The sequence below is a fragment of the Sphaerimonospora mesophila genome (assembly GCF_001417795.1).
Lineage (GTDB): Bacteria > Actinomycetota > Actinomycetes > Streptosporangiales > Streptosporangiaceae > Sphaerimonospora > Sphaerimonospora mesophila.
Genome location: NZ_BCBX01000057.1, coordinates 1 through 56,791, shown reverse-complemented (window position 1 = coordinate 56,791; position 56,791 = coordinate 1). Strand labels below are relative to the sequence as shown.

At 70.4% G+C, this 56,791-nt stretch carries 51 protein-coding genes (1 of these 51 cut by a window edge); 12 read left to right on the top strand and 39 right to left on the bottom strand.

All coding sequences use genetic code 11. The features are described from left to right. The 8 genes from AP234_RS32010 to AP234_RS31975 form a co-directional block, all read right to left on the bottom strand. On the bottom strand, positions 1–553 hold the 5' portion of the coding sequence (locus AP234_RS32010) for an STM4011 family radical SAM protein (RefSeq protein WP_055483493.1). The gene continues 299 nt to the left of window position 1, outside the view; only the first 553 of its 852 coding nucleotides appear in the window; its start codon is at positions 551–553; the stop codon falls past the left edge of the window. Then, the gene (locus AP234_RS32005; protein WP_055483492.1) at positions 547–1,839 is read right to left on the bottom strand and encodes an STM4012 family radical SAM protein; all 1,293 of its coding nucleotides are present in this window, start codon (positions 1,837–1,839) and stop codon (positions 547–549) included. The genes AP234_RS32010 and AP234_RS32005 overlap by 7 nt, the downstream gene beginning before the upstream one ends. Next, a complete protein-coding gene (locus AP234_RS32000) occupies positions 1,826–2,617 on the bottom strand; it encodes an STM4013/SEN3800 family hydrolase (RefSeq protein WP_083502614.1) in 792 nt (263 codons plus the stop codon). Before AP234_RS32000 ends, AP234_RS32005 begins: the two co-directional genes overlap by 14 nt. Next, positions 2,592–3,659, bottom strand: a complete 1,068-nt coding sequence (locus AP234_RS31995; protein WP_152990736.1) for an STM4014 family protein — start codon at positions 3,657–3,659, stop codon at positions 2,592–2,594. The genes AP234_RS32000 and AP234_RS31995 overlap by 26 nt, the downstream gene beginning before the upstream one ends. Continuing rightward, on the bottom strand, positions 3,656–4,654 hold the full coding sequence (locus AP234_RS31990) for an STM4015 family protein (protein ID WP_235558499.1): 999 nt from the start codon (positions 4,652–4,654) through the stop codon (positions 3,656–3,658). The genes AP234_RS31995 and AP234_RS31990 overlap by 4 nt, the downstream gene beginning before the upstream one ends. Further along, a complete protein-coding gene (locus AP234_RS31985) occupies positions 4,654–5,625 on the bottom strand; it encodes an STM4015 family protein (protein WP_200926810.1) in 972 nt (323 codons plus the stop codon). Before AP234_RS31985 ends, AP234_RS31990 begins: the two co-directional genes overlap by 1 nt. A gap of 77 nt (positions 5,626–5,702) precedes the next feature. After that, on the bottom strand, positions 5,703–6,185 hold the full coding sequence (locus AP234_RS31980; RefSeq protein WP_152990735.1) for an Lrp/AsnC family transcriptional regulator: 483 nt from the start codon (positions 6,183–6,185) through the stop codon (positions 5,703–5,705). 62 nt (positions 6,186–6,247) lie between these two features. Further along, the gene (locus AP234_RS31975) at positions 6,248–8,821 is read right to left on the bottom strand and encodes an ATP-dependent Clp protease ATP-binding subunit (protein WP_063843171.1); all 2,574 of its coding nucleotides are present in this window, start codon (positions 8,819–8,821) and stop codon (positions 6,248–6,250) included. 157 nt (positions 8,822–8,978) lie between these two features. On the opposite strand from AP234_RS31975, the gene bioB reads away from it, so the two are divergent. Beyond that, positions 8,979–10,052 carry a biotin synthase BioB gene (gene bioB, locus AP234_RS31970; protein ID WP_055483491.1) on the top strand — a complete coding sequence of 358 codons (1,074 nt, stop codon included), beginning with the start codon at positions 8,979–8,981 and terminating at the stop codon, positions 10,050–10,052. A gap of 68 nt (positions 10,053–10,120) precedes the next feature. Here the strand turns inward: bioB and AP234_RS31965 are convergent, their stop codons facing one another. Further along, a complete protein-coding gene (locus AP234_RS31965; RefSeq protein WP_055483490.1) occupies positions 10,121–11,236 on the bottom strand; it encodes a M24 family metallopeptidase in 1,116 nt (371 codons plus the stop codon). A gap of 212 nt (positions 11,237–11,448) precedes the next feature. On the opposite strand from AP234_RS31965, the gene AP234_RS31960 reads away from it, so the two are divergent. The 3 genes from AP234_RS31960 to AP234_RS31950 all read left to right on the top strand — a co-directional run bounded on the left by AP234_RS31960 (position 11,449) and on the right by AP234_RS31950 (position 14,065). Beyond that, on the top strand, positions 11,449–12,348 hold the full coding sequence (locus AP234_RS31960; RefSeq protein ID WP_055483489.1) for a PP2C family protein-serine/threonine phosphatase: 900 nt from the start codon (positions 11,449–11,451) through the stop codon (positions 12,346–12,348). Between the two features lie 122 nt (positions 12,349–12,470). Continuing rightward, a complete protein-coding gene (locus AP234_RS31955) occupies positions 12,471–12,884 on the top strand; it encodes a GNAT family N-acetyltransferase (RefSeq protein ID WP_055483488.1) in 414 nt (137 codons plus the stop codon). Between the two features lie 266 nt (positions 12,885–13,150). Continuing rightward, entirely contained in the window at positions 13,151–14,065 is a 915-nt protein-coding gene (locus AP234_RS31950; RefSeq protein ID WP_055483487.1) for a 5'-3' exonuclease H3TH domain-containing protein, read from the top strand. Between the two features lie 207 nt (positions 14,066–14,272). Here AP234_RS31950 and AP234_RS31945 read toward each other — a convergent pair whose 3' ends face one another. Genes AP234_RS31945 through AP234_RS31920 form a run of 6 tightly spaced genes read right to left on the bottom strand, consistent with a single transcriptional unit; the run spans position 14,273 to position 20,433 of the window. After that, a complete protein-coding gene (locus AP234_RS31945) occupies positions 14,273–16,996 on the bottom strand; it encodes a DEAD/DEAH box helicase (protein ID WP_055483486.1) in 2,724 nt (907 codons plus the stop codon). A gap of 55 nt (positions 16,997–17,051) precedes the next feature. Next, positions 17,052–17,903, bottom strand: a complete 852-nt coding sequence (gene tatC, locus AP234_RS31940; protein WP_055483485.1) for a twin-arginine translocase subunit TatC — start codon at positions 17,901–17,903, stop codon at positions 17,052–17,054. Between the two features lie 57 nt (positions 17,904–17,960). After that, positions 17,961–18,284 (bottom strand): twin-arginine translocase TatA/TatE family subunit, encoded by a 324-nt coding sequence (tatA, locus tag AP234_RS31935; RefSeq protein ID WP_063843170.1) that lies wholly within the window; start codon positions 18,282–18,284, stop codon positions 17,961–17,963. 27 nt (positions 18,285–18,311) lie between these two features. Beyond that, on the bottom strand, positions 18,312–18,509 hold the full coding sequence (locus AP234_RS31930; RefSeq protein WP_055483483.1) for a hypothetical protein: 198 nt from the start codon (positions 18,507–18,509) through the stop codon (positions 18,312–18,314). A gap of 17 nt (positions 18,510–18,526) precedes the next feature. Continuing rightward, on the bottom strand, positions 18,527–19,480 hold the full coding sequence (locus tag AP234_RS31925; protein WP_055483482.1) for a helix-turn-helix transcriptional regulator: 954 nt from the start codon (positions 19,478–19,480) through the stop codon (positions 18,527–18,529). After that, complete coding sequence (locus AP234_RS31920; RefSeq protein WP_055483481.1) at positions 19,477–20,433, bottom strand: WYL domain-containing protein; 957 nt, start codon at positions 20,431–20,433, stop codon at positions 19,477–19,479. Before AP234_RS31920 ends, AP234_RS31925 begins: the two co-directional genes overlap by 4 nt. Before the next feature lie 36 nt (positions 20,434–20,469). Here AP234_RS31920 and AP234_RS31915 point away from each other — a divergent pair, with 36 nt between their 5' ends. Further along, on the top strand, positions 20,470–21,564 hold the full coding sequence (locus tag AP234_RS31915; RefSeq protein WP_055483480.1) for a DUF3866 family protein: 1,095 nt from the start codon (positions 20,470–20,472) through the stop codon (positions 21,562–21,564). Between the two features lie 69 nt (positions 21,565–21,633). On the opposite strand, the gene AP234_RS31910 is transcribed toward AP234_RS31915, so the two are convergent. From AP234_RS31910 to prcB, 8 genes are all read right to left on the bottom strand, one after another. After that, positions 21,634–22,248 carry a class I SAM-dependent methyltransferase gene (locus AP234_RS31910; protein WP_055483479.1) on the bottom strand — a complete coding sequence of 205 codons (615 nt, stop codon included), beginning with the start codon at positions 22,246–22,248 and terminating at the stop codon, positions 21,634–21,636. 9 nt (positions 22,249–22,257) lie between these two features. Continuing rightward, complete coding sequence (locus AP234_RS31905) at positions 22,258–22,701, bottom strand: DUF3291 domain-containing protein (RefSeq protein ID WP_055483478.1); 444 nt, start codon at positions 22,699–22,701, stop codon at positions 22,258–22,260. Positions 22,702–22,715: 14 nt separating this feature from the next. Then, on the bottom strand, positions 22,716–23,441 hold the full coding sequence (locus AP234_RS31900; RefSeq protein WP_235558497.1) for a helix-turn-helix transcriptional regulator: 726 nt from the start codon (positions 23,439–23,441) through the stop codon (positions 22,716–22,718). Positions 23,442–23,463: 22 nt separating this feature from the next. Further along, on the bottom strand, positions 23,464–24,453 hold the full coding sequence (locus tag AP234_RS31895) for an FKBP-type peptidyl-prolyl cis-trans isomerase (RefSeq protein WP_055483477.1): 990 nt from the start codon (positions 24,451–24,453) through the stop codon (positions 23,464–23,466). 73 nt (positions 24,454–24,526) lie between these two features. Beyond that, entirely contained in the window at positions 24,527–25,885 is a 1,359-nt protein-coding gene (pafA, locus tag AP234_RS31890; RefSeq protein ID WP_055483476.1) for a Pup--protein ligase, read from the bottom strand. A 40-nt stretch (positions 25,886–25,925) separates the two neighbouring features. Beyond that, on the bottom strand, positions 25,926–26,606 hold the full coding sequence (locus tag AP234_RS37500; RefSeq protein WP_055483475.1) for a hypothetical protein: 681 nt from the start codon (positions 26,604–26,606) through the stop codon (positions 25,926–25,928). A gap of 90 nt (positions 26,607–26,696) precedes the next feature. Then, positions 26,697–27,512 carry a proteasome subunit alpha gene (prcA, locus tag AP234_RS31880; protein WP_083502617.1) on the bottom strand — a complete coding sequence of 272 codons (816 nt, stop codon included), beginning with the start codon at positions 27,510–27,512 and terminating at the stop codon, positions 26,697–26,699. 26 nt (positions 27,513–27,538) lie between these two features. Next, positions 27,539–28,354, bottom strand: a complete 816-nt coding sequence (gene prcB, locus AP234_RS31875; RefSeq protein ID WP_055483473.1) for a proteasome subunit beta — start codon at positions 28,352–28,354, stop codon at positions 27,539–27,541. Between the two features lie 191 nt (positions 28,355–28,545). Between prcB and AP234_RS31870 the strand changes: the two genes are divergently transcribed. Continuing rightward, complete coding sequence (locus AP234_RS31870) at positions 28,546–29,808, top strand: Gfo/Idh/MocA family oxidoreductase (protein ID WP_083502611.1); 1,263 nt, start codon at positions 28,546–28,548, stop codon at positions 29,806–29,808. A gap of 316 nt (positions 29,809–30,124) precedes the next feature. Here the strand turns inward: AP234_RS31870 and AP234_RS31865 are convergent, their stop codons facing one another. Next, positions 30,125–30,334 (bottom strand): ubiquitin-like protein Pup, encoded by a 210-nt coding sequence (locus tag AP234_RS31865; RefSeq protein WP_055483471.1) that lies wholly within the window; start codon positions 30,332–30,334, stop codon positions 30,125–30,127. Between the two features lie 212 nt (positions 30,335–30,546). On the opposite strand from AP234_RS31865, the gene AP234_RS31860 reads away from it, so the two are divergent. After that, a complete protein-coding gene (locus tag AP234_RS31860; RefSeq protein WP_055483470.1) occupies positions 30,547–31,395 on the top strand; it encodes a serine/threonine-protein kinase in 849 nt (282 codons plus the stop codon). Between the two features lie 28 nt (positions 31,396–31,423). Here AP234_RS31860 and dop read toward each other — a convergent pair whose 3' ends face one another. The 4 genes from dop to AP234_RS31840 all read right to left on the bottom strand — a co-directional run bounded on the left by dop (position 31,424) and on the right by AP234_RS31840 (position 37,309). Continuing rightward, positions 31,424–32,941 carry a depupylase/deamidase Dop gene (dop, locus tag AP234_RS31855; protein ID WP_083502610.1) on the bottom strand — a complete coding sequence of 506 codons (1,518 nt, stop codon included), beginning with the start codon at positions 32,939–32,941 and terminating at the stop codon, positions 31,424–31,426. A gap of 131 nt (positions 32,942–33,072) precedes the next feature. Then, a complete protein-coding gene (locus AP234_RS31850; RefSeq protein WP_200926809.1) occupies positions 33,073–34,284 on the bottom strand; it encodes an acyltransferase family protein in 1,212 nt (403 codons plus the stop codon). A 192-nt stretch (positions 34,285–34,476) separates the two neighbouring features. Further along, positions 34,477–36,240, bottom strand: a complete 1,764-nt coding sequence (arc, locus tag AP234_RS31845; protein ID WP_055483469.1) for a proteasome ATPase — start codon at positions 36,238–36,240, stop codon at positions 34,477–34,479. A gap of 205 nt (positions 36,241–36,445) precedes the next feature. Further along, positions 36,446–37,309: a tRNA (adenine-N1)-methyltransferase gene (locus tag AP234_RS31840; protein ID WP_055483468.1), complete on the bottom strand. Its 864-nt coding sequence runs from the start codon at positions 37,307–37,309 to the stop codon at positions 36,446–36,448. A gap of 138 nt (positions 37,310–37,447) precedes the next feature. Here AP234_RS31840 and AP234_RS31835 point away from each other — a divergent pair, with 138 nt between their 5' ends. Continuing rightward, positions 37,448–38,560: a GNAT family N-acetyltransferase gene (locus AP234_RS31835; RefSeq protein ID WP_055483467.1), complete on the top strand. Its 1,113-nt coding sequence runs from the start codon at positions 37,448–37,450 to the stop codon at positions 38,558–38,560. Between the two features lie 3 nt (positions 38,561–38,563). Here AP234_RS31835 and AP234_RS31830 read toward each other — a convergent pair whose 3' ends face one another. Together AP234_RS31830 and AP234_RS31825 are read right to left on the bottom strand one after the other, a co-directional pair. Continuing rightward, the gene (locus tag AP234_RS31830; protein ID WP_055483466.1) at positions 38,564–40,054 is read right to left on the bottom strand and encodes an FHA domain-containing protein; all 1,491 of its coding nucleotides are present in this window, start codon (positions 40,052–40,054) and stop codon (positions 38,564–38,566) included. 144 nt (positions 40,055–40,198) lie between these two features. Beyond that, a complete protein-coding gene (locus AP234_RS31825) occupies positions 40,199–41,332 on the bottom strand; it encodes a site-2 protease family protein (protein WP_055483465.1) in 1,134 nt (377 codons plus the stop codon). 106 nt (positions 41,333–41,438) lie between these two features. Here AP234_RS31825 and AP234_RS31820 point away from each other — a divergent pair, with 106 nt between their 5' ends. The 3 genes from AP234_RS31820 (at position 41,439) to AP234_RS31810 (ending at position 44,342) form a co-directional block, all read left to right on the top strand. Further along, positions 41,439–42,299, top strand: coding sequence for a RecB family exonuclease (locus AP234_RS31820; RefSeq protein ID WP_055483495.1), 861 nt, complete (start codon positions 41,439–41,441; stop codon positions 42,297–42,299). A gap of 97 nt (positions 42,300–42,396) precedes the next feature. After that, a complete protein-coding gene (locus AP234_RS31815) occupies positions 42,397–43,662 on the top strand; it encodes a sensor histidine kinase (protein ID WP_063843169.1) in 1,266 nt (421 codons plus the stop codon). Further along, complete coding sequence (locus AP234_RS31810) at positions 43,659–44,342, top strand: response regulator (RefSeq protein ID WP_055483464.1); 684 nt, start codon at positions 43,659–43,661, stop codon at positions 44,340–44,342. The genes AP234_RS31815 and AP234_RS31810 overlap by 4 nt, the downstream gene beginning before the upstream one ends. On the opposite strand, the gene AP234_RS31805 is transcribed toward AP234_RS31810, so the two are convergent. The 8 genes from AP234_RS31805 to metH form a co-directional block, all read right to left on the bottom strand. Then, the gene (locus AP234_RS31805; protein WP_055483463.1) at positions 44,303–45,361 is read right to left on the bottom strand and encodes an ABC transporter ATP-binding protein; all 1,059 of its coding nucleotides are present in this window, start codon (positions 45,359–45,361) and stop codon (positions 44,303–44,305) included. The two genes, AP234_RS31810 and AP234_RS31805, sit on opposite strands and share 40 nt — an antisense overlap. Next, positions 45,358–46,386, bottom strand: a complete 1,029-nt coding sequence (locus AP234_RS31800; RefSeq protein ID WP_055483462.1) for an ABC transporter ATP-binding protein — start codon at positions 46,384–46,386, stop codon at positions 45,358–45,360. Before AP234_RS31800 ends, AP234_RS31805 begins: the two co-directional genes overlap by 4 nt. Beyond that, positions 46,383–47,399, bottom strand: a complete 1,017-nt coding sequence (locus tag AP234_RS31795) for an ABC transporter permease (RefSeq protein ID WP_055483461.1) — start codon at positions 47,397–47,399, stop codon at positions 46,383–46,385. Before AP234_RS31795 ends, AP234_RS31800 begins: the two co-directional genes overlap by 4 nt. Positions 47,400–47,472: 73 nt before the next feature. Next, positions 47,473–49,239, bottom strand: a complete 1,767-nt coding sequence (locus tag AP234_RS31790) for an ABC transporter substrate-binding protein (RefSeq protein ID WP_055483460.1) — start codon at positions 49,237–49,239, stop codon at positions 47,473–47,475. Positions 49,240–49,341: 102 nt separating this feature from the next. Beyond that, positions 49,342–50,343: an ABC transporter permease gene (locus AP234_RS31785; RefSeq protein ID WP_055483459.1), complete on the bottom strand. Its 1,002-nt coding sequence runs from the start codon at positions 50,341–50,343 to the stop codon at positions 49,342–49,344. A 245-nt stretch (positions 50,344–50,588) separates the two neighbouring features. Further along, positions 50,589–51,092: a hypothetical protein gene (locus AP234_RS31780; RefSeq protein WP_055483458.1), complete on the bottom strand. Its 504-nt coding sequence runs from the start codon at positions 51,090–51,092 to the stop codon at positions 50,589–50,591. A 108-nt stretch (positions 51,093–51,200) separates the two neighbouring features. Beyond that, positions 51,201–51,842, bottom strand: a complete 642-nt coding sequence (locus AP234_RS31775) for an HAD family hydrolase (protein ID WP_055483457.1) — start codon at positions 51,840–51,842, stop codon at positions 51,201–51,203. Between the two features lie 30 nt (positions 51,843–51,872). Then, the gene (metH, locus tag AP234_RS31770) at positions 51,873–55,340 is read right to left on the bottom strand and encodes a methionine synthase (protein ID WP_083502609.1); all 3,468 of its coding nucleotides are present in this window, start codon (positions 55,338–55,340) and stop codon (positions 51,873–51,875) included. Between the two features lie 173 nt (positions 55,341–55,513). On the opposite strand from metH, the gene AP234_RS31765 reads away from it, so the two are divergent. Continuing rightward, positions 55,514–56,368, top strand: a complete 855-nt coding sequence (locus AP234_RS31765; protein ID WP_055483455.1) for a PAC2 family protein — start codon at positions 55,514–55,516, stop codon at positions 56,366–56,368. A gap of 15 nt (positions 56,369–56,383) precedes the next feature. Here AP234_RS31765 and nirD read toward each other — a convergent pair. Then, positions 56,384–56,791: nitrite reductase small subunit NirD (nirD, locus tag AP234_RS31760; protein WP_431999126.1), on the bottom strand; the 408-nt coding region annotated here is incomplete at its 5' end.

Genomic DNA, 56,791 nt, shown 5'->3' with positions numbered 1-56,791 from the left:
CGAACAGCGGGTCGATGGCGGTCCATTCGGCCGCCTCGGCGTCGCTGTAGATCCGGCCCTCCTGCGCGTTGACCCACAGATAGGTCTCGGCCGGCAGGTCGTCGCGCAGCCTGCGCGCGTGCGCCAGGTGGGCCGGATCGCCGACGATGCCGACGCTGTGCCGTACGGGCAGGGAACGGACCCTGGCGAGAAACCGCTCGTAGGGAACCTGGGTGGGATGGTAGGTCACCCACAGCGCGGCCCGGTCTGAGGCGTCGGCGAGCCAGCCGGTGCGGCAGCTCAGGTTCGTCTGGATGGCGACCCTCCGGACGTTGCCGGACCAGGACAGCCGCACCAGCGCCTCCCGGTACCAGGACCGCACCAGCCCTTCTCCCCAGGGGGTGAACAGCACCGAGATCTCGGTGTCCTGGGCCATGACCCAGGAGGTGAACCGTTCGAGGGCGGCCCGGTCGGCGCGCAGCTGCTCCGGGGTGTCCCTGCGCTTGGCGAACGGGCAGTAGCCGCAGTCGTAGTCGCAGCTCGCCAGCGGCCCGCGGTAGAGGATCGTCAGCATGCCGCGTATCCGTCCATCAGCCGCCTGACCTCGGCGGAGAACAGCGCCGGCCCGATCGCGTCGGAGTTGGCCAGCCCGTCCGCGGTCAGCCGCAGCCTCTGGTCGTCCACCGTGAGCCGGTCGCCGAAACGGTCCAGGGCGAAGTCCTCGAGCACGTCGACGCCGAAGCGGGCGCGGTAGAGGTCGCGGGCCAGCCCGTCGGCCTGCAGCAGCGACTGGATGAGATGCCGCCGCTTGCGCTCCTCGAGGTTCAGGGCGAAGCCCACGTGGGCGACGTCGAAGTCGTCCCGCCGCACATAGTCGTCGATGATCCCCCTGACGTGGCGGACGCCGACCGCGTATTCGAAGGAGTAGTGCAGCGTGCTCGTGTAGGACCTGGCCCCGCAGCCGAGACCGACCATGCCGTCGGTCTGGCAGCAGTAGTCGGTGGTCGCGCCGGAGCCGGGCAGCCGGAACATCCGCATGGAGACCTGTTCGTATCCCGAGCCGAGCAGGTGGTCGCGACCCTGGCGGTAGAGCTCCATGCGCTGGTCGTCCCAGGCGCGGCCCCGCTTGCCCAGACCGGTGAGCGGCCGGACGTACAGCGGGTAGAGGTACACCTCCTCCGGCTTCCACGTCAGGGCGGTGTCCAGGGAGAAACGCCACGAGTCGGGCGTCTGCCCGTCGATCCCGTAGATCAGGTCGATGTTGAGCGTCGGGATGCCCGCGGCGCGGATCGCGTCGAGGGCCGCGTCGACCTCGGCGCGCTTCTGCGGTCGCACGGCCGCGCGTGCCTCGGCGTCGACGAAGCTCTGCACGCCGATCGAGACCCGGCTCACGCCCCGTTCCGCCAGCACCGCGAGGCGGTCGCGGGTGGCGGTGGCCGGGGAGGTCTCCACGGAGAGCGGGACGGCGCCCAGGTCCACGCCCATCGCGCGCTCGGTCAGGTCGAACAGGCGGGTCAGCTCGCGGGCGTCCAGGTAGGTGGGGGTGCCGCCGCCGAAGGCCGCCGTGGTGAAACGCGGCCCGGTCGTACTCCGCTCATCGAGGGCGTCCCGTACGGCTCGCGCCTGCCGTTCCACCGCGTCGAGGTAGGCGCCGACCAGATCCTGCGGCGCCCCCGTGCGGGTGAACAGGTTGCAGAACCCGCAGCGCATCTCGCAGAACGGGATGTGGACGTACAACGCGGCGGCGTGCTCCCCGGCCCAGACGTCACGCAGGGCGGGACGCGGATCGAGCGGGCGGTAGGCCGTCTTGTGCGGGTAGGCGTAGACGTAGCCCCCGTAGGGGCTCTCATAGGCCTGCATGCTGCTCCAGGATGAACTCGGCGTAGGGCACCGTCCAGACGACCTCGTGGCCGATCCGATGGCCGACATGCCCGTCCTCTCCGTACGCGGTGCCGTGGTCGGAGCAGACGATGACGAGACAGGGCCGGCGCATCAGCGCGTACAACCTGCCGATGTGCCGATCGACGTACTCGAGCGCGGCGGCATGGGTGTGCGGGCCGTCCTCTGCGGCTCCCGGCAGGTAGAAGTGGTTGGGCTGGTGCAGCGCCGACACGTTGACGAACAGGAAGACCGGCCGGTCCCGCTCCCGTCCGGCCAGCACGGCCTCGGCGCGGTCGATCTGCCGCTCAAGGGAGCCGGGGTTCGTCACACCGAACTCCGGTGCCCAGTGGCTCTCGGCGAACAGAGCGGGCAGGGCCGAGCCCAGCGGGGTCAGCTTGTTGAAGAACCCCACCCCGCCGATGCAGACCGTGTGGTAGCCCGCCCGGGCGAGCCCGGTCGGCAGGTCGGCCGCGTCGAACACCCACGTGCCGGGTGCGGTCGTCTCGCTGCCGGGGAACGTCGCGGCGAACAGCCGCGGATGCGGCCCCGGCGTGACCGGTGTGGGGAGGAATCCGGCGAACATCGCCGCATGGGCGGCGTAGGTGAAGCTTCCGGGGCTGTGCCGTCTCTCCCACCTCCTGCCGTCGGGCAGCAGGCCCGGCAGCCGCCCGGCGTCGGCCAGTTCGGCCGCGATGTCGTACCGGAGGGTGTCGAGCGTGACCAGGAGGATGTCATGGGTGCCCACGACGTCGTTCATGTCGATCGAGGATCGCTTCGACCTGCTCGGCATAGGTGTCCCTGCCTCCTCCCGCGAGATCGCCCAGGTTCGGCAGGAGATCGCCGAACGCGTTCACCTCGGCCACGGCCACCGACCGCCGGTCGGCGCCCACCATGACGTCGACGCCGACACTCAGGCTTCCCGGAAAGCACGCGGCGGCCGCCTCGGCCGTGTCGAGCACCCGCCGCCACAGGCCGGCCTGGGAACGGACGGCGTCGAGATCGCCTCGGGCGCCCCCGAGGTGCAGGTTGGTGATCGGCGTCCGGCTGGTGCGGACGACCGCGTGGGTGGGGATCCCGGCGACGGCGACGACCCGCAGGTCGAACGTCCGGCCGCCCAGCGAGGCCTTGGGGAACCACCGCTCGACGTGCAGCCCGTCCGGGGCGAGCGTCTCGACCAGCGCCTTCACGTCGCCCTCGTCCTCGTAGGAGCGGACCCGCAGCGAGTTGCACAGCACCCCGTCGAACCAGGCCGCCGACGTCACCGCCTTGACCCGCTCCCCGTTCGACTGGAAGGCGATCACCCCGGCCGCCGACGAGCCGTGGGCGGGCTTGACGAACACCCTGGCCCAGCCCCGCTCGGCCATCCGCTCGCGCAGTTCGCCGTACGACCCGGCCCGGAAGGCGGGCGGCACCGGCAGCCCGGCCGCGGCGAGCCGGGCGTGGCAGCGCCGCTTGTCGAACATCACCGCGATCTCCTCGACGTCCCCCAGCGACCGGACGCCGGGAACGGCGGCCACCCGGCGCAGGCCCGCCACGAACGCGGCGTACCAGGCGGCTCCCCCGGCGACCCGGGTGGGGTCTCCGGGTCCGCGCAGCAGCGCGTCGATCTCCGCGTCCTCACCCGGCGACTCGATCCGCAGGAGCGTTCCCGCCGGCGTGCTCACCTCGCCGCCGGTCAGCACGTCGCGCCAGGAGATCACCTGCGGTTCGGCCAGCCCGCAGGCGACCACGGCGTCGCGGAACAGCCCGACGCGCCGATCGCCGGGCACTCCGACGACGGCCAGGCGCGGCGGCGTCACTCGCTCACCGCCACATACCTCTCATAGAGGGGCTGCCGGTCGGACAGGTCCACGTCCACGTCCGGAAGGGCGGCCGTGATCCGGTCCATCACCGGCTCGCCGAGGTAATGGTGGTGCAGGTCGAGCCGGCACAGGTGGGTGAGCGGCTGCCCGGTGAGCAGGGACTCGGCCCCGGCGTCGGTCAGCTCGCCCATGGCCAGGCTGAGCTCCTCCAGCCGCGCCACCACGGGCGCGGCGGCGACGGCCGCGGCGATCTCGTCCTGTGCCGGGCTGTCGCGCAGACCGAGCCGCCTGAGCGCCGGCAGCCGGTCGCCCGACAGGATCGGCTCCAGATCGGCCACGGTGGCGTCACCGCCGTAGTCCTCGACGCCGAGCCACAGCTCCAGATGCTCCAGAGCCGGAAGATCGCAGGCCCCGACGCCCCGCACCACCGCACCGGGCAGCCCGCCGCACTCGAACCGCAGCACCCGCAGGTGCTCGTGCCGTACGGGCCGCAGGGCCAGCCCATCGGAGCCGCGGAGGTCCAGCCGCTCCAGCCGGGGGAACGCCTCGAGCAGCGGGGTGACGTCCGTCTGCCGGATCCAGGAGATCTCGTACCCCTCCAGGCTGATGGATCCCAGGAAGACCGACCGGAGGCGGGGCAGCCGGTGGGCGTTGGCCACGAGGCCCTCCGCGTCGACCCCGTCTCCGGCGCAGACGATCGACTCGACCCGCTCCTCGCCGACGGTGTCGAGCAGCGCGGTGAGCTCCTCCTCGAACGTCGTCGCGTCCGATCCGGCGTCGGACCCCGCCCGGCCGTACAGGAGCCACGCGACCCCGGTGGGATCGCTCACGTTCACGCTCTCGCTGAGCTCCACCACCGGCCTGCCGTCGAAATACTGCTGATCGTTCCAGACGTCGTTGTAGAGGTAGGTGTCCTCGTTGACGAAGGTCATGCCGGGATCGGGCGCGTCCATCTGGTCTTTCCCCGGCCCGTCGTGTCCGGCTCCGGTCATCACTCGCTCACCGCCACGTACCGCCAGTCCCCGTCGGCCTTCTCCTGATCGGACAGGTCGACCTCGACACCACGGAGGGCCGCCGCCACCCGCGCCGCCATCGCGTCGCTCAGGAAGTGGTGGTGCAGGTCGAGCCGGCGCAGGTGCGTCAGGGGCTGACCCCCGAGCAGCGCCTCGGCCCCGACGTCGGTGAGCACCCCCATGGACAGGCTGAGGGACTCCAGCCGGGCGACGACCGGCGCGGCGGCGACGGCCGCGGCGACCTCGTCCTGGATCTCACTGTCCTGCAGGCCCAGATGGCGCAGCGCGGGCAGGCGCTCACCGGTCAGGATCGGCTCGAGGTCGGCGACGGTGGCGTCACCGCCGTAGTTCCCGACCCCCAGCCACAGCTCCAGGTGCTCCAGCACCGGGAAGTCGCAGCCGCCCACCGCGCGTACCACGGCGCCCGGAAGGCCACCGGTCTCGATGCGCAGCACCCGCAGCGACTCGTGCCGTATGGGGCGCAGCGCGAGACCCGTGCCGCCCCGCACCTCGAGACGCTCCAACCGGGGGAACGCCTCGAGCAGCGGGGTGATGTCCGACTGCTGGATCCAGGAGATCTCCGCCTGCTCCGCGGTGATCGCGCCGAAGAAGAGCGAGCGCAGCTCGGGGAACCTCTCCGCGTGGTCGGCGAGCGTTTCGACGATGTGCGCCGAGGAGGTTTCGTAGCATTCCTCCCACTCGCCGATCACCAGCGCCCTGACACGGCCGACGTCGACGCGTTCCAGCAGCTCACCGAAGGCCTCGGCGAAGCTCTCGTGATCGTCGCCGAACTCGCTTGCGCTGAGATACCACGCCGCCGCACCCGGCTCGGGAAGCTCCTCGTCCTCCTCGAACGGCCCACGGCCCACGGGCAGCCCGGCGTAGCGGTCGCTGTAGGAGTGCTTGTACCCGTGGAACCTGTCGTACGGGACCGGGGTGTAGGGGAACATGGCGGACATCCTCGGCTGGGGAACCTGACGCGCACTGTCCTACCAGACCCCGCCGACATTCCGATCGGCCCCGCTCGTCAGGGTTCGCGGTCGTGGGCGGCCTCGGATGCGGGATCGGGTCCGCCCATCGGGGTGCGGTGCTCGTACGGGGTGCTCAGCACGACCGTGGTCCGCGTGCTGACGTTGGCGGAAGCGCGGATCTGCTGGAGCAGCTCCTCCAACGCGAACGGCGAGGCGACGCGGACCTTCAGGATGTAGCTCTCGTCCCCGGCCACGCTGTGACACGCCTCGATGGCGGTGAGATGGCTCAGCCGCTCGGGGGCGTCGTCGGGCGCGGCCGGGTCGATCGGTTTGATCGAGACGAACGCGGTCAGCGGCAGGCCGATCTCGTCGTGGTCCACCAGCGCCGCGTATCCGCGGATGACCCCGCGTTTCTCCAGCCTGCGCACCCGCTGGTGGACGGCCGACACCGACAGTCCGGTCTCCTTGGCCAGGTCGGTGAAACTCATCCGGCCGTCCCTTGCCAGCAATGTCACGATTCGGCGATCGATCTCCTCCACGTCTGAAACGGTAGCGCCGTCCCGGTGTGCCCGTGTGCGTGATGTCCTCAGAATGAGACGGTTCAGAGGTAGTGACCGGGAGACTGCACCCGCTCCTCCGGCCGGCCCTCCTCCCGTTCCGGGGCGACCAGCGCGTGCGGCTCGACGCCGGGCGCCGGGGCGCCTTCCTCCTCCTCCGACACCGTGAACGCCAGGTCGCCGTCCCGCACTCCGACGTGGACCCGCTGCCCGGGCTTGAGCGTGCCGTCGAGAAGCAGCCGGGAGAGCGTGTTGTCGATCTTTCGCTGGAGCGTACGGCGCAGCGGCCGCGCCCCGAACTCCGGCTGGTATCCCTGCCGCGCCAGCCAGTCGACCGCGGCGCCGTCCACGTCGAGGACGACGTCCTGGGCGTGCAGCCGCCGCCTGCTCTCCTCCAGCAGCAGCCCCGTGATCTGCCTGAGCTGCTCGGCGTCGATGCCGTGGAAGACGATCGTCTCGTCGATCCGGTTGAGGAACTCGGGCCGGAACGCCCGCTGCAGCAGCCGCATGAGCTGGCCGCGCAGCCCGGCCGCCGCCTCCCCGGGATGCGCCATGATCAGCTCGGCGCCGAGGTTCGACGTCATGATCAGCACGGTGTTCTTGAAGTCGACCGTACGGCCCTGCGCGTCGGTGAGCCGGCCGTCGTCCATCACCTGCAGCAGCAGGTTGAACACGTCGGGGTGCGCCTTCTCGATCTCGTCGAGGAGGACCACCGAGTACGGCCGCCGCCGTACCGCCTCGGTGAGCTGGCCCGCCTCCTCGTAGCCCACGTAGCCGGGCGGCGCGCCGACGAGCCGGGAGACGGTGTGCCGCTCCTGGAACTCGCTCATGTCGAACCGGATCATCCGGTCCTGGTCGCCGAACAGCGCCTCGGCCAGCGCTCGGGCCAGCTCCGTCTTGCCGACGCCGGTCGGGCCGAGGAAGAGGAACGAGCCGATCGGCCGGTTGGGGTCGCCGAGGCCGGCGCGCGACCGCCGCACCGCCTCCGCCACCGCCTCGACCGCCTCGTCCTGGCCGATGACCCGCTGGTGCAGGTGCTCCTCCAGGGCGAGCAGGCGGTCCTTCTCCTCCTGGGTGAGCTGCGCGACGGGAATGCCGGTCGCCCGTGAGACGATCTCGGCGATGTCGGCCGCCGTCACCTCCGGCACGCCGCGACGGCCGCCCCTGGTCTCCTCGATCCGCCGTCCGAGCTCGGCGATCTCGTCCCGCAGCTCGGTGGCGCGCTCGTAGTCCTCTGAGGCGACGGCCTGCTCCTTGTCGCGCCGCCGCTGTTCCAGCCGCTCCTCCAGCTCGCGGGTGTCGGACGGGGTGGTCCTGGTCCGCAGCGCGACACGCGCCCCCGCCTGGTCCATCAGGTCGATCGCCTTGTCGGGCAGGAACCGCCCCGTCAGGTAGCGGTCCGACAGCTCGGCCGCCGCGATGAGCGCCTCGTCGCCGAACCGCACCTGGTGATGCGCCTCGTACCGGTCGCGCAGCCCGCGCAGGATCTCGATCGTGTCCGCGACGCTCGGCTCCGGCACGAGGACCGGCTGGAAGCGCCGCTCCAGCGCCGCGTCCTTCTCGACGTAGCGCCGGTACTCGTCCAGCGTGGTGGCGCCCACCACGTGCAGCTCGCCCCGGGCCAGCGCCGGTTTGAGCATGTTCGAGGCGTCGATCGCGCCCTCGGCGCCGCCCGCGCCGACGACCGTGTGCATCTCGTCGAGGAACACGATCAGCTCGTCGCCGTGGTCGCGGATCTCGTCGATGACCTTCTTCAGCCGCTCCTCGAACTCGCCGCGGAACTTGGTGCCGGCGACCATCCCGGCGAGGTCGATCTGCACCACCCGCTTGCCGCGCAGCGTCTCCGGCACCTCCCCGCCGACCACCCGCTGAGCCAGCCCCTCGACGACCGCGGTCTTGCCGACGCCGGGCTCGCCCAGCAGCACCGGGTTGTTCTTGGTACGCCGCGACAGCACCTCGATCGTCTGGGCGATCTCGTCGTCCCGGCCGATCACCGGGTCCATCCTGCCCTCCCTGGCCAGCTCGGTCAGGTCCCTGCCGTACTGGTCGAGCGTCGGGGTGGTGCTGGGCGACCGCCGGATCGGCGCCGCCTCCGCCGGGCCGGCCGCCGCGTCGGTGCCCAGCGCCTGCGGCGAGATCCGCCGCAGCAGCCGCCCGGCTATGGAGTCGGGGTTGGCCGACAGCGCCAAGACGATGTGGTCGGGGCCGATGTAGGAGTGCCCGGTGGCCCTGGCGATCCGCCGCGCGTCCAGCAGCGCCCGCTTCGCCGCCGGGGCCAGCGGCATCGGCCCCTGCCGCGACTCGTGCCGCTCGGCCAGCTCGGCCACGTTGCCGGCCAGTTCCTCCGGATCGGCCCCGGCCTGTTCCAGCAGCCGCCGTGTCGAGTCGACCCGGGTGGCGGCCCACAGCAGGTGCTCCGTGTCGAGATAGGCCGCACCCCACTCAGCGGCCTTGGCCGCCGCGACCCGGAGCAGCTCGATCGCGTCCTCACTGAGCAATCGCCCGATGTCGACCGGCCGACCGGGTCCGGGGGTCCCACCGGGCTGCCCCCCGAAGAACCGGGTGATCAACTCGTCCAACGGGCTGAAACCGTACGGCCAGAACTCGCTGCTCGTCATGTCGTCCCCCAGCGGCGTAGTCAGGTGTCGGTCAAACCTCCGCCTACCCGTGGCCGCCTGACGTAACCGGCGCGCTCCCCTCTTCGGGGCCGGGATGCGATGCTGTGTGCTGTTGCTTGATCGCCGATCGGCCGACCACGCGAATGGAGAGAAGCGCATGATTTCACTCGAGGCCCTGGCGGAGAAGGCGATCCGCCTGGAGCCGCCCACCCGCGACGAGGCGCGTGCCGTGCTGGCCACGCCGGACGACGACATCCTGGACGTGGTCGCCGCCGCCTTCCGGGTGCGCCGCCACTTCTTCGGCCGGCGGGTCAAGCTCAACTACCTGGTCAACCTGAAGAGCGGGCTCTGCCCGGAGGACTGCTCCTACTGCTCCCAGCGGCTCGGTTCCAAGGCCGACGTGCTCAAGTACACCTGGCTGAGCACCGACGAGGCGGTCGCGAGCGCCGCCACCGGCATCGCGGGCGGCGCCAGGCGGGTCTGCCTGGTCGCCAGCGGCCGCGGCCCGACCGACCGGGACGTCGACAGGGTCGCCCGGAGCATCTCCGCGATCAAGGCCGATCACCCCGATGTCGAGGTGTGCGCCTGCCTGGGGCTGCTCTCCGACGGCCAGGCGGACCGGCTGTGCGACGCCGGCGCCGACGCCTACAACCACAACCTCAACACCTCCGACGCCACCTACGCCGACATCTGCAGCACGCATACGTACGCCGATCGGGTGCAGACCGTGGACCTGGCCAAGAAGGCGGGGCTGTCCCCCTGCTCCGGCCTCATCGCGGGCATGGGGGAGAGCGACCAGGACCTGGTCGACGTCGCGTTCGCGCTGCGTGAGCTGGCGCCCGACTCGATCCCCGTGAACTTCCTCATCCCGTTCGAGGGCACGCCGCTGGGCGGGGAGTGGCATCTGACTCCGCAGCGCTGCCTGCGGATCCTCGCCATGGTCCGCTTCGTCTGCCCGGACGCCGAGATCAGGATCGGCGGCGGACGGGAGATCCATCTGCGGAGCATGCAGTCGCTGGCGCTCCACGTGGCGAACTCGATCTTCCTGGGCGACTACCTCACCAGCGAGGGGCAGCCGGGCCAGGACGACCTCCAGCTGATCCGCGACGCGGGCTTCGTCGTCGAGGGCGCGGCACCCGACGATCCGCACGAGGGACACGGGGACGCCCACCACGATCTCGTACGGCCCCGCAGGCGCGGCGCGGGCACCGGCGAGGCCGCCAACGCCTGAACGTCCGGCGGCCCGGCCGGCACCCCATCGGGCGCGGCCGGGCCGCCGAATCGTCTTCCGGGACCGATCTAGACGACGACGAGGTCGCGGGTGGTGTTGTTCAGCCGCTCGCCGGCGGTCTCGCCGCAGATGAGGATGTCCTCGATCCGGGCGCCGTGCTCGCCCGGCAGGTAGATGCCCGGCTCGACGGAGAACGCGAAGCCCGGCTCCATCGGCTCGGTGTTGCCGCTGACGATGTACGGCTCCTCGTGGGTCTCCAGACCGATGCCGTGGCCGGTGCGGTGCACGAAGCGGTCGCCGTACCCCGCCTCGGCGATCACCTCGCGGGCGGCGGCGTCCACCGACTCGCAGGTCACCCCGGGCCGTACGTGCGCACAGGCCGCCTCCTGGGCGTTCTTGAGCACCTCGTAGTAGGCCGCGAACTCCGCGGGGGGCTCGCCGATGCAGTAGACCCGGGTGGAGTCGGAGCAGTAGCCGCTCGGCATGGTCCCGCCGATGTCGACCACGACGGGCTCGCCGGGCTGGATCACCCGGTCGGACAGTTCGTGGTGCGGGCTCGCGCCGTTCGGTCCGGAGCCGACGATCACGAAGTCGACCCGGGCGTGCCCCGCGTCGATGATCGCCTCGGCGATGTCCCGGCCCACCTCGCGCTCGGTCCTGCCGGCCTTCAGCAGGCCCGGGACCAGGCCGTGGACCGCGTCGATGGCCGCCCCGGCCTCCGCCAGCGCGGCCTTCTCCGCCGGGGTCTTGCGCATGCGCAGCTCGCGCAGCACGCTCCCGGCGAGCACCTGCTCCGCCCCCGGCATGACGGCGCGGAACCGCAGCGACTGCATCGCCCACATGCGGTCGGCGAGGCCGACCCGCTCGACGGCGCCCAGCCGGCGGGCGACCGCTTCGTACGGATCGTCTGTCTCGTCCCAGGCCACGAACTCGATGCCGAGCCGCGCGGCCGGCGAGTGCTCGGCGGCCGGCAGCTCCAGACGCGGGACCATCAGGAACGGCTCCCCGGCGGCGGGCACGGCGAGGCAGGTCAGCCGCTCCAGGGGCATCGCGTCGTAGCCGGTCACATAGCGCAGATCGGGTCCCGGAGTCAGCAGCAGGGCGCCGAGGCCGGCCCGGTCGGTGGCCGCACGGACCTCGGCGAGGCGGGTCACCGGATAAAGCTCAGAGGACGTCGTTGTCACAAGGCCCAATGTAGTGCCCCTCCCGCCGATCTCCGCCCCTGCGCTCGCCGCCGTCGGGCGACACGCGGCGGCGTCGGCGGGCTGGGGTTTATTCCACCCCATAGAAGAAATCCCATCCCGGCGGCACCCTCTGCTGCTACGCTCCGCGCTAGAACGATCACGTTTCGTTCTGCCCGGTCCCCGTATCCGCGAGCATGCTGAGAGCGAGTTTCATGGTCGGCCTAGTGGACGGCGCACAGCCGTCCCTCCCCCCCACCGACGACCCCGAGCAGGAGTCGTCACGGCAACTGCAGAGTGTCCGAGCACGGGCAGCGGAGTGGGCCCACACGGCGGCGGGCCTGCGCGACTCGATCCTGCCGGGACCGGTGGGCTCGAACGACCTCCCCTACACGAGCATCGCGGCCCGCTCGGTCCCGGCCCGCTCGGTCCCGGCCGGCGAGGCGACCGGCCTCGGGGGCGACTGGTACGAGGCGGTCCGGCTGCCGGACGGCCGGCTGTTCCTGGCCGTCGGCGACGTGTCCGGCCACGGCGAGCCCGCGATCGACAAGATGACCCGGCTGCGGCGCGCACTGCTCGGGCTGAGCATGTCCGGGGCCTCCCCCGGCCTGCTGCTCGCCCGGCTCAACACCCTCGTCCTCGACGGCTTCGCCGACACGACGGCCACCGTGGTCTGCGGCCACTTCGACCCGGCCACCCGGCTGCTCTCCTGGGCGCAGGCCGGCCACCCCGCCCCCATCCTGGTGCGGCGGGGTTCCGCCCGGCAGCTCGCGGCCCCGGCCGGGGTCGTGCTCGGTGCGACGGCGAACCCGCCGTACGGCATGGCGGAGGTCCGGCTCGCGCCCGGCGACCTGCTGCTGATGTTCACCGACGGCCTGGTGGAGCGGCGGGACCGTGACATCGGCGAAGGGGTGTCGCTCGCCCTGCGCGGCGCGGAGGAGATCACCGGCGAGGAGATCACCGGCGCCGAACGCTCCGGCGCCGACCGGGAAACGGTCACGGCCGCGGAATCCGGCGCGGACTTCGACGCGCGGCTCGACCGGTTCGTCACCTCGATCGGCGGGCCCGATCCCGAGGACGACGTGTGCCTGCTGGCGGTACGGGTGACGGGGTGAGGGCTCCGGCCCACATGTGACCCGGCGCGGATCGCCGGGCGAGCAGGTCAGAATGGGCTGGTGCGAGGACTAGATGTACACGAGCTCTCCTCTGACCCGGGGCGGCCCGAGGTGGAACGGCCATGACGCGTTCACGGATTGAGATGCTCGATGGCTTGCCTCCCGTTGAGGATTACCTTCGGCTCCGCGAGGCGGTCGGCTGGAGCACATGCGGCTTTCAGGTCGCCGAGCAAGCTCTCGCAGCGAGTTTGCTCGGTGTATACGCCACCAAGGATGGGGAGATCGTCGGAGCCGGGAGGATCATAGGCGACGGTGTGATGTATGCCTATGTGCAGGACCTCATGATCCATCCACATCACCAAGGCGCAGGTATAGGAAGTCGGCTGCTGGATCGCCTTCGCCGATCATTGACGACGTCAGGGTATGGGCGCACCCTTCTGTTGGTTGCCTCTGACGAGGTCAGAGGTTTCTACGAGAAGCACTGTTTCAACGTCATGAACGACCGAGTTCTTTCCGCGAAGAGCCTGATCCAATAGCCATGTGACGAATCGGACGCCACACGTCCCGTGCAGTAGAAGTCGGAAATCTCGCAAGAAAATGCGTACAGTCGGGCGGGCTGCGGCGGCGTGCCCGGAAGGGTGCTGCAGCGGTACGGTCGCGGTCTCTTCCTTCCCCCATGGCCAGAGCCGCCACAGGGGCCTGCTGCTCGCACGAGGTCTGAAAGACCGACGGAAGCGGCTCGCGGCGCCGAGAGACCAAGGACAAGTCCCCTGTTGTCGTACGGGTCAGCCATGATGGACCCATGACCCGCCCCGAGAAGTGTCTCCTACTCGACACCCCGTCGCTCTACTTCCGCGCGTTCTACGGCGTGCCCGAGTCGGTGACCGCTCCGGACGGCATGCCGGTGAACGCGGTGCGGGGGCTCATCGACATGATCGCAACGCTGCTCCGGGACCACTCCCCCACGCGGCTCGCGGCGTGCATGGACGCCGACTGGCGACCCGCGTTCCGGGTGGCCGCGATCCCGTCGTACAAGGCCCACCGGGTGGCGACCGACGACGGCGCGGAGACCGTGCCCGACGCCCTCGCCCCGCAGGTGCCCGTGATCGAGCAGGTCCTGGACGCCCTCGGCATCGCCCGTGTCGGCGTTCCCGGCTACGAGGCCGACGACGTGATCGGCACGCTGGCGGCCCGGGCGACCGGCGCCGTGGACATCGTCACCGGCGATCGGGACCTGTTCCAACTCGTCGACGACGCGAAACCCTGCCGGGCCCTTTACACAGTAAGGGGCATTCGTAACCTTCAGGTGGTTGATGAGGCATTTATCAGCCAGAAGTACGGAATTCCGGGCCGGGCGTATGCGGACTTCGCCACCCTGCGCGGCGACGCGAGCGACGGCCTGCCCGGGGTGGCCGGAATCGGCGAGAAGACGGCCGCGGCCCTGATCACCCGGTTCGGCTCGCTGGCCGCCATGCTGGCCGCGCTCGACGCCGGCACCACCGACGGCTTCACCGGCGGCGCACGCAACAAGCTCGCGGCGGCCCGCGACTATCTGGAGGTCGCCCCGACCGTGGTCTGGGTGGCGCGGGACGCCCCGCTCCCCGAGCTGGACCTGACCCGCCCGGCCAAGCCGCGCGATCCGGAACGCCTGATCGCCCTGTCCGAGCGGTACGGCCTCGACAGCCCGCTGAACCGCCTGCTCGCCGCCCTGGGTTGAACCGTGCCGTTGGAACCCCGTGCCGTTGAAACCCTCTGCCGTTGAAACCCCGTGCCGTCGGAACCCCTGCCGTCGGAGCCCTCTGCCGTTGAACCGGACCGCTGAACCCGGCGGTTGAGCTCTGCCGTTGGCGGGCCGCTGAGCCGTGCCGCCGGTCCGGCCGCTGAACCGGTCGCCCGGACCGGCGGCCCTGCTCGAACGGCGGGCTCAGGCCACCGAGGAGTAGGCGACGACGCCCCGGCGCATGGCCTCGATCGCCTTGGCCGCGTTGTCCCCCACCTTGGCCCCGCGGGGCGCGGCGTCCTTGAGCTGGCCGAGCAGGTCGAGCAGCTGCTTGACCCAGCGCACGAAGTCGCCCGCCGCGAGATCGCAGTCGGTGAGCACGGCGTCCAGGCTGTGGCCCCTGGCCCAGCGGAAGGCCGCCCAGGCGAATCCGAGATCGGGCTCGCGGACGAACGACAGACCGTGATCTCGCTCGATCTCCTCCAGCTCGCCCCAGAGCCGGACCATCTCGGCGAGCGCCTCACGTGCCGCCCCGCCGGGGATCTTCGGGCTGCGCGTGTCGTCCGACTGCCGTGACTCGTACACCAGCGACGACACGCACGCGGCCAGCTCGGCCGGGTCGAGCCCCTCCCACACACCCGCGCGCAGGCATTCCGAGGTGAGCAGGTCGAGCTCGGTGTAGATCTTGGCCAGGCGCCGGCCATGCGCGGTGACCGTCTCGCCGTCCAGATAGCCGAGCTGGTCGAGCACGCCGCAGACCCGGTCGAAGGTCCGGGCGATCACATGGGAGCGGCTGTCGACCCGGCGGCGCAGCCCCTCGGTCTCCCGGAGCAGCTTGTGGTAACGCTCGGCCCAGCGTGCGTGGTCCTCGCGCTCGTCGCAGCCGTGGCAGGGATGCCGGCGCAGCTCCCGCCGCAGCCGGGTCACCTCCTCGTCCTCCACGGCGTGGTCGCGTGCCCGTTCCGGCTTGCCGAGATCACGGTCGCCGATCTTGGCGTGCATGGTGGAGACGAGATCGGCCCGCTCCTTCGGTGAGCGCGCGTTGAAGCCCTTCGGGATCCTGATCTTCTCCAGGGGCTCGACCGGCACCGGGAAGTCCGCCGCCGACAGCCGCTTGACCTGCTTGCCGATGGTCAGGACGAGCGGCGAGGGGCCGTCGCCGCGCCCGTTCGCCGGGTTCACCCCGGGGTCGAGCACGACCGCCAGGCCCGCGCGGCGGCCGCCGGGCACGCGGATGACGTCGCCCGGCCGCAGCACCTCCAGGGACCGTACGGCCTGGGCCCGGCGGGCCGCCCCGCGCTGGCGCGACAGCTCGGCCTCCCGGTCCGACAGCCGCCGGCGCATCGCCGCGTACTCCTGGAAGTCCCCCAGGTGGCAGGTCATGGCCTCGGCGTAGCCCTCGAGCGCCTCCTCGGCCTTGCGCAGCTGCCGGGCCAGCCCGACGACGGCCCGGTCGGCCTGGAACTGGGCGAAGGAGTCCTCCAGCAGCGTCCTGGCGCGGTCGCGGCCGACCTGGCCGACCAGGTTGACGGCCATGTTGTACGACGGCTGGAAGCTCGAGCGCAGCGGATAGGTCCGGGTGCCGGCGAGGCCGGCGACGCTGAGCGGATCCATGCCCGGCTGCCAGATCACCACGGCATGGCCCTCGACGTCGATGCCACGCCGCCCGGCTCGGCCGGTGAGCTGGGTGTACTCCCCCGGGGTGAGGTCGGCGTGGGTCTCGCCGTTCCACTTGTCGAGCTTCTCGATCACGACCGACCTGGCCGGCATGTTGATGCCGAGCGCCAGCGTCTCGGTGGCGAACACCGCCTTGACCAGGCCCCTGGTGAACAGCTCCTCCACGACCTCCTTGAAGGCCGGGAGCATGCCCGCGTGATGGGCCGCCAGGCCGCGCTCCAGGCAGTCGCGCCACTCCAGGTAGCCGAGGACGGCGAGGTCCTCGTCGGGCAGGTGCGCGGTGCGCTCGTCGACGACGTGGCGGATCTCCATCCGCTCCCGGTCGGTGGTCAGGCGCAGCCCGGCGTAGTTGCACTGCATCACCGCCGCGTCGCAGCCCGCGCGGGAGAAGATGAAGGTGATCGCGGGCAGCAGCCCCTCGGCGTCGAGCTTCTCGATCACGTCCACCCGGTTGGGCGTGATCGCCCGCCCCGGCCTCGAGTAGCCCCGCCTGCCGCGTGTCTGCGCCAGCCGGGCCTCGTCCCTGGTGATCCGCATCAGCGCCGGGTTGACCCGCTGGGTGTCGTCGCCCTCGTAGACGAACAGGTCGTACAGCCGCTTGCCGACCAGCATGTGCTGCCACAGCGGGACCGGCCGGTGCTCGTCGACGATCACGGTGGTGTCGCCGCGTACCTCGCCGAGCCACTCGCCGAACTCCTCGGCGTTGCTGACCGTCGCGGACAGGGCGACCACGCGGACCGACTCGGGCAGGTGGATGATCACCTCTTCCCAGACGGCCCCGCGGAACCGGTCGGCCAGGTAGTGCACCTCGTCCATCACGACGTACGCGAGCCCGGCCAGCGTGGGCGACCCCGCGTACAGCATGTTGCGCAGCACCTCGGTGGTCATGACCACGATCGGCGCCTCGCCGTTGACGCTGTTGTCGCCGGTCAGCAGGCCCACCCTGGCGGCGCCGTACCGGCGGACCAGGTCGTTGTACTTCTGGTTGGAAAGCGCCTTGATCGGCGTGGTGTAGAAGCACTTGCTGCCGCGCTGGACGGCGAGGTGGACGGCGAACTCCCCGACGACGGTCTTGCCCGATCCCGTCGGCGCCGCCACCAGCACACCGTCGCCCGCCTCAAGTGCCCGGCAGGCGTCGAGCTGGAACTCGTCGAGCTCGAAGTCGTACAGACCACGGAACGAGGTGAGAGCGGGCCCGGATTCGACCTGCTGCTGACGGAATGCGGCGTAGCGTTCCGCAGGCGTACTCATATCGCCAACCCTACCGATAACCGGATTCCGGGCCGTCCGCCCGACCGGATCTCACCTACTGCGACTCGGAGTCGGAGGTGGTGGCGGGGCCGTCGAGCTCCTCCTCGATGGCGCGGGCGTGTGCCGCTTCGGCGGCGTCGTGTCGCTTGTCCCGGAAGAACATGATCACCTGGGCGATGTAGAAAAGCCCGATCATCGGCAGGGCCAGCATCAGCATGCTGATCGGGTCCTGGCTGGGCGTGGCCACCGCCGAGAAGACGAACAGCAGGAAGACGACCATCCGCTGGTGCTTGGCCACGGTGGCGAAGCGCAGCACGCCGACGACGTTCAGGAACACCATCAGCAGCGGCATCAGGAACGAGACACCGAAGATCGCCAGCATCGCCAGCGTGAAGTTCAGGTATTCGTTGATGGTGAGGATGTTCAGCGTGTCCTCGGGAGCGAAGCCGAGAAGCAGCCCCAGCCCCTTGTCCATGATGAAGTAGGCCAGCGCCGCCCCGGCGGTGAACAGCGGCACGGCGAGCCCGAGGAACGCGATGGTGTAGCGCCGCTCGTTCTGGTAGAGCCCGGGGGTGACAAACGCCCACAACTGATACAGCCAGAACACGGCCGACACCACAAGGCCGAACATCAGCGCGACCTTGAGATTCACGAAGAACGAGTCGAACACCCCGTTGACGAACAGCAGGCACTTGTCCTTGTCCAGCTGGTGCGCCTGCGGGAGCCGGCAGTACGGCTGTTTCAGGAACTTCCAGATGGGTTCGAAGAAGATGAACCCGACGACGGTGCCCGCCACGACGGCCAAGATCGCCTTGACCAATCGGTTGCGGAGCTCGCGGATGTGCTCCATGAGAGTCATCCGCCCGTCATCCGGCACGGAGGGAGTCGACCGCTTCAGCAGAGCCATCACGCTAGTCCTATGTCAGGAGACGGGTGGGAGGCCGGCGAAACGCGGTGGCGGGTCTCAGCCGGGGTTGCGCTCGTTCTGCGCCTGCGCGTTGACGGGAGCCTGGGTGTTGGCCACGGTCTGGGCGTCCTTGAGCCGCCGGTTCTCCTCCTCGAGCGCGCGCAGCCGCTCCTCGACCGACTGTCCGCCCGACGGGAGCTGCGCCGGCGGCGCCGCGGGCTCCGCCTTGGCCTGCACGACCTCGCCGGACTCGTCTTCGCTGAGCTTGCTGGTCTCCTTCTTGAACATGCGCAGCGACTGTCCCAGAGCCTTCGCGGTGTCGGGGAGCTTCTTCGCGCCGAACAGGAGGATCAGAACCAGAAGGATCAGAATCCATTCCATCGGACCAAGAGTGGGCATGTCATGTCCTTAAAGCGAGGGCCATGCTGTCTCCCCCGATCGTACGCGCAACCCGGGCGGTTCGTCCCCCTCCCCCGGCAGCATGCGCCTCGCCCTGGCCAACTCCGCGCCCAGGTCACGCGCCGCGGAGATCATCCGTACGGTCAGGACCGCCAGGACGGCGAGCCCGGCGACCGCCAGGGCGGCGCCCACGAAGATCCACGTCATGCCCGTCATGCTACGGGTCAGCCCGCGGCCGCGTAGTTGGCCAGGGCCTCCTCGGCCGTCGCGGCGACCTGATCGGCCAGGGAAGCGGGGGACACCACCTGCCCGCTGTCGCCCAGCCGCAGCGCGAGCCGTACCACCCAGGACTGGTCGCGGGCGCGCAGCGTCACCCGCAGGCGGCCCTCGCCCAGCTCCGTGACCTCCTCGCACGGGTAGTACTCGGCGACCCAGCGCCCGGCCGGGGTGAGCTCCAGCTCGACGAGCTCGTCGCGGTCGGACGGCCGGAAGACGCCCTCGGCGACGTCCATCGGCTCTGCCTCGGCGGGCGGATCGACCGGCACGTCCAGGACCTCGACCTCGACGATCCGGTCGATGCGGAACATCCGCATCGCCTCGGCGCGATAGCACCACCCCTCCAGATAGTGCCGCCCGTCCACGAGCACCACCCGCAGCGGGTCGACCTCGCGCGGGGTGATCTCGTCGCGTCCCGGCACGTAGTAGCGCAGGGACAGCCGCCGGCGCCGCCGGGTCGCGTCGGTGATCACGGCGTGGGCGTCGGGTGCGGCGCCGAGCTCCACGTGCACCTGGCTGCTGATCGTGGCCGTGCCCTCGGCCGCCGCCTGCTCCAGCTTGGCGATCACCCGGCCGAGCACGTCGCGGCCCTGGAACTCCGGCAGCTCGTCGAGCATGCGCAGCGCCACCAGCAGCGCGCTCGCCTCGTCCACGCCCAGCTTCAGCGGCCGGGCGATCGTGTCGGCGTTGTCGATGAGGATCTCGCCGCCGTCCCAGGACACGTCGATCAGGTCACCCGGGGTGTGCCCGGGCAGGCCGCACATCCAGACGAGTTGCAGGTCGTCGATGAGCTGCTTCTCCGACAGGCCGAACAACCGCGCCACCTCGGCGACCTCGGCCCCGGGATGCGACATCAGGTACGGCACGAGCGCCAGCAGCCTCGGCAGCCGGTCGGAGCTCATCGCAGCGCCTCCTTCTTCTGCGCCCCCTTCAGCCGGCGGATCACTGCCTCCCGCGCGTCCGGCGGATCGACGACCTTCGCGTGCGGGCCGAGGCTGGCGATCCACCCCGCCAGCCGTTCCGGGTCGGTGAACACCACCTCGGCCTCGTCCCACCCGTCGGACCCGGTGCGTACGGCCCGGGCGAGGTGCCGCAGGCCCTGGCAGGTGTCCTGCCGTACCAGAACCAGCGCGACCCGCTCGACCGGCTGCTCCGGGTAGCCGACCATCGCCCGCAGATCGACGCCCTCCGGCACGGTGAACGCCCCCGGGCGGCCGACCGGCGACACGCGGCCGGTGATGCGGCCCAGCCGGAAGACGCGGGAGGCGTCCCGATCGCGGTCGTGTCCCACGACGTACCACCTCCCGTAGCGGCTCACCACGCCCCACGGCTCGACGACCCGGGTGAGCACGGCCTCGCTGCCCGCCGAGCGGTAGTCGAAGGTCACCACCCGGCGGTCGCGCACCGCCTCCCACAGGGTGGGGAAGGCCGGATCGCGGGTGTGCAGCCGCAGCTCCAGCGGGCCTTCCGCGAGATCGGTCCGCACTCCCCCGGCCCTGAGCTTGAGCAGCGCGCCGCCGGCCGCGTCGGCGAGGCTGGCCCGCTGCCAGACCTGGGCGGCCAGGCCGAGCACGGCGGCCTCGTCCGGTTCCAGGGTGATCTCGGGCAGCTCGTAGGCCTCGCGCGGGATCCGATAGCCCGGATCGTCCTCCCACGGGTCCTTGTGCACCTCGATCGGGATGCCGATCTCGCGCAGCTCGTTCTTGTCGCGCTCGAACATGCGCTGGAAGGCCTCGTCGTTGTCCGGGTCGTAACCCGGGACCGCGTGCCTGATCTGCTCGGCGCTCAACGGCCGGTGCGTGGCGAGCAGGCAGATCACCAGATTGAGCAACCGCTCGGTCTTCCGCCGCGACATGGGGCCTCCCTTCGAGGAGAACGCTACCCTTTCCTGGTGATCCGATGGCGCAAAGGCGAGGTGACGCGGGTCCGGCGCGAGTGGCCGGGGGCGGTGGAGCTGGAGGCCGCCACCGAGGACGGACCGTGCCGGGCGCTGGCCTATCCCGCGCTGGTGGGACGGCCGGAGCCGGGCGACACCGTGCTGCTCAACACGACCGCGCTCGCCATGGGCCTCGGCACGGGCGGGTACGCGATGGTGGTCGCGGTGCCCGACCGGCTGCCGCCGGACCCCGCAGGCCCCGGACATCTGGTGAAGGCCCGCTACACGCCGCTGCAGGCGACGGTGGCGGGTGCGGACGAGCAGGGCTCGCCGCACCACGAGACGCTCAGGGACGCCGACTCCCTCGACGGCATGCCGGTCGTGATCGCCGACCTGCACTCGGCGCTGCCCGCGATCCTGTGCGGACTGTACGCCTCGGGACCGTACGCCTCCGGAGGCGACCGCGACCGGCCGCGGGTGGCGTACGTGATGCAGGACGGCGGGGCGCTTCCTGCGTGGTTCTCGATGTCGTGCGCGGAGTTGAAGGCGCGTGAGTGGCTGTGCGGGGTGATCACGGTCGGGCAGGCGTTCGGCGGCGATCTGGAGGCCGTCACCCTGCACGCCGGGCTGCTCGCCGCCCGCCACGTGCTGGACGCCGACGTCGCCGTGGTCGCGCAGGGCCCCGGCAACCTCGGCACCGGCACCCGCTGGGGGTTCTCCGGCGTGTGCGCCGGGGAGGCGGTGAACGCCGCCGCCGTGCTGTCGGGCCGGCCGGTCGCCGCCCTGCGGATCAGCGAGGGCGACCGGCGCGACCGCCACATCGGGGTGTCCCATCACTCGCTCACCGCCTATGGCCGGGTGGCGCTGGCCCCGGCCCGGGTCGTGCTGCCCGAGCTGCCCGGTGAGCTGGGCGATCGGGTGCGCGAGCAGGCCGCGCCCCTGGCCGTACGGCACGACCTCGTCAGCGTGCCCGTCGACGGGCTGCTCGACGCGCTCAAGGCCGCACCGGTCCGGCTGTCCACGATGGGCCGCGGCCTCGACGAGGACCTCGCCTACTTCCTGGCCTCCGCCGCCGCCGGCCGCCACGCCGCCGACCTGCTCGCCTCATGACAGGCGAGGCGCAGGATCTGGTCAGGCGCCGAATGCTTTCACGGCGAACCGCGTAATGCGCCGTGTGCTCTAGCGGGCGGGTTTATGCCAGGTCAGGGAGTATCGGCGGAGCACGTGACGGCGGTAACGCACGCCGGGCAGCAGCAGCCGCGCCGTGGATCGCACCTGCCCGTAGCTCATGCACGGGTCGGCCACCGGCATTCCCTCGGGGCCGCGGGCGCGACGCAGCACCTTGGTGATCCGTACGACCGGGGCGGCCGCCATCGTCGCCGCCCACTCCGCCGGGGTCGTCTCGCGGGCCAGGCCGACCACCACCAGCGTGCCGCCGGGGCGCAGCAGGTCGCGCATACGGGTGAGGGCCGCGGCGAAATCCATGTGGTGGATCGTGGACACCGAGCAGATGAAGTCGTAGCCGCCGATGGGGAGGTCGGCGGTGAGGAAATCGCCCTCGATGAAGTCGAGGCGCGGGTGTCCGGCGGCGAGCTCGCGGGCGCGGGCGATCATCGCCGGGGAGTTGTCGATGCCGGTGGCGCGCTTCGCCCGCCCGGTCAGCCTCCGCGCGAGCAGGCCGTCCCCGCAGCCGACGTCCAGCGCGTCGCCACAGCCCTCGGGGACGGCGCGGAGGATCCCCGGGTGTCTGGCGACGTTGGTGTTCCAGTAGGGCGCTGAGTCGGCCTGGCGCATCGGATCATTCTAGGTGCCGGAGAAGTCGTAGAAGTCCTGGAAGGTGAACGCCTCAGACGTCGGTCCCTGAGATCGGAGCAGGTCGAGGCGGGCCATGCCCTCCTCCAGCGACGGCGTGTACCCCCGGGGGACCCACCACATCACCGTGTACGGCTCGGCCACCCGATGGAACCACTCCCTCCGGCGGCGGAGCACCGGCAGATGCGGGCTGCGGTAGACGAAGTTCCACAACGCCTCGCGAGACTCCCACACCGAGAAGTTGACCAACAGGTGATCGCCGTAGTCGTGCTTCACCGTGTCGGTCGGCTGATCACCCCCCTTGAGGCGCCAGACGAACCCGGGCGCGGTGTCGGCGATCGCGTTGATCGGCTCAAGGGCGGCGACGAAGTCGGCCAACTGAGGGGCGTCGAGGGGAGCGATCAGCTGGGCGACGTTCAACTGAGCCAGATGCATGCCCCAAGTCTAAGTCAATTTTCATTGCTTTTAGAAGCGTCACCCTCGTGGAAAGCACCGTCCCCATTGGATGCACCACCCCCGGAAGGGCCCGGGGAGAACACGACACAGCACTCTCCGGGGCGCGGGTCGAGCACCGCTGTCTCCCCCGTGCCCGACGCGCTGAGCAGCCCCTGGCAGAGGGCGAGGTTCATCGAGCAGACGAGCAGCGGGCGATCATCGGCCAGCAGGTGGAAGGGACAGTTGCGCAGCCGGATCCGCCCATCCTCCTCGTACGGCTCATAGCCACGCCGGGCGAGCAGAGCGGACAGGTCGGCGTCGGGTACGGCATGGGCGGCGGCCAGGCGCTCCCCCGCGCGCCGGGCGGCCGCCTCGGCCTGCTCCTCGCCGCCCAGCGTCTCGACGGCCTCGGCGAGGATGAGGGCCATCGTGCGGTAGTCCCGGGGCGGCAGGCTCACCGCGCGCTCGCCGGCCCCTCTGCGGTAGACCTTCGCCGGGCGGCCGCTGCCCGGCCCGGTGCGGCCGGTCAGCCGCCGGAACCCCTGTTCCAGCAGCCCGGCCTCGACCAGCTTGTCCAGATGGAACGCGGCCAGTGTGCGACCGATGCCGGCCGCTGTCGCCGCCTCCTCGCGGCCCACGTCGCGCCCCTGCCCGACGACGAAGCGATAGAGCGCACGCCGCACCGGGTCACCCAGAGCGCCGACGGCATCGAGGTCGTCGTCGTGGGCTTCGATTTCCACAGCGAGCGGCCCGGTGAACGCGTCAGGCGGCGCCGAGGACGTCGACGACGAAGACCAGGGTGTCGGTGCCCTTGATCCCGGCCTGCTCGTTGCCGTCCTTGCCGTACCCGAGGTCCGGCGGGATCGTGAGGAGCACGCGGCTGCCGACCGGGACGCCGGTGAGGCCCTCGGACCAGCCCTTCACGACCTGGTCAAGGGCGAAGGACGCAGGCTCGCCACGCTCCCAGCTCGAGTCGAACTGCTTGTCGCTGCCCCAGATCTTGCCCACGTAGTGGGCCATGATCTGCTGGCCGGCCTTGACCTCGGGACCGGTGCCCTTGATCACCGTCTTGACGACGAGCTTGTCGGACGGCTTGGCGTCGGTCTTGGTGGTCAGCGTGGGCGCCTTGTCCCCACCCGGGTTCTCCAGCTTGACGCCCTTGATGCCGGGATCGACGGCGGGGCCCTCCACGGACTTCGCCACGGCCCCCATCACGTCGATCACCATCACCTGGTTGCTGGCGCCGAAGTCGACCCCCTGATTCTTGGCCTCCTCGACCTGCCCGGATTCCAGGCTGTCCTTCGCGATGACCGCCAGCTTGCGGCTGCCCGGCTTCGCGCCGAGCAGGGCCTCGTGCAGCGGCTTGGGCAACTGCGGGCTGACGCTGACGAACTCCGCCCTGCCCTGGTCGTAGGCCGAGCCCCCGGACTTGTTCTCCTTGCCGTCCCAGGTGTAGACGGTGACGTTCGCGGTGAGCACGTCCCCGTCCTTGGCCGGCGCGCCCTCACCCTCGATGATCGTGCGGGAGACCGAGGTCAGCGCGGGGGTCCCGGCCGGGAAGGTGACGTTGGGCTTCGAACCGACCTGCCCCTCCACCTTGATGTCGTCAGCGGAGACCACGGGCCCGGACGCGCCGGCGGACGCACCGGCGGAGGCACTGGCACCGGTGGCGGTGGTCCGCTGGGCGGTGCCGCAGGCCGCGGCGAACAACAGGGGAATGGTGGCGGCGGCGATTGCCGTACGGCGGCGCATGTGGGGTTTCCTCAGGAAGACAAGTGGGTCCGGGAAACACTACCCGAACCCACTGTCTGCCGGATGTAAAGGATCACATTCCGGCGATCAGCTTCTCGACCCGCTCGTCCACGCTGCGGAACGGATCCTTGCACAGCACGGTGCGCTGGGCCTGATCGTTGAGCTTCAGGTGCACCCAGTCGACCGTGAAGTCGCGCCGCTTCTCCTGGGCCCTGCGGATGAACTCTCCGCGCAGTTTGGCCCGCGTGGTCTGCGGCGGAACCGATTTCGCCTCGAAGATCTTGACGTCGCTCGCCACGCGCTCGACCGCCCCGCGCTTCTGCAGGAGGTAGAAGAGCCCGCGCTTGCGGTGCACGTCGTGGTAGGCCAGATCGAGCTGTGCGACCCGTGGCGACGACAGCGGCAGGTCGTACTTCTGCCTGTAACGTTCAATCATCTGGTACTTGGTGACCCAGTCGATCTCCCGGGAGACGAGGTCGAGATCACCGGTCTCCACCGCCCTGAGCGTGCGCTCCCACAGCTCGAGAACCCGCTTGCTGATCTCGTCGCCGCCGCGCCGCTCGACGAAGTCGCTCGCCTTGGTGAGGTACTCCTGCTGGATCTCCAGCGACGAGGCCTCCCGCCCGTTTGCCAGCCGGACCCGTCGCCGTCCGGTCATGTCGTGGGAGACCTCGCGGATGGCCCGGATCGGGTTCTCCAGGGACAGGTCCCGCATCACCACGCCGGCCTCGATCATGCGCAGCACCAGGTCGGTCGCGCCGACCTTGAGCAGCATGGTGGTCTCGCTCATGTTCGAGTCGCCGACGATCACGTGGAGCCGGCGGAACCGCTCGGCGTCGGCGTGCGGCTCGTCCCTGGTGTTGATGATCGGCCGGGATCGGGTGGTCGCCGAGGAGACCCCCTCCCAGATGTGCTCGGCCCGCTGGGAGACGCAGTAGACCGCCCCGCGCGGGGTCTGCAGCACCTTTCCGGCGCCGCAGATGATCTGCCGGGTCACCAGGTAGGGGATGAGGACGTCGGCCAGCCGGCCGAACTCACCGTGCCTGCCGACCAGGTAGTTCTCGTGGCAACCGTAGGAGTTGCCGGCCGAGTCCGTGTTGTTCTTGAACAGGTAGATGTCTCCCGCGATGCCCTCCTCGCGGAGCCGCTTCTCGGCGTCCACGAGGAGACCTTCCAGGATGCGCTCACCCGCCTTGTCGTGGGTCACCAGTTCCACGACGTTGTCGCACTCCGGGGTGGCGTACTCCGGATGGCTGCCCACGTCGAGGTAGAGACGCGCACCGTTGCGCAGGAAGACGTTGCTCGATCGGCCCCAGGACACCACTCGCCGGAACAGGTACCGCGCCACCTCGTCCGGTGACAGCCTCCGCTGTCCGCGAAACGTGCAGGTGACGCCGTACTCGTTCTCCAGCCCGAAGATGCGTCGATCCATCACCTAACCCTATTCCCCGAAACGGGCGATCGAACAGTGATCAGGACGTGTAGATCTCGACGACCTTCACGATCTGGCGATTCTTGACCGTGATCAGCGCGTACAGCCCGCCCTTGTCGGCCCGGGAGATCAGCCTGTCCCGGGAGCAGCGCTGGGTTCCCACATAGCTGCTGTTGATCGTCTGGTCCTTACCGTCGCAGCCGACGGCGCTGAGGAAGACGACGTTCTGGGCGATCGGCGCGGCGAAGGCGGTCACGTCGCCCTCGGGCGGTCCCTCGAAGCGGCCCGAGGTCGAACCGCCGTACTCCGGCACCCAGCGAACCGGAACGTACTCGGCCACGTTCGCGTCGTTCATCGCGCGCATCTCGCCGCGCAGGACGCCGTCCCGGCTCGGGCTGATGCCCTTGGTGAAGTCGTGGCCGGGATCGGACTGGAAGACCTCGCCGAACACCGCCGGGGTCTTGTCCGAGATCGGCTGCCGCTCCTCGTCTTCTGCCGGCTGGGCGACCGGCTCGGCCGAGGGGCTCGCCGAGCCCTCCGGCTCCTCCGGCGCCTCCGACGGAGCCTCGGCGGACGGCTCGGCCGGCGTCGCCGTCACCGTGACCGTCGCGGTGGCGGCCACGGGGGAGCCGGCCTCGCCGGAGCAGGCGGACAGGGAGAGGAGTGCGACGGCGGCCGCGGCCGGAACCGCCGCCCGCCGGAAAAGGTCAAATGTCGTCATAACCGGATGAGACTAGCGAACTCCCGATCTGGTTGTGACCATCTCGATCATCGCCTCCCGGCGGTCCGGCGGCTCCGGCCCGGCTTCCGCCTATTCGGGCGAGCCCGTGTCGATGTCGCCCTCCGGCGCGGTCGGCGGCGTCCGGTCGCCGGCCGGGGCCGTACCCTCTTCGCCGCTCTCCGGGCTCTCGGGGGCCTCCTCGGCCTCCTGCTCGGCGGCGGCCGCCGCCTCGGCCAGCAGCCGCTCCAGGCGTGCGCCGGTGAGCCGGAGGAACTTGCGGTGCTCCCTGCTCCGGTCGAGGACCGCCACCTCCAGCTGGGTGGACGGCGGCCGTTCGCCGCCCGGCTCGGTCAGCGCGGCCAGGGCCGCGTCGAGCGCGCGCGGCAGCGGCAGCCCGTCCCGGTAGCGCTCCTTGAGCCGTCCGGCCACCGCGTCGGACTGACCGCCTATGACGGCCATTCCCTGCTCGTCGAAGACCGATCCGTCGAAGGTGAGCCGGTAGATCTGATCGTCGTTCGGGCTCTCCCCGACCTCCGCCACGACGATCTCCACCTCCAGCGACTTGATCGACTCCGTGAAGATCATTCCGAGCTGCTGGGCGTAGAGGTTGGCGAGTCCCCTGCCGGTCACGTCGTTGCGGTTGAAGGTGTATCCGTTGATGTCCGCATAGCGGATGCCGGCCAGGCGGAGCGACTCGAACTCGTTGTACCGCCCGACCGCGGCGAAGCCTATCCGGTCGTAGATCTCGCTGATCTTGTGGAGGGCCTTGGACGGGTTGGGGGCCACGAACAGGATGCCGTCCGCGTACTGCATGACGACCACGCTGCGGCCACGCGCGATGCCCTTACGCGCATACTCCGCCCTGTCCCGCATGATCTGCTCGGGTGAGGCATATCCAAAGGGCATGGACACCGGGGGTGATCCTCTCTACGTCAGCGCAGCGGCGCGGTCGGGCCTTCTGGATCGGTCATCCGCCCCTCCAGCATGGACTGGACGAGCTCGGCGACCTCCTCGTCCGGCAGTCGGCGGAAGCCGTCCTCGGTGATCACGGCGACCACCGGCCAGATCTTCCTTGTGACGTCGGGCCCGCCGGTCGCCGAGTCGTCGTCGGCCGCGTCGTAGAGCGCGTGCAGGCACGCCAGCACCGCGTCCCGGGGGGTGGACTCCGGCCGGTACAGCTTCTTCAGCGAACCCCTGGCGAAGATCGAACCCGAGCCGATCGAGTGGTGGTCATGCTGTTCGTACGGCCCGCCGCCCACGTCGTAGCTGAAGATGCGGCCCTTGCCCGCGTTCTCGTCGTACGCCGCGAACAGCGGGACGACCGCCAGGCCCTGCATGGCCATGCCCAGATTTCCACGGATCATGGTGGCCAGGCGCTGGGCCTTGCCCTCGGTGGACAGCGACCTGCCCTCCGTCTTCTCGTAGTGCTCCAGCTCCACACGGAAGAGCCGGGCCACCTCCAGACCCATGCTCGCGGTGCCCGCGATGCCCATGCAGGAATGGTCGTCGGTGCGGAAGACCTTCTCGATGTCCCGCTGCGAGATGATGTTTCCGGAGGTCGCGCGCCGGTCACCTGCCATGACGACTCCGCCTGCGCAGGTCACGGCGACGATCGTGGTCGCGTGCGGGATCTGGTCGCCTACCGGCGCCGCCAGCGCCCGTTCCCGGGTGGGCAGCAGATTCGGGGCGTAGGCCCCGAGGAACTCGGTGAACGACGACGACCCCGTGTTCGTGAAGAGGTGGTTCATCCAGGCCTGCTGAGATGCCACGCGACTCCCTCCAAGCTTGCGTTGTTACGCCCGACCCTACTCATGTCTCCCCACTCGTTGCACTCTTCCCGATCAGCTGAACGCGAACCGGTGCCCGAGCCGTACGGTTTCCAGGAGTTCCGGCCTGGGGACGGTGATGCCGTGAAAAGGTGACGCGGGGGCGGGGGGCCATGGACGCGTTGAGAGTGGGCGTCGTGGGGCTGGGCGTGGTCGCGCAGGTCGTCTACCTGCCGCTGCTGGCCCGGCGGTGGGACATGTTCCAGGTGGCCGCCGTGTGCGACCTGGACCGCGACCACGCGGAGGAGGTCGGCCGCGGGCTGGGCGCACGGGCGTACGGCGACCCGGCCGAGATGCTGGACGCGGGCGGCGTCGATGCGGTGCTCGTGCTCACCCCCGGCTGTCACGGCGCTCTCGTGCGGGCCGCGCTGGAGCGCGGCCACTGGGTGCTGTGCGAGAAGCCCCTGGCCTACAGCCGTGCCGAGGTGCGCGACCTGGCGGCGGCGGGCGAGGCCCGGCTGATGGTCGGCTACATGAAGCAGTACGACCCCGCGGTCCAGCGGCTGCTGGAGTGCCTCCACGAGGTCGGCGGCCCGGAGTGCGTGCGCCACCTGGACGTCACCGTGCTGCATCCCTCCGGGGAGTCCCAGCGCCTGTTCGCCCGCGCGCGGGCGTCCGGCTCCCCTCGCCCCGAGCGGATCGCCCCCTACCTGGAGGCAGCGGAGCGGTCGGTCACCGCCGCCGTCGGCGCCGCGCCGGAACGGCTGCGCCGCCTCTACTCCGAGGTCCTGTTGGGGAGCGTGAGCCACGAACTGGCGCTCATGCGGCTGTTCGCCGAGCCGTCCCCCGGACCGTCCCCATGGTCATCCCAGCGGCCGTCTCAGGGGCCGTCTCAGGGGCCGTTTCAGGGGTCTGCGCGGCCGCATCGGGGACAGGACTCCCGGATCCCGCCGACCGTGGACCACGTGGCCGTCTGGCCGCCGGACGCCTTCCCACCGTCGATCGAGGTGACCGGGGCCCTGCCCGGGACGCCGGCCGCCGCCGGACGCGGCAGGTACGGCCTGCGCTGGCACTACCTGCCGAGCTACCCCGCCTACCACGAGTCGGTGACGCTGCACCACGAGCACGGCTCGCTGGAGCTGCTCTTCCCCTCCCCCTACCTGCTCAACGCGCCGACCCGGCTCTCCGTCAGATCGCGGGTGGGAACCACCGAACGGACGATGGTCTTCCTGGACGTCGCCGAGGCCTTCGAGCGGCAGCTCGTCGCCTTCCACCGGTTCGTCACCCAGGACGAGCCGCCGCTCACCGGGCTCGGCGGGGCGCTACGGGACATCGTCGCGGCCCAGCGGATCATCCGTGCGTACGCCGGCTCCACCGGGACGCAGCTGGGCGGCGAATGCGCGGAGGAGGCCGGGGAGGGCACCGGCGGCCCCTGACCGCTGGGGCATCGGTCGAGTGAACGGACACCGCTGAGGAAGTCCCTGATCGCTCCGGTCGCCGCACCGGGAGGAAGCTCCGGTCCGCCGCCGGGTCCCGGCGAGCGGATCCCGGCATGCGGTCCTCGTTCCCTCCCGCTTCGCTCCCCGCACCCCGGCTGACGATCACTTGAGCGAGCCCTCTGGGCGGCCCGGGAACGAGACAGCGGGGCGTGCTCGGCTCCTGCACCGCCCCGCTGGAAGTCTCGGAGAATTCGTACGGCCCGCGCTCCGTCCCGTCGTGATCGCGACCGGTCGGCCTCGCCGGCCCGGCCCCCTACTGACCACCCTTCTGCACGTAGCTGCGGACGAACTCCTCCGCGTTCTCCTCAAGGACCTCGTCGATCTCGTCGAGGATCGCGTCGACGTCGTCGGTGAGTTTCTCGTTGCGCTCCTGCACGTCCGGGGACGCCTGCGCCTCGACCTCCTCGACCTCGTGATCCTGGCGGCCCGTCTGCTTCTGGCCGCCGGTCTCCTTGGTCGCCATATCTCCCACCTCCGGTGCTCGGGGGACCCCTCTCTCCCTATCTTCCCCGAACCGGACGACAATGCGCGCGAAAGGTCTCGCGGTCTTCACCGCCCGGCGCCGGTAGACCGGATCGTTATCGAGGTCGGGCTCCCGTACGTCCCCTGTGGTCACCGTTGGGACCGTTCCCAGGGAGAATGTGACCTACGGGATCATGGGACGACGGGTGGCTGATGGAGACCGGGGAACGGCGACTGCTGGCGAAGCGCTACCGGCTGCTGTCACCACTGCGCCGGGACGGCGCGGGGATCATGTGGCACGCGCACGATCTACGCCTCAAGCGGGATGTGGCGATCAAGGAGGTGCAGCCGCCGTACCGGGCGGATGCGGTGGACCTCCCGGCGGCGCGACGACAGGCCCTGCGCGAGGCGCGCTCGGCCGCCCGCCTGAGCCATCCCGCGATCATCACGGTGCACGACCTGCTGGAGGACCGTGGCCGGCTCTGGATCGTCACCGAACTGCTGCAGGGCCTCACACTCGGCGACACCCTGCGGCACCTGGGGCGCCTGCCGGTGCACTGGGCCGGTTGGGTGGGGTTCCAGCTCCTGGCCGGCGTACGGCACGCGCACGCGATGGGCGTGCTGCACGGTGACATCCGTCCGGACACCGTCCTGCTGACCGAGGACCGGGTGGTCCTCACGGATTTCGGGATCGCGGCCTACGACCGCGACTCCTCGTCGTCGGCCACGGTCCCGATCGTGCGCACCGGGGTCTACCTCGCACCCGAGCGGCTGCACGGGGCGCCGCCGTCGGTCGCGGCCGACCTGTGGTCGTTCGGCGCCACGCTCTACTTCGGCATCGAGGGCGTGCCTCCCGTCGCGGCCGGCGGGTCCGTCCCGCCGCCGTCGGCCGGGCCGCTCACGGGGCTGCTGACGGCGCTGCTGCGCCGCGACCCGCGCGAGCGGCCCACGGCCGAGCAGGCGGCCGCCGTACTGGTCGAGTTCCTGCGGCGGCGGGGCATCCCGGCGGCGCCGCCCGGCCGCCGGGCCCTTGATCCCGTGCCCCGCACCTCGGCGCGCTGAGCACGGCTTCTCCCTGGGACGCGGGCGGTCAGCTCTCCCCGGTGAGCGCGGCGACGAGGTCGGCGGCGGTGCGGCACCGGTCGAGCAGGTCGCCGACGTGCGCCTTGGTCCCCCGCAGCGGCTCCAGGGTCGGCACGCGCTGCAGCGACTCCCGGCCGGGAATGTCGAAGATCACCGAGTCCCAGGAGGCCGCGGCCACCGTGTCGCTGTACTGGCGCAGGCACCGGCCGCGGAAGTAGGCGCGGGTGTCGGTGGGCGGCAGCTCGACGGCGCGATCGACCTCCTCGTCGCTCACCAGCCGCTGCATCCGGCCGCGCGCCACGAGGCGGTTGTAGAGGCCGCGGTCGGGGCGGATGTCGGAGTACTGCAGGTCCACGAGCTGCAGGCGCGGATGGGACCAGGGCAGGCCGTCCCTGGTCCGGTAGCCCTCCAGGATCTCCAGCTTGGCCACCCAGTCGAGCTCCCTGGACAACTGCATGGGATCCTCGGCGAGCCGGGTGAGCACGGACTCCCAGCGGGCCAGCACGTCCTTGGTCATCTCGTCGGCGCCGGCGCCGAAGCGGTCCTCGACGTACTTGCGCGCCTGCTCCAGATACTCCATCTGCAGCTGGACGGCGGTCATCTTCCGCCCGTTGCGCAGGGCGATCTCGTACCGGCAGGTCGGGTCGTGCGACACCGCCCGCAGCGCCGCGACCGGCGACTCGGGGGTGAGGTCGGCGGTGAGGAACCCCTCCTCGATCATCGCGAGGACCAGCGCTGTGGTCCCCAGCTTCAGATACGTCGAGATCTCCGACATGTTGGCGTCGCCGATGATCACATGCAGGCGACGGTACTTCTCGGGGTCGGCGTGCGGTTCGTCCCGGGTGTTGATGATCGGCCGCTTGAGCGTGGTCTCCAGACCGACCTCGACCTCGAAGAAGTCGGCCCGCTGGCTGATCTGGAAGCCGTCGCCGCGCGAGTCCTGCCCGATGCCGACCTTGCCTGCGCCGCAGACGACCTGGCGCGACACGAAGAACGGTGTCAGGTGCCGCACGATGTCGGCGAACGGCGTGGCCCGCCGCATCAGGTAGTTCTCGTGACAGCCGTAGGAGGCGCCCTTGGCGTCGGTGTTGTTCTTGTAGAGCTGGATGGGGGCGTTGCCGGGCATCGCCGAGGCGCGGACCGCCGCGTCGTACATCACCCGCTCCCCGGCCTTGTCCCAGATCACCGCTGCGCGTGGGTTGGTGCACTCGGGTGTGGAGTACTCCGGATGAGCGTGGTCGACGTACAATCGCGCGCCGTTGGTGAGGATCACGTTGGCCAGGCCGAGGTCCTCGTCGGTGAGCTGGCTCTGGTCGGCCACCTCACGGGCCAGGTCGAAGCCCCGGGCGTCGCGGAGCGGGTTCTCCTCCTCGAAGTCCCACCGTGCGCGGCGTGCCCGCGCCGCCGATGCCGCGAGATAGGCGTTGACGACCTGTGAGGAGGTCACCATCGCGTTCGCCCCGGGCTGCCCGGGTACGGCGATGCCGTACTCGGTCTCGATGCCCATCACCCGCCGTACCGTCATTCGCACCCCGCCGCTCAGGCCGTCGTCAGTTATATCCCCGAGCCTAGGTCATGTTTCACAAACCATGCCCTGCCGGACCCGGGCCGCGTCAACACTCCCTGGCCCTTTCTCTATGCCCTGTTGCCAGACACTTACGGCACGGATGCCCGATGACTTCGCCTGGAGCCTCTGGCCGGGCGCACACGGGCGCGCAGCGCCTCCAGGACGGTCTTCAGCAGCCGCTGGCCCGGCTTGTCGACGATCCGGTAAACCAGATAGGCCAGTGCGATGGAGACGCCCATCGTGATCGCGGCGAGCACCCAGGGGTCGAACTCGTCGCGGTAGGCCGGGATGAGGACGGCCGAGACGTTCTGGTGCAGGAGGTACAGGGGGTAGGTCAGGGCGCCCACGGTGATCAGGGGCCGCCAGTTCAGCCAGCGCAGCCAGCCGAGCGCGACGGCGGCCATCAGCAGGTAGATCAGCGTAATGGCGACGATCACCCCCTCCGGCGGCGCGGGGAAGTGCTTGAGGCCGATCATGTCCACCCGTGACCCCACGCGCAGCTGGGCGACGTACAGGGACATCGCGAAGGAGGCGGCCACGAACAGCCACGGCCCCCAGGCACGCGCGCCGAACCGGTAGATCAGGTAGAAGGCCATCCCGCCGATGAAGTACGACGCCTGCCGGGGCAGGAAGACGAAGACCAGCACGTCGTTCTGGGTGAACTCGGCGGCCAGGGCGAGCGCGAGCCAGGTCCCCATGAAGACCAGGCAGCGCCGTACGGTGACCCCGAACAGCGAGAACACGGCAACGAGGACGTAGAAGCGCAGCTCCACCCACAGCGACCAGAAGACGCTGCCAGCGTGGCCCACCCCGAACGCGCCCTGCAGCATGGTCAGGTTGAGCAGGTACTCGCCGTCGTCGAGCTTCGGATCGAAGCCGGAGACACCGCTGAAGCGGTAGAGGATGAAGATCACGAGAACGGCGAACCAGTACGCCGGATACAGCCGGGCCACCCGGGAGATCGCGAACTGACCGATGGTGCGGCCCCACACGCTCATCAGGATGACGAATCCGCTGATGAGGAAGAACAGCTCCACGCCGAGGATGCCGAGCGTCGTCAGGCGGTTGACCTCGGAGAACAGGGTGGTCGGGTGCTCGTTCCACAGAGATCGGCTGGCCGCCAGGTAGTGGAAGGACATGACGGCGAACGCCGCGACGAACCTGAGGGCGTCCAGCTCGACGAGGCGGCGACCCTTCCCCGCCTGAGTGCCGCCGCCCCCGCCGGCCCTACCCCCGGCGTCCCTGTCTCCGGTGGCCCGACCCCCCGCGGCCTTGTCCTCGGCAACACCTAGGTAGATCACTCACCTTTGACGTGATCGCGTACGAGCCGGTTCCCCGGTTCTCGGATCTTGCCCAGTCGGAGACCTGGCCGATATGCGGTCGAGACTCCACGCTCGACGAAGCGGCGTCGGCAGGGCACGCGAAACGAGGGAGAGGGCAGAACGAGAGAGGGGGCGCGATCGCTCGCGCCCCCTCCACTTCGCGGTATCGAATTACAGGTACTGACCGGTATTGGCGACCGTGTCGATCGACCGGCCGGCCTCGGTGCCCTGCTTGCCCTGCACGAGCGTGCGGATGTAGACGATCCGCTCGCCCTTCTTGCCGGAGATCCTGGCCCAGTCGTCGGGGTTGGTGGTGTTGGGCAGATCCTCGTTCTCGGAGAACTCGTCGACGCAGGCGGCCAGCAGGTGCGAGATCCGCAGGCCTTTCTGCCCGGTGTCGAGGAACTCCTTGATGGCCATCTTCTTGCCGCGGTCCACGATGTTCTGGATCATCGCTCCGGAGTTGAAGTCCTTGAAGTAGAGGACCTCCTTGTCGCCGTTGGCGTAGGTCACCTCCAGGAAGCGGTTCTCCTCGCTCTCGGCGTACATCCGCTCGACGACCCGCTGGATCATCTCCAGGATCGTGCTCTCACGGCTGCCACCGTGCTCGGTCAGATCGTCCGCGTGCAGCGGCAGCTCGCTGACCAGGTACTTCGAGAAGATGTCCTTGGCGGCCTCGGCGTCCGGCCGTTCGATCTTGATCTTCACGTCCAGGCGGCCGGGCCGCAGGATCGCGGGGTCGATCATGTCTTCGCGGTTGGACGCGCCTATGACGATGACGTTCTCCAGGCCCTCGACGCCGTCGATCTCCGACAGGAGCTGAGGGACGATGGTGTTCTCCACGTCGGAGGAGACGCCGGACCCCCGGGTCCGGAAGATCGAGTCCATCTCGTCGAAGAACACGATCACCGGGGTGCCCTCGGAGGCCTTCTCCCGGGCCCGCTGGAAGACCAGGCGGATGTGCCGCTCGGTCTCGCCGACGTACTTGTTCAGCAGCTCGGGGCCCTTGATGTTGAGGAAGAAGCTCTTGCCGGACTGGCCGGTCTTCTCCGCGACCTGCTTGGCCAGGGAGTTGGCCACGGCCTTGGCGATGAGCGTCTTGCCGCAACCGGGCGGCCCGTACAGCAGCACGCCCTTCGGCGGACGGAGCTGGTGCTCCCGGAACAGGTCGGCGTGCAGGTAGGGCAGCTCGATGGCGTCCCTGATCTGCTCGATCTGCCGGTTGAGCCCGCCGATCTCCTCGTAGGAGATGTCCGGGACCTCTTCCAGCACGAGCTCCTCGACCTCGGCCTTCGGGATCCGCTCGTACACGTAGTTCGACCGGGGTTCGAGCAGGAGTGAGTCGCCGGCGCGCAGCGGCTGGTCCAGCAGCGAGTGCGCGAGCTTGACCACCCGTTCCTCGTCCGCGTGCGAGATGACGAGGGCGCGGTCGCCGTCCTCAAGGAGCTCCTTGAGCATGACGATCTCGCCGACCTCCTCGAAGCCGAGGGCCTCCACGACGTTGAGCGCCTCGTTCAGCATGACCTCCTGGCCACGCTTGAGCGACTCGACGTCCACGGCCGGGCTGACGTTCACCCGGAGTTTGCGGCCGCCGGTGAACACCTCCACCGTGCCGTCTTCCCTGGCCTCGAGGAACACACCGAAGCCTGACGGCGGCTGCGCCAGCCGGTCGACCTCCTCCTTGAGGGCGACTATCTGGTCCCTGGCCTCCTTGAGGGTGGAAACCAGCCGCTCGTTCTGGCTGGTGAGGGCGGCCACCTGCGCCTGCGCCTCATGGAGACGTTCTTCGATGATCCTGGCCTGCCGGGGAGACTCGGCCAGCTTCCGCCGCAGCGCGGTGATCTCCTCCTGCAGGAAGGAGACCTGTGTTGTGAGATCCGCGACCTCCCGTTCGCGCTGCGCGGCTCGAGCCTCGGCGTCGTCGCGAGCTGCCACGCCCCGTCACCTCCTTCCCCGTCGAGAACGACTACTCAAGACCCTACCTATCTTGGCGCTGTACGTAACCTGGCCGGGCAGTGTTCGTGTAGTTACGTTGGGTGTTCGGCGTTTGATGCCTAATGGACCGTTTAATCGGCTCAGCATTAGGAACACACCCTTATGTTCCCGTGTCACGCGGTTTTGCCGGTTCGTGGCTGAATCGTCACACTAGTTCGGCCCCTTCTCCGTACGCCCCCTTTGCCGGGCGTCTTCTCCTCGGCGGCGGGGTGACCCCCTCCGCCATGCGACGGGCCGTGACGAGAAAGCCGGTGTGACCGACCATCCGATGATCTGGTCGTACGGCCAAGCCCTCGACATGCCAGTCGCGAATCAAGGTCTCCCACGCGTGAGGCTCGGTGAAACTCCCGTGCTCGCGCAGGGTTTCCACCGTTCTGGACATCTGGGTGGTTGTGGCGACATAGCAGCAGATAACCCCACCCGGAGTGAGGGCCTTGGCCGCGGCGTCGACGCACTCCCACGGCGCGAGCATGTCGAGGATCACCCGGTCGACGTCCGTCTCGTCGAGCGCCGCCACGAAGTCGCCGACCACCAGCCGCCACTGGTCCATCGGACCACCGAAGAACTTCTGCACGTTCCTGGTGGCCACCTCGGCGAAGTCCGCCCGCCTCTCGTAGGAGGTCACCGATCCCTCGGGACCGACCGCGCGCAGCAGGAAGCACGTGAGCGCGCCCGACCCCACCCCGGCCTCGACCACCCGGGCGCCGGGGAAGACATCGGCCATCGCGACGATCTGGGCGGCGTCCTTGGGGTAGATGACCGCCGCGCCGCGCGGCATGGACAGCACGTAGTCGGGCAGCAGGTGCCGGAACGCCAGATACGCGGTGCCGCCGGAGGAACGGACGACCGAGCCCTCCGGCTGCCCGATCAGGTCATCGTGCGGGATCGATCCCTTGTGCGTGTGGAAGACCCCGCCCTCCTTCAGCGTCACCGTGTGCCGCTTGTTCTTCGGGTCGGTGAGCTGAACCTGATCTCCGGCCTGGAACGGCCCGTGCCTGCGAAAGCCCATGCTGAAAACACTAGTGCCGCGACCGCCGAGGTTTGCCCGGGGCAAAGGTCGGCGGGAGGGGCACCGGTGCCCTCCACCGCTGTTCTGCCGGGCGGGAAATCCGTCGCGGATCGGCGAAGCGACCGGTAACAATCGAGCATGTTTCCCCAAGAGGTCATCTCCGCCGGACCGGTCGTCCTGCGGCTCCCCGTCGAAGCGGACGCCGACGCCGTGACCCGGGCCTGCTCCGATCCGGCGATAGCTCGATTCATCCCGTTGGTCCCTTCGCCGTACACCCCGAACGACGCGCTGGAGTGGATCACCGTGGTCACCCCCGACACCTGGAAGGCGGGCGGGGCCAACTTCGTGATCGCCGACCGGGTGACCGGCGAGATGCTGGGCGTGATCGGCCTGCAGCCGGCGGACCGGTACGGCAACGGCGAGGTCGGCTACTGGCTCGCGCCCCGGGCACGCGGCCGCGGGGCCGCCACGACCGCGCTGCGCGCGCTCGCCGACTGGGCGTTCGCCCACGGGCTGTCGCGCATGACGCTGCGGGCCGACGTCGAGAACGTCGCGAGCCAGTTGGTCGCCCGCCGCGCCGGGTTCGCCCTCGAAGGCGTGCAGCGCGGGGCACAGGCCAGGCGGGACGGCTCCCGCGCCGACCTGGCGGCGTACGCCCGGCTGGCCACGGACTCCGGCGAGCCGATCACGCCGCTGCTGCCGTTCCTCCCCGGCGGTCATCCCGGCGGCGCGCTCACCGACGGGGTCGTACGGCTCACGCCGCTCGCGGCGGCCGACGCCGACGACTGGCACGCGCTGACGAACGTCCCGGACGTCGTCCGCTACCGTGTGCCGCCGCAGCCGATCGAACGCGCCGAGGCCCGGGAACGCTGCCGGTACGCGGGCCACCGATGGCTGGCCGGGCAGCAGGCCGACATGGTGATCAGAGACGCGGAGACGGGCGCCTTCGCCGGGGACATCCAGCTCGCCAACATCATCCCGCCGCTGGGCCAGGCCATGGTCGGCTACAGCCTGCACCCCGGCTTCCGCGGACGCGGCCTGGTCACCCGCGCCGTGCGCCTGCTCGTGGAGTGGGCCTTCGCCGACACCTCGCTCGGCAGGATCGTCGCCGGCACCGACCCGGGCAACACGGCCTCGCACCGCGTGCTCGAACGGGCCGGTTTCACCCGCGAGCACCTCGCGAAGGGCCTGCTGCCCGGCCCGGACGGCACCCGCGTCGACGACCTCCAGTGGGTGCGCCTGCGCCCCTGAGGGTCACCCGCCGCGCCGGGCCTCGTAGCGCATCGTCCGGGAGACGCCGACCCGCACGGTCGTGCCGGGCAGGATCGGGACCGGCTCGCTCGGCGGGATGTCGTAGAAGTTGGGGTCGCCCGGCGGCTGGATCTGCGTCCCGTTGACCGAGCCGAGATCGATCAGGTTGACGTCCCAGTTGTTCAGGGCGATCCGCAGGTGCCGCCGGGAGACCGAGCCGTCCGGGCTGGTCACCCGGACCGGCCGGGCCTCGCCCGACTGGACCTCGGGCGCGCGCTCGGGGTCGCGCCCGAGCACGTAGTCGCCGTCGAGCGACAGCGCCACCCCGTCGTCGAGCAGGAGCACGCCGAGCTGCGGCCGGGGCCCCTTGTACGGCACGACGGCCCGCTGGTCGATGCCGACGCCGCAGACGGCGCAGTAGGGCGCGCGCGGGTCGTTGAAGTGGTCGTTCCTGCAGTCGACGCCGTAGACCATGAGCAGCCCGTCGGAGTCGGGGGGAGTGTCGAGCCGGGTGATCTCCCCCGGCTCCTCCTCGGCGGCGGGAACGTCCGGCGGCAGGCTCTCCGGCTGCGCCTCCTCCCCCGACGGCGCGTGGTCCCCCTGCCCCGGGATCGGTCCCGGCATCGGCCCGGGAACGGGTACGGAGATGGGCCCGGAGATCGGCCCGGGGACGGGCGGTGGAATCGGCTCGGAGGCCGGCCCGAAGATCGGCCCGGAATTCGGACCGGTGCCGGGGTGCGGGCCCGATATGGGCGCGGGCTCGGCCTGCGGCTGGGAGGTCGGCGGAGCGGAAAGCGGCGGCAGCGGCGGAGCGGGCAACGGCGGCGTGGGCGGGCCCGGAGGCACGGGCGGCGCGGGCGGCGCGGGCGGCGCGATCGGTCCGGGCGCGACGGGCGACGGCACCACCGGCTCCTGAGCGGCGATCGGCTCGGGCGGGCCGGGAGGGGCCGGCCGCACCTGCTGAGGCCGGTGCTGCGGGACGGGCGGCGGGGGGAAGGCGCGCTCACCGGCCTGGGTGAAGTCGCATTCGAGGCCGGCTCCGGTGACCACGCCGCCGTCGAGCCTGCCGTACGGGACGGCCGGGCCCGCCCCCGGCAGCCGCAGCTCGATCTTGGCGACGGGGCCGGCCACCAGCCGGTCCATCCAGGTGAGCGCCTCACGCCCGGCCAGGTGGACGTCGCCGTCAGGGCCGCCCGAGACGGTCGCGAACGCGTCACCGCTGACCAACACGGCCACCCCGCCGGCGACCGGGCCGGCGACGGCGCAGGCCACCGGCTCACCCGTGATCTGTCCGTCCATGGCCCGGGCGAGGACGTGGGCGACCCTGCGGGCCAGGGCGCGGCCGTCCCCGCCGGCCACGGCCGTCTCGTGCAGGGCTCCCAGCAACTCCTCGACCGGCTGGCCGGTCGCGCACACCAGCAGTAAGCCGTTCAGATGAGCGACCACGCCCTCCCCCGGCAGCGGGCGGACCACCCCCACGCCCTGTTCCGTCACAGAACTCTCCCTCCCGGAAACGCCACCGGATGAACCGCGCCGCGGTCGATACCGTTCGACCCCCAGAACGTAGCAAAAAGTGACACCACCCGGTCTCGGGGGATTGGTCTCGATCGGATCGCTCAGGCGCCGCTCAGCGGCCGGTCAGACCCCGCTGAACACGCGGTTGACGTCGGCCGTGGCCAGCACGCCGAAGATCTCGCCGCCACGCTCGACCAACAGGTACTCCCCCGCCGGGGTCTCGCGCATGGCGTCGAGCAGAGACTCCCCCTCCAGGTCGGCGCCGAGCACGAGCGACGGCTCCAGGCTACGCGTCACGGATCCGACGTCGACCCACGGCCTGCGCTGTTCCGGGGTGGCGTTGACGGCGGCCTCGTTGACGATCCCGACCGGCCGCCCGTCGTGGTCGACCAGGACCATCGCGCCGGCTCCCGCCTCGACGGCGCGGCGCAGCGCCTCGGCCAGCGGCGTGCCCGCGGTGACCGGGATCGCCCGCCGGGCCAGCAGCCGGGCCCGCAACTGCGGCAGGCGTGCCCGGACCCGGGCGATCCGCAGCGACTGGGACGCACCGATCCAGATGAACGAGGCGAGCACGACCGACCACAGCATCTCGCCGAGTCCCGGCTCCTGGCCGGCCATCAGGTTCAGCAGCAGCGGCACGGCGACGACCGCGACGGCCACGCCGCGGCCCACCCAGGCGGCGGCGAGCGTGCCGGTGCCGGACCTGCTGGTGACCTTCCAGACGGCGGCGCGCAGCATCCTGCCGCCGTCGAGCGGCAGCCCGGGCAGCAGGTTGAACACGCCGACGATCAGGTTCGACCACCACAGTTGCCAGACCAGCACGGTGATGACGCCCGTCGGGGGGACCACGAAGGCGTAGAACAGGTAGCCGATCCCGGCGAGCCCCAGCGACAGCAGCGGCCCGGCGAAGGCGACGTTGAACTCGCGGCCCGCGGTCTCCGGCTCGCGCTCGATCTCCGAGACGCCGCCGAGCATGTACAGCGTGATGCGGCGCACCGGCAGGCCGTAGTGCTTGGCCACGACGCAGTGGGCGAGCTCGTGCAGCAGGACCGACAGATACAGCAGTACGGCGAAGGCCAGCGCCACGGCGTAGGTCCCGAACTCGCCGTAGCCGGGCAGCATGGCGGCGATGTGCGGCTGAAAAGTGATCGTGATGAACGCCGCCACGATGAGCCATGTCGGTGAGACGTACACCGGAATACCGAACGGGCGCCCCATCCGCAGCCCCTGGGACGACCCGTTGACAGGTGTGCTCATAACTCGCCGCCTTCCCTCCCTTGACCCCGATGCTACGTGCCGCGGGTGGGATCAGCGTATGAGGCCGGGAGGCGTTCTGTCGGCCAGGTGCCTTACAGTGCAGGGCATGACCCTCGCCGAAGAGCGCTCGATCATCGGCGCGCTGTCCCCCTCCCGTGCCGGCGACTTCATGACCTGCCCCCTGCTCTACCGCTTCAGAGTGATCGACCAGCTTCCCGAGCGGCCCTCTCCGGCGGCGGTGCGCGGCACGCTCGTCCACGCGGTGCTGGAGCGGTTGTACGACCTGCCCGCGCAGGGCCGTACGGTCGCGGCGGCCCTCGACCTGCTGGAGCCGGAGTGGAACCGGCTGCTGGAGGAGGAGCCGGAATACGGCGGGCTCTTCTCCGACGACGGGGAGCGGGACGCCTGGCTGACCCAGGCCAGGGGCATGGTGGAGCGCTACTTCACGCTGGAGGATCCGCAGCGGCTGGAGCCGGCGCAGCGGGAGATGTATGTGGAGGCGGTGCTCGACAGCGGGTTGCTGCTGCGCGGCTACATCGACCGCCTCGACGTCGCGCCCACCGGGGAGACGCGGATCGTCGACTACAAGACCGGCGCGGCGCCGGGGCGCGACTTCGAGGCCAAGGCGCTGTTCCAGATGAGGTTCTACGCGCTGGCGCTGTGGCGCAGCGGGGGCGCCGTGCCGCGGATGCTCCAGCTCATGTACCTGGGCAACGGGGAGATCCTCCGCTACGTGCCCGACGAGGCCGACCTGCGGGCCACCGAGCGCAAGGTCGAGGCGCTGTGGACGGCGATCGAGCGGGCGGTCCGCACCCGCGAGTGGCGGGCCCGGCCCTCCCGGCTGTGCGACTGGTGCGATCATCAGGCGCTGTGCCCGGAGTTCGGCGGCACGCCGCCGCCGGTCCCCGACCGCGAGCCCCGCCTGTCCGCGCGGGTGAGCAGGCGGGCCGCGACCGACGAGATCTGACCCGGGCGCGGCCCGGCGTCCGTCTCCTCCGTTGGGAGGAGACGGCCATCCCCCTTGAGCAGGGTGGCCGGCCGGAAGGACGGCCTAGATTTGGTACGTGCGCTTCACCTCCGCCGGTCTCCGGTCCTGGCTCAGGTCTCATCCCCTGTTCGGCGACTCGCTCCTCGCGGTGGTACTGACGGCGGGCACGCTCGTCGTGATCACTTTGATCGGCGCGGAGGAGGTGGCGCGGTTGCAGGGCGCCACGGGCGTCGAGATCCGCCCGCCCGACGCGCTGAACATGATCCTGGCGGTGCTGTGCACGCTGCCCGTGGCGTTGCGACGGAGCCGGCCGTTCGTGCTGCTGACGCTGACCACGCTCCCGGAGTGCACGCTCAACTCCCTCGGCTACAACACCGGGCTCAGCGAGATCGCCGGTCTGATCCTGCTCTACACGGTGGCCGCCCACCGGGGGCTCGCGCTGAGCCTGGCCGGCCTCGCCGTCACCGTGATCGGTTACGCCGTCGGGGCCGGCCTCTCGCCGCTGACGCTGTCGTGGCCGGAGCACGCGGTGATCATCGTGGTCATCCTGCTCTGCTGGGTGAGCGGCCGGACGGTCCGGCTGCGCCGCGCCTACCTCGCGGAACTGGTGCAGCGGGCCGACCGGCTGGAGCGCGCCCGCGAGGCCGACACCCGGGCGGCGCGGGCCGAGGAGCGTTCCCGGATCGCCCGCGAGCTGCACGACGTGGTGGCGCACCACGTCAGCGTGATGACCGTCCAGGCCGCCGCCGCGCGCAAGGTGCTGGACAGCAGGCCGGCCGTCGCACGCGACGCGCTGACCGCGATCGAGGAGATGGGCCGCACCGCGATGGCAGAGATGCGCAACATCGTGGGCGTGCTGCGTACGGACGGCCCCGCCGAGCGAGCGCCCCAGCCGGGCATGGGGGATCTGCGGACGCTGGTCGAGCAGATGCGCGAGGCGGGCCTGCGCATCCGGTTGCTGGTGGAGGGCGAGGAGGGCACGCTGCCGCCGGGCATCGACCTGGCCGCCTACCGCCTGGTGCAGGAGGCCCTCACCAACAGCCTGCGCCACGCGGGGCCGGCCGCCGGCGCCTGGGTCACCGTACGGCACGGGCCGGACGAGTTGACGGTCCACGTCGAGGACGACGGGCGCGGCGCCGCGGCCGATCCAGAACGTCCCGGCGGGACCGGCCACGGCCTGGTGGGCATTCGGGAGCGCGTCGCGCTCTATGGTGGTGTCCTGCGGATCGGTCCCCGGAGCGGGGGTGGATTCGAGGTCCACGCTCAGTTCCCCTTAAAACAACACAGCCCCCTCAGACAACACGGCCCGCTCAAGGGCGGCCCCCTCAAGGAAACGGCATGACGATCAGGGTGCTACTGGTTGACGACCAGCCGCTGCTGCGCACCGGCTTCCGGTTCATCCTGGAGGCGGAGCGCGACATCACCGTCGTCGGCGAGGCCGGCGACGGCGCGACCGCGATGGACCAGTCCCGGGCCCTGCTGCCCGATGTCGTGCTGATGGACGTGCGCATGCCGGGCACGGACGGCATCGAGGCGACCCGGCGCATCGTCAGGGAGGCGGCGCCGAGAGCGCACGTGCCGAAGGTGCTCGTGCTGACCACGTTCGATCTGGACGAGTACATCGTGGAGGCGCTGCGCGCCGGCGCGAGCGGGTTCCTGTTGAAGGACGTGCCACCGGACGACCTGGTGCAGGCCATCCGGGTGGTGGCCGCCGGCGACGCGATCGTCGCGCCGAGCGTGACACGGCGGCTGCTGGACAGGTTCGCGACCCGGCTGCCCTCGGCGCACGGACAGGCCACCCCGCCGCGGCTCGACCGGCTGACCGAGCGCGAGCTGGAGGTGCTCCGCCTGATCGCCAAGGGCATGTCGAACGCCGAGATCGCCGCGGGGCTGGTGGTCAGTGAGACGACCGTGAAGACCCATGTCGGCAACGTGCTCACCAAGCTGGGGCTGCGCGACCGGGTCCAGGCGGTCGTCCTGGCCTACGAGACCGGGCTGATCGTGCCCGGTTCCTTCTCCTGACCGGCCGCCGGCGCCGGCGGCGCGTCCCCCGAGAGGTTCTCCGGGAAGTGGCAGGCCACCTGGTGGCCGGGGGCGAGCGCCGTCAGCGGCGGCTCGACCTTCCGGCAGATCTCCTGCGCCTTCCAGCACCGTGTGTGGAAGCGGCAGGCCGGCGGCGGGTTGAGCGGCGACGGCACATCGCCCTGCAGGCGGATGCGCTCCCGCTCGCTCCGGCGCCGGACATCGGGGATCGGGACCGCCGACAGCAGCGCGTTCGTGTACGGATGCATCGGTGACCCGTAGAGGTCCGTACGGTCGGCCATCTCGACGATCTTGCCGAGGTACATGACCGCGACGCGATCGCTGATGTGCCGGACCACCGACAGGTCGTGCGCGATCACCACGTAGGTGAGGTCGAGCTCGCTCTGCAGGTCCTCCAGGAGGTTGACGACCTGGGCCTGGATCGACACGTCGAGCGCGGAGACCGGCTCGTCCGCGATGATCAGCTTCGGCTTGAGCGCGAGCGTCCTGGCGATGCCGATGCGCTGCCGCTGACCGCCGGAGAACTCGTGCGGATAGCGGTTGTAGTGCTCGGGGTTGAGGCCGACCAGCTCCAGGATCTCCTGGACGGCCCGTTTGACGCCGTGCTCGGTCTTGATCCCCTGGATGCGGTACGGCGCGCCGACGATGGCGCCGACCGTGTGCCGGGGATTCAGCGAGCTGTAGGGGTCCTGGAAGATCATCTGCATGTCGCGGCGGAGCGGGCGCAGCCGCCCCTGCGACATGTGCGTGATGTCCCGCCCGTCGAAGACGATCTTCCCCCCGGTCGGCTCGATCAGCCGGGTGATCAGACGGCCGGTGGTGGTCTTGCCGCACCCCGACTCTCCCACCAGGCCCAGCGTCTCGCCCTTGACGACGTCGAAGCCGATGCCGTCCACCGCCCTGACCGCGCCCACCTGCCGCTTGAGCAGCCCCTTCGTCACGGGGAAGTGCTTCTCCAGTCCCTGGACCGACAGCAGCGGCTCGCTTCCCCGGCTCATGAGGTTCCCTCCAGGTTCGGCATGACCTCTTTCTCCCAGATGGCGCGCCGGCGCTCGCCCGGCAGATGGCAGCGCACCCGGTGACCGCCCGCCGTCTCCAGCAGTTCGGGCACCTCGGTCTCGGAGCGGCCGGCCGTACGTTCGGCATAGGGGCAGCGCGGGTGGAACGCGCACCCGGACGGCACGTTGATCAGCGACGGCGGCGACCCCTTGATCGGGAGCAGCCGCTCGGTCGGCTCCCGGTCAAGGCGGGGCATCGAGCCCAGCAGCCCCCAGGTGTAGGGGTGCTCGGGCCGCTCGAAGATGTCCTCGGCCGAGCCGTACTCGATGCATTTCCCGCCGTACATCACGAGGATGTCGTCGGACAGCTCGGCGACCACGCCGAGGTCGTGGGTGATGATGATCAGCGCCGCGTTGAAGTCGCGCTGCAGGTCGCGCATGAGGTCGAGAATCTGCGCCTGCACGGTCACGTCGAGCGCCGTGGTCGGCTCGTCGGCGATCAGCAACTCGGGGTCACAGCACAGCGCCATGGCGATCATCGCGCGCTGCCGCATACCGCCGGAGAACTCGTGCGGGTAGGAGTCGACCCGCCGGTCGGGCTGCGGGATGCCGACCCGGGCGAGCATGTCGATCGCGTGCTTGCGTGCGACCTTCTTGCTGACGTCGTGGTGGATCCGGTACGCCTCGATGATCTGGTTGCCGACCGTGTAGTACGGGTGCATCGCGGACAGCGGATCCTGGAAGATCATCGCCATCTTCTTGCCGCGCAGCTTCCGCACATGCTCGGCGCTCGCGCCGACGAGCTCCTCGCCGTCCAGCCAGATCTCCCCGGAGATCTTCGCCCGGCCGCCCTTGTGCAGGCCGAGGACGCCCAGGCTGGTGACGCTCTTGCCCGAGCCGGACTCGCCGACGATGCCGAGCGTCTTTCCGCGTTCCAGCGTGAAGGACAGCCCGTCGACCGACTTGACCAGTCCGTCGTCGGTGGGAAAGTGGATCCGCAGATCCTTCAGTTCGAGGAAAGTCATCCCAGCCTCACCCTCGGGTCCACCACCGCGTACAACAGGTCGACGATCAGGTTCGCGACGACCACGAAGCACGCGGTGAGCATGACCACTCCCATGATCTTCGGAAGGTCGTTGGCGCTGATCGCCTGCACCGCGTACCTGCCGACCCCGGGCAGCGAGAACGTGGTCTCGGTCAGGATGGCGCCGCCCAGCAGCAGCCCGACGTCCATACCGAAGATCGTGACGATCGGGGTGAGCGCGGCGCGCAGGCCGTGCTTGGTGATCACTCTGGACTCCGGCAGGCCCTTCGCCCGGGCGGTGCGTATGTAGTCCTCGCCCATGGTCTCCAGCATCCCCGCGCGGGTCAGCCGCGCATAGCTGGCCGCGTACAGGAAGGCCAGCGTGATCCACGGAAGGATCAGGCTGTACGCCCACTGCACCGGGCTCTCGGTGAAGGACACGAAGGTGCCGCCCGGCACGGTGATGCCGAACTTGTAGCTGAAGTAGACCAGGGAGATCATGCCGGTGAAGAAGATCGGCAGGGAGACGCCGGCGAGCGCGACGCCCATCGCGGCCCGGTCGAAGAAGCTGCCCCGGCGCAGCGCGGACAGCACGCCGGTGGCCACGCCCGCGACGAGCCAGATGACCGAGGCGCCGAGCGCGAGCGACACCGTGACCGGCAGCCGGTCCAGCAGCTCCGGCCACACCGGCGTCTTGGTGATGAAGGAGTAGCCGAGGCATGGTGCCGGGCAGTGCTCGATCGAGACTCCGGTGTCGAACTCGGAACCGGCGACGATCCCCTTGACCCATCTGCCGTACTGCACGGTCAGCGGATCGTTGAAGCCGAGCTTCTCCGCGAGGTGCGCCACGGTCTCCGCGGTGGCGCCCTTGCTCCCGACGTAGCGGTTGGCGAAGTCGGTGGCGGTGACCCCGGCGAGCCGCGGGATCACGAAAAAGATCGAGAAGGTGACGATGCTCACCACGACCAGCATGAGCACCGCGGCGATCAGCCGCCGGATGATGTAAGTGACCACTGTTCCCCCGGCTCCGGGGGCCGGCCGGTCGGGCCGGCCCCCTTACGCCTTGCCTGTCGGTTGCCCGCTTCGGTTACTCGACGCCCAGGGCCGGGAAGTCGTACATGTCGAAGGCGCCGGTGACGTAGACGTTGGTCAAGCCCTGGCCCCGGATGGTCAGGGCCTTGGCCCAGACCGCGGGCAGCACGTAGGCGTTCTCCATGACCTTGCGGTCGATCTCCCCCCAGATGGCTTCGCGCTTGGCGACATCGGTCTCGGCGCTGGCCTGGTCGATCAGCGCGTCGATCTCGGGGCTCTTGATGCTGAGGTTGTAGTTGCCGGACTCGCGGATGGTCCGGCTGTCCACGATCTGCGACAGGAAGCCGAAGCCGTCGTTCCAGTCGGCCTGCCAGCCGTGGGTGGCCAGGCCGACGTTGTTCTTCTTCGTGTAGGCGGGCTTACCGGCGTACTCACTGAAGTACGAGCTGGTGGGGAAGCCCTTCAGGGTGAGCTTGATGCCGACCTTGGCGAGCGCCTGCTGCATCGACTCGGCGGCCGCCTGCTCCTTGGGACGGTCGGAGCGGAAGGTCATCGTCGTCTCGAACCCGTCGGGCTGCCCGCATGCCGCGAGAGCCGCCTTGGCCTTCTCCACGTCGCCGGTGCCGGTCGGGTAGAGGTCGAGCTTCTGCCAGCCGCCGATCGACGGCGGCATGAGGCCCGTGGCGATCTCGCCGGCGAGCTCACCGCCGTAGGCGTTCTGCAGGCCCACCCGGTCGGCGGCGTAGATCACGGCCTTACGGCACTCGACGTTGTCCAGCGGCGGGTTATCGTCCAGGATCGAGATGTACCAGGTGCGCGGGGAGGTCGGGTTGTCCGCCCGGGCCTTGAGCGCGGGGTCGGCCATGATCGTCCCGAGGGCCGCCGACTGGACGCCCGTACCCGCGATGTCGACGTGCAGGTCGCCGGCGATGATCCGGTTGTCCAGGTCGTTCGCCTCGACGCCGAGCTGGATCTCGTAGCGTTCCGGCAGCGCCTTGCGTACCGGGTCGGTCGCCGGGTCCCAGTTGGGGTTGCGCACCAGCGTGTACTGCTTGCCCTCCTCGACCTTCTCGAACATGTACGGTCCGGAGGCGATCGGGTGCTGACGGTACTTGATGCCGGTGTCCTTGTCCTTCGGCACCGGGACCGTCGAGGGGAGCGCGGCGAACTGGTCGAAGGCACCGAACGGCTTCTTCAGGTGGAAGACGATCGTCTGGTCGTCCGGCGTCTCGATCGCGGAGTCGGTGTTGACGTCCGGCGTCTTGTAGACGCTCTTGAAGTCCTTCGGCAGGTCCAGGTAGTCGTTGAAGTAGGTCGGGCCGTTGACGAACGTGTCCTTGTCGAGCTGGCGCAGCACGGCGTACTTCACGTCCTTGGACGTGATGGGGGTGCCGTCCTCGAACTTGAGGCCGGTGCGCAGCTTGTAGGTCCAGGTCTTGCCGTCATCGGACGGCTCGCCGAGGCTCTCCGCCAGGTCGGGGACGAGCTCACGGGCCTTCCCCCCGGGGGCGAGGGTGTAGGTGACCAGCGTCCGGCTGTAGATGCGCAGAAGGTTCCAGGACATGGCGTAGTAGGTGTCACCCGGGTCGATGGAGTCCCATGCCTCGCTGACCGCCATCTTCAGCGTGCCCCCCTTCTTGTCGGAGGGGTTCACCACGTTCTCCAGCGCGGCGTTGAACTCGGGCTGCGGGCCCTGGCTCGCCGCGTTGCCGGCGTCACCTGTGCCGGAGCTCTTCTCGCTGCCGCCGCCACAGGCCGACAGACCAAGGCTCATCGCGACGGCGGCGGCCAGGAGGGCCGTCGAGGCGTATCTCTTTCTCATTTGGTTTGACACCCCTTGTGGATGGGAGTTGCTGGGGAATTGAGCAGATCAACTGTCCAGAATCAGCCGTGGAGATCGGCTGCGGGTCGACCGGGCCGGGCATCAACGGGACGACTTGGGATCGAGCGCGTCGCGCAGGCCATCACCGAAGAGGTTGAAGGCCAGCACGGTGATGAAGATCGCCATGCCCGGGAAGAACATGAAGTGCGGAACCGTGTAGTAACGGACCGCCGCCGACAGCATCCCGCCCCACGTGGCGGTGGGCGGCTGGATGCCCACCCCGAGGAACGACAGCGCCGCCTCGAACAGCACGTTGGCCGGGATCAGCAGTGTCGCGTAGATGAGGATCGGCGCGATCAGGTTGGGCAGGATCTCCCGGAACAGGATGTACGGCCCGCGTGCGCCGAGACTGCGGGCGGCGTCCACGAACTCCCGCTCGCGCAGGGAGAGCGTCTGGCCCCGGATGATGCGCGCGATATAGGACCAGTTGAAGAAGCCGATCACGAAGATCAGCAGGAGGATGCGGAGCGTGTCGCCCTTCACCGCGAGCTGGGTCTCGAACTGCGCGAGCACGCCGACCAGCGCGAGCGCGAAGACCAGCAGCGGGAAGGCGAGGAAGATGTCCATCAGACGGCTGATCAGAGCGTCCACCCAGCCGCCGAAGTAACCCGCGGTGACCCCCATGATCGTCCCGATGACGACCGACAGTAGCGTGGCGAAGAAGGCCACGAGCAGCGAGATCCGCGCCCCGTACAAGACCCGGCTGAACAGGTCGCGCCCGTTGACCGGCTCGACGCCGAACAGGAAGTCCGCGCTGATGCCGGTGCCGCCCTTGGGCTGCATGGTCAGGGTGTCGATCATCTCCTGGTGGAACTCGTTCGGCGGATGCCCGAACCAGCCGACGAGGACCGGCGCGAAGATCGCCACCAGGACCAGGAAGATGATCACAAAGCCGCCGCCCATAGCGATCTTGTCTCGCTTGAGGCGCGTCCACGCGATCCGGCCGAGCGAACGGCCCTGGATGACCTTGGCGTCCGCGCCCGGGGAGACGACCTCCGGTGCGGCCCGTAGCTCATCACCGGAGACGTCGAGCGGTGCGCTCATGTGCTGTCAGCCCCCTGGATCCCAGACGACGTTGTCCAAGGAGATCCACTGGGTATGCGGACCCCCGGACGCAGAATCTATGGCCTGAACTGGGATGACCAGCCCCCCGGGGCTCCCTGTGGCTCAACTGTGATGCACGCGAAACTCATTCGTATCGATCTTGGTGGGACTATCCGCGCCCTGTCTCGGTTGTGTCGCAGAACCGTGACATTGCACGTGATTTGTAACAGAATCTCAGCATGCGGTCAGCTGATGCCGCGCCGCTTCAGGATCTCCTCGATGTCGGCGAAATCATCGGCCGCTCCGGACTTGGCCGCCCCCGATTTGGCCGGCCCCGGCTGGGCGGAGCCGATGCTCGCGGTCTTCGACGATCCCGCGCTCGCCGGCCGCTCGGCCTGACGCGGCTCGCTCTTCTCCGGCCCGCCGGCCGTACGGGCCCGCGAGAGGGTCCGGCCGCGCAGGGCGCCGGAGACGACGAACAGCACAGCGGACAGCCCGGCCAGCACGACCCCCGCCCAGACCGTGGGCGACAGGACCAGCCCGGACACGAAGCGGACGGCGGCGGTGCCGATGTCCCACAACGTCCGGTGCGCCCCGGTCAGATAGGCGGCCAGCGGCAGCAGTGACCACGCGGTGGCGCGCAGGCCCGCGGCCGCCCCCCTGCGGCGGAAGACCAGGAAGCTGAGGACGATCCCGACGGCTGTCAGCCCGCCGCACAGCGGCAGCCAGGCGATGTCGGCGTATGTCATGGCGAACCCCTCGTGTCGTACAGCCTTCTTTCATCCTGCCGTACGGCCCGCCGCCTGAGCCCCGCCGTACGGCACGCGAAGCGGCCGTACGGCGGGCCGCGGGACGGGTCAGCCGATGAGCGAGCGGAGCAGGCCCACGTCCACGTGCCGCAGCGACGGCATGACGAGGCGTCCGGGCGCCTGCGCGATCGGCAGGACGCTCGGGACGGCCACCACCCGGCAGCCCGCCGCCGTCGCGGCGGCGACCCCGTTCGGCGAGTCCTCCAGCACGACGCAGCGCCCGGGTTCGGCCGCCAGCAGGCGGGTGGCGGTCAGGTAGGGCTCGGGGTGGGGTTTGGTGCGGGTGACGTCGTCCGCCGTCACGATCACCTCGAAGTGCTCGCGGCCGACGAACTTGAGCACGGCGTCGGCGATCACCCGCAGGGACGAGGTGACCAGGCCGGTGCGGACCCCGTGATCGGCCAGCTCGTGCAGCAGCTCGACCGCCCCCGGCATGGGGGCGACGCCCGCGGACAGGCGCCGCTCCATGCCCTCCATGAGCCACGATCCGACGACGACCGGTTCCACGTCGGCCCGGGTCAGCTCGAGCAGATAGGCGATCGTCCGCTCCCAGGAGCCGCCGACGAGGTGCCGTTGGTGCTCGGGCCCCCACGTCCCGCCGAGCCGGGTGGCCACCTCGCACTCGACCTCGAACCACACCCGCTCGGTGTCGACGAGCAGACCGTCCATGTCGAACAGCACCGCGTCCACGTAGCCCCTTTCCCCCGGTTCTTTCAGGCCTTACACGTTGAAGTACTTCGCCTCAGGATGATGGACGACCAGCGCCGAGGTGGCCTGCTCGGGATGGAGCTGGAACCCCTCCGACAGCTCGACGCCGATCCGCGCCGGGTCGAGCAGCCCCATGAGCTGGACCTGGTCCTCCAGATGCGGACAGGCGGGATAGCCGAACGAGTAGCGGCAGCCGGTGATGTTGACCTTGAGCATGTCGCTCAGCGACTCGTCGCCCCCGATGCCCAGCTCCGAACGCACCCTGGCGTGCCAGTACTCCGCCAGCGCCTCGGTGAGCTGGACGGACAGGCCATGGAGCTCCAGGTAGTCGCGGTAGGCGTCCTTCGCGAACAGCTCGGCCGTGGCCTGGCTGATCCGGTGGCCCATCGTGACGACCTGGAAGGCGACGACGTCGACCTCGCCGGACTCGCGGCGCCGGAAGAAGTCGGCCAGGCACAGGTGCCGGTCGCGGCGCTGACGCGGGAACGTGAAGCGGGTGCGCTCGTTCCCGGCCTCGTCCAAGATGATCAGGCTGTCGCCCTCGCTCACGCAGGGGAAGTAGCCGTAGACGACGGCCGCCTCCAGCAGGCTCTCCGTCTGCATCCGGTCCAGCCACATGCGCAGCCGCGGCCGGCCCTCGGTCTCGACGAGTTCCTCGTACGTCGGCCCGCCGCCGCCCCTGGCGCCCTTCAGCCCCCACTGGCCCATGAACGTGGCCCGCTCGTCGAGGAAGGCGGCGTAGTCGGCGAGCGGGATGCCCTTGATCACCCGGTCGCCGAAGAAGGGCGGCACGGGCACCGGGTTGTCGTCCGCCACGTCGGAGCGCGACGGCAGCTCCTCGACCGGGGTGCGGGTGAGCGTCGCGCCGGTCTTCACCCGGCGCTCCCGCAGCGGGGGCAGCGCGGCCCCCTCCTCGCCGCGTTTGACCGCCATGAACGCGTCCATCAGGCGCAGCCCCTCGAAGGCGTCCCTGGCGTAGCGCACCTCGCCCCGGAAGAGGTCGGCCAGGTCCTGCTCGACGTAGGCCCGGGTCAGCGCCGCGCCGCCGAGCAGCACGGGGAACCTGTCGGCGACCCCCCGGGAGTTCATCTCCTCGAGGTTCTCCTTCATGACGACCGTCGACTTCACCAGCAGCCCGGACATGCCGATCACGTCGGCCTTCTTCTCCTCGGCCGCCTCCAGGATCGCCGTCACCGGCTGCTTGATGCCGAGGTTCACCACCTCGTAGCCGTTGTTGGACAGGATGATGTCGACGAGGTTCTTGCCGATGTCGTGGACGTCGCCCTTGACCGTGGCCAGCACGATCCGGCCCTTCGTCGCGCCCTCGACCCGGTCCATGTACGGCTCCAGGTACGCCACGGCCGCCTTCATGACCTCGGCCGACTGCAGCACGAACGGGAGCTGCATCTGGCCGGAGCCGAACAGCTCGCCGACGGTCTTCATGCCGTCGAGCAGCACCTCGTTGATGATCTCCAAAGCGGGCCGCTGGGCGAGCGCCTCGTCGAGGTCGGCCTCGAGGCCCTTGCGCTCCCCGTCGATGATCCGCCGCTTGAGCCGCTCCCACAGCGGCAGCGCGGCCAGCTCGGCCGCCTTGCCCGCCCGCATCGACGCGGCGTCGACGCCCTCGAACAGCTCCATGAACCGCTGCAGCGGATCGTAGCCGTCCCGGCGCCGGTCGTAGACCAGGTCGAGCGCCACCCGGCGCTGCTCGTCGGGGATCCGGGCCATGGGGAGGATCTTGGACGCGTGCACGATGGCCGAGTCGAGCCCGGCGTCGACGCACTCGTTCAGGAAGACGGAGTTCAGCACCATGCGCGCGGCGGGGTTGAGGCCGAACGACACGTTGGAGACGCCCAGCGTGGTCTGCACGCCCGGATAGCGGCGCTTGAGCTCGCGGATCGCCTCGATCGTCTCCAGGCCGTCGCGGCGGGTCTCCTCCTGGCCGGTGGCGATCGGGAAGGTCAGGCAGTCGACCACGATGTCCTCGACCCGCATGCCCCAGTTCCCCACGAGGTCGTCGACGAGGCGGGAGGCGATCCGTACTTTCGCCTCGGCCGTACGCGCCTGGCCCTCCTCGTCGATGGTCAGCGCGACCACGGCGGCGCCGTGCTCCCGGACCAGCCGCATGATCCTGGTGAAGCGCGAGCCGGGTCCGTCGCCGTCCTCGTAGTTCACCGAGTTGACGACCGCCCGCCCGCCGATCATCTCCAGTCCTGCCTCGATCACCGCCGGCTCGGTCGAGTCGATCACGATCGGCAGCGTCGAGGCGGTGGCGAAGCGGAAGGCCAGCTCCTTCATGTCGGCGACGCCGTCCCTGCCGACGTAGTCGACGCACAGGTCCAGCATGTGCGCGCCGTCGCGGGCCTGCGCCCGGGCGATCTCGACGCACTCCTCGTAGTCGCCGGCCAGCATCGCCTCGCGGAACGCCCTGGACCCGTTGGCGTTGGTGCGCTCACCGATCGCCAGGTAAGAGGTGTCCTGCCGGAACGGCACGCTCTGGTAAAGGGAGGCGGCCCCCGCCTCGGGACGCGGACGCCGTACGGCACGGGCCCGGCCCGCCACGCGCTCCACGACCCGGCGCATGTGCTCGGGGGTGGTGCCGCAGCAGCCGCCGACCAGCCCGAGCCCGTAGTCGCGCAGGAACGCGTCGTGGGCTTCGGCGAGCTCGTCGGGAGTGAGCGGGTAGTGGGCGCCGTCGGCGGTGAGCTGCGGCAGCCCGGCGTTCGGCATGCACGACAGCGGCAGGCGCGAGTGCTTGGCCAGGTAGCGCAGGTGCTCGCTCATCTCGGTCGGCCCGGTGGCGCAGTTGAGGCCGATCAGATCGGCGCCCAGCGGCTCGATCGAGGTCAGCGCCGCGCCGATCTCCGAGCCGAGCAGCATCGCGCCGTTGGTCTCGATCGTCACCTGCGCGATGACCGGCACGTCGCGCCCGGCGGCCTCGATCGCCCGCTTCGCACCCACGATCGCGGCCTTGACCTGCAGCAGGTCCTGGCAGGTCTCGATGATCAGCGCGTCGGCCCCGCCCGCGATCAGTCCGGCGGCGTTGTCACGGTAGGCGTCGCGCAGGGTCGCGTACGGCAGATGCCCCAGCGTGGGGAGTTTGGTGCCCGGGCCCATCGAGCCGAGCACGAAACGGGGGTGATCGGGAGTGGACCAGGAGTCGGCCCGCTCCCGGGCGAGCCGTGCGCCGGCCTCGGAGTATTCGTAGATCCGGTCGGCGATGCCGTACTCGCCGAGGGCCGCGCGGTTGGAGTTGAAGGTGTTGGTCTCGACGCAGTCGACGCCCACCTCGAGGTAGGCGTCGTGGACGGCCCGCACGATGTCGGGACGGCTGACGTTGAGCACGTCGTTGCAGCCCTCGTGGCCCTGGAAATCGTCGAGCGTCGGGTCGTAGGACTGCAGCATCGTCCCCATTGCCCCGTCAGCGACCAGGACTCGCTCGGACAGCACTTCTCGGAAGGACGGTCTGCCGCTGTTCATGGGGGAAAGACTATCGGCCCGCCCGCCGTCGGCCCGGCGCGTCGACGCGGGCGTGCGGCACCCCGGCGCGGCGCCCGGGCCACCCCGGATGGAGCCGAATGTGCCTCCCCGCTCCCCTCAGCGAATAGTCTTGGACTCGACCATACGTGCCGTGGGCCAGTGAGGGAGGCGGCGTGATCGAGCTCGAAGGGCTCCCTGAGCTCGTCGACCCGGTGCTGATCGCCGCGTTCGAAGGGTGGAACGACGCCGGCGAGGCGTCCAGCGGCGTGCTCGCCCACCTTGAGGCGGAGTGGAAGGCGACACCGCTCGTCGAGCTGGACCCGGAGGACTATTACGACTTCCAGATGACCCGTCCCATCGTGGAGATGGGCGACGGCGTCACCCGGTCCATCACCTGGCCGACGACCCGGCTGCTGCTGGCCCGGCCGCCGGGGGCGGAGCGGGACGTGGTGCTGCTGCGCGGCATCGAGCCCAACATGCGCTGGCGGTCGTACTGCGCGGAGATCGTCGGCCTGTGCCAGGACCTCGGGGTGGAGTTCGCCGTGCTGCTCGGCGCGCTGCTCAACGACTCCCCGCACACCCGGCCGGTGCCGATCGTGGGCTCGGTGAGCGATCCGGGGATGGCCCGCTCGCTCAACCTGGAGCCGACCAAGTACGAGGGCCCCACGGGCATCGTCGGCGTGCTGCAGCACACCCTCGGGCACGCCGGGCTGCGCACGGTCTCCCTGTGGGCGTCGGTCCCCCACTACGTCGCCCAGCCGCCGAATCCGAAGGCCACGCTGGCGCTGCTGCGCCGCATCGAGGACCTGCTCGACATCCCCATGCCCTACGGCGAACTGGCCGAGGAGGCCCGCGCCTGGGAGCACGGCGTCGACGAGCTCGCCGCGCAGGACAGCGAGGTCGCCGACTACGTCAGGGAACTGGAGGAGCGCAAGGACGCGGCCGACCTGCCCGAGGCGAGCGGAGACGCCATCGCGGCCGAGTTCGAGCGCTACCTGCGTCGCCGCGACCGCGGCACCGATCGCTGATCGCCGCCGTCTCGGTCACGCCACCTTCACCTCGATGGCGGCGCCGGCGACGCGGACCCGGTAGGTCGGCACGGTGATGCCGGGATCGTCCAGGCAGGCCCCGGTGACCAGGGAGAAGACCTGCTTGTGCATGGGCGAGGCGACCGTGGGCTCGCCGTTCCTGGTGCCGACGATGCCCCGGGACAGGACCTGAGCCCCGCTGAAGGGGTCGCGGTTCCCGAGCGCGTAGAGCCCGCCGTCGAACGTGCGGAACACCGCCACCTGGCGGCCCGCGACGAGGGCTGCCGCGCCGAGCTCCGGGACGAGCTGGGCGTCTAGGCAGACGGGGGTCCAGCCGGGCCCGCCGCCGGTCTCGTCGGCGTGCGTCCGGTCGAGGGCCGTGTGGTCGAGGCCTGTGTGGTCAAGAGCCGTGTGGCCGAGGAT

What these genes read in the sequence shown, in the direction of transcription:
- AP234_RS32005 (WP_055483492.1), bottom strand. Translation starts at nt 1,839, where the DNA reads ATGCAGGCCTATGAGAGCCCCTACGGGGGCTACGTCTACGCCTACCCG.
- AP234_RS32000 (WP_083502614.1), bottom strand. Translation starts at nt 2,617, where the DNA reads ATGAACGACGTCGTGGGCACCCATGACATCCTCCTGGTCACGCTCGAC.
- AP234_RS31990 (WP_235558499.1), bottom strand. Translation starts at nt 4,654, where the DNA reads ATGACCGGAGCCGGACACGACGGGCCGGGGAAAGACCAGATGGACGCG.
- AP234_RS31985 (WP_200926810.1), bottom strand. Translation starts at nt 5,625, where the DNA reads ATGTTCCCCTACACCCCGGTCCCGTACGACAGGTTCCACGGGTACAAG.
- AP234_RS31975 (WP_063843171.1), bottom strand. Translation starts at nt 8,821, where the DNA reads ATGACGAGCAGCGAGTTCTGGCCGTACGGTTTCAGCCCGTTGGACGAG.
- bioB (WP_055483491.1), top strand. Translation starts at nt 8,979, where the DNA reads ATGATTTCACTCGAGGCCCTGGCGGAGAAGGCGATCCGCCTGGAGCCG.
- AP234_RS31960 (WP_055483489.1), top strand. Translation starts at nt 11,449, where the DNA reads ATGGTCGGCCTAGTGGACGGCGCACAGCCGTCCCTCCCCCCCACCGAC.
- AP234_RS31955 (WP_055483488.1), top strand. Translation starts at nt 12,471, where the DNA reads ATGACGCGTTCACGGATTGAGATGCTCGATGGCTTGCCTCCCGTTGAG.
- AP234_RS31950 (WP_055483487.1), top strand. Translation starts at nt 13,151, where the DNA reads ATGACCCGCCCCGAGAAGTGTCTCCTACTCGACACCCCGTCGCTCTAC.
- AP234_RS31945 (WP_055483486.1), bottom strand. Translation starts at nt 16,996, where the DNA reads ATGAGTACGCCTGCGGAACGCTACGCCGCATTCCGTCAGCAGCAGGTC.
- tatC (WP_055483485.1), bottom strand. Translation starts at nt 17,903, where the DNA reads ATGGCTCTGCTGAAGCGGTCGACTCCCTCCGTGCCGGATGACGGGCGG.
- tatA (WP_063843170.1), bottom strand. Translation starts at nt 18,284, where the DNA reads ATGGAATGGATTCTGATCCTTCTGGTTCTGATCCTCCTGTTCGGCGCG.
- AP234_RS31930 (WP_055483483.1), bottom strand. Translation starts at nt 18,509, where the DNA reads ATGACGTGGATCTTCGTGGGCGCCGCCCTGGCGGTCGCCGGGCTCGCC.
- AP234_RS31925 (WP_055483482.1), bottom strand. Translation starts at nt 19,480, where the DNA reads ATGAGCTCCGACCGGCTGCCGAGGCTGCTGGCGCTCGTGCCGTACCTG.
- AP234_RS31920 (WP_055483481.1), bottom strand. Translation starts at nt 20,433, where the DNA reads ATGTCGCGGCGGAAGACCGAGCGGTTGCTCAATCTGGTGATCTGCCTG.
- AP234_RS31910 (WP_055483479.1), bottom strand. Translation starts at nt 22,248, where the DNA reads ATGCGCCAGGCCGACTCAGCGCCCTACTGGAACACCAACGTCGCCAGA.
- AP234_RS31905 (WP_055483478.1), bottom strand. Translation starts at nt 22,701, where the DNA reads ATGCATCTGGCTCAGTTGAACGTCGCCCAGCTGATCGCTCCCCTCGAC.
- AP234_RS31895 (WP_055483477.1), bottom strand. Translation starts at nt 24,453, where the DNA reads ATGCGCCGCCGTACGGCAATCGCCGCCGCCACCATTCCCCTGTTGTTC.
- pafA (WP_055483476.1), bottom strand. Translation starts at nt 25,885, where the DNA reads ATGGATCGACGCATCTTCGGGCTGGAGAACGAGTACGGCGTCACCTGC.
- AP234_RS37500 (WP_055483475.1), bottom strand. Translation starts at nt 26,606, where the DNA reads ATGACGACATTTGACCTTTTCCGGCGGGCGGCGGTTCCGGCCGCGGCC.
- prcA (WP_083502617.1), bottom strand. Translation starts at nt 27,512, where the DNA reads ATGCCCTTTGGATATGCCTCACCCGAGCAGATCATGCGGGACAGGGCG.
- prcB (WP_055483473.1), bottom strand. Translation starts at nt 28,354, where the DNA reads ATGAACCACCTCTTCACGAACACGGGGTCGTCGTCGTTCACCGAGTTC.
- AP234_RS31870 (WP_083502611.1), top strand. Translation starts at nt 28,546, where the DNA reads ATGGACGCGTTGAGAGTGGGCGTCGTGGGGCTGGGCGTGGTCGCGCAG.
- AP234_RS31865 (WP_055483471.1), bottom strand. Translation starts at nt 30,334, where the DNA reads ATGGCGACCAAGGAGACCGGCGGCCAGAAGCAGACGGGCCGCCAGGAT.
- AP234_RS31860 (WP_055483470.1), top strand. Translation starts at nt 30,547, where the DNA reads ATGGAGACCGGGGAACGGCGACTGCTGGCGAAGCGCTACCGGCTGCTG.
- dop (WP_083502610.1), bottom strand. Translation starts at nt 32,941, where the DNA reads ATGACGGTACGGCGGGTGATGGGCATCGAGACCGAGTACGGCATCGCC.
- AP234_RS31840 (WP_055483468.1), bottom strand. Translation starts at nt 37,309, where the DNA reads ATGGGCTTTCGCAGGCACGGGCCGTTCCAGGCCGGAGATCAGGTTCAG.
- AP234_RS31835 (WP_055483467.1), top strand. Translation starts at nt 37,448, where the DNA reads ATGTTTCCCCAAGAGGTCATCTCCGCCGGACCGGTCGTCCTGCGGCTC.
- AP234_RS31825 (WP_055483465.1), bottom strand. Translation starts at nt 41,332, where the DNA reads ATGAGCACACCTGTCAACGGGTCGTCCCAGGGGCTGCGGATGGGGCGC.
- AP234_RS31820 (WP_055483495.1), top strand. Translation starts at nt 41,439, where the DNA reads ATGACCCTCGCCGAAGAGCGCTCGATCATCGGCGCGCTGTCCCCCTCC.
- AP234_RS31810 (WP_055483464.1), top strand. Translation starts at nt 43,659, where the DNA reads ATGACGATCAGGGTGCTACTGGTTGACGACCAGCCGCTGCTGCGCACC.
- AP234_RS31805 (WP_055483463.1), bottom strand. Translation starts at nt 45,361, where the DNA reads ATGAGCCGGGGAAGCGAGCCGCTGCTGTCGGTCCAGGGACTGGAGAAG.
- AP234_RS31800 (WP_055483462.1), bottom strand. Translation starts at nt 46,386, where the DNA reads ATGACTTTCCTCGAACTGAAGGATCTGCGGATCCACTTTCCCACCGAC.
- AP234_RS31790 (WP_055483460.1), bottom strand. Translation starts at nt 49,239, where the DNA reads ATGAGAAAGAGATACGCCTCGACGGCCCTCCTGGCCGCCGCCGTCGCG.
- AP234_RS31785 (WP_055483459.1), bottom strand. Translation starts at nt 50,343, where the DNA reads ATGAGCGCACCGCTCGACGTCTCCGGTGATGAGCTACGGGCCGCACCG.
- AP234_RS31780 (WP_055483458.1), bottom strand. Translation starts at nt 51,092, where the DNA reads ATGACATACGCCGACATCGCCTGGCTGCCGCTGTGCGGCGGGCTGACA.
- metH (WP_083502609.1), bottom strand. Translation starts at nt 55,340, where the DNA reads ATGAACAGCGGCAGACCGTCCTTCCGAGAAGTGCTGTCCGAGCGAGTC.